The following is a 53,734-nucleotide window of genomic DNA, read 5'->3' as shown; positions in this document are numbered from 1 at the left end:
GCTGTCAACGACGCCGTCTGCGGACTTCTACGACCTCATCGTCGTCGGGGGCGGCCCGGCCGGCCTGGGCGCGGCCCTCTACGGCGCCTCCGAGGGGCTGCGTACCGTACTGGTCGAGCGCACCGCGACCGGCGGCCAGGCAGGCCAGAGCTCCCGGATCGAGAACTACCTCGGCTTCCCGGACGGCGTGTCCGGGGCCCAGCTGACCGAGCGCGCCCGCCGCCAGGCCGCCAAGTTCGGCACCGAGCTGCTCACCGCCTGCGAGGTCACCGGCCTGGAGATCAACGGCCCGTCCCGCGCCACTCGGCTCTGGGACGGGTCCGCCATCGCGGCACACACCGTGATCCTGGCGACCGGCGTCTCGTACCGGCAGCTTGACGCGCCCGGCGTGGCCGAGCTGACCGGTCGCGGCATCTTCTACGGCTCCGCGCTGACCGAGGCGACCGCCTGCGAAGGGCAGGACATCTACATCGTCGGCGGGGCGAACTCCGCCGGGCAGGCCGCGGTCTACCTCGCCAAGGGCGCGAAGTCCGTGACGATCCTGGTGCGCGGATCGTCGATCACCGCGTCGATGTCGCACTACCTCATCGAGCAGGTCGCCGGCGTACCCGGCATCTCGGTCCGTACGTCCACCGAGGTGGCCGCCGCGCACGGCGACAAGCACCTGGAAGGGCTCCTGCTGCGCGACACGAAGACCGGGCAGACCGAGCTCGTCGACGCCCAGTGGCTGTTCGTCTTCATCGGCGCCGCCCCGCGGACCGACTGGCTCGAAGGCGTCGTGATGCGCGACAGCCGCGGCTTCGTCATCGCCGGCCCCGACCTGTCCACGGAAGGCCGGCCGCCCGTGGGCTGGGAGCTGGACCGGCCCCCGTACCACCTGGAGACATCCGTCCCCGGGGTCTTCGCCGCGGGCGACGTACGCGCCGAGTCCGCCAAGCGAGTCGCGTCCGCCGTCGGAGAGGGAGCCATGGCCGTCATGCTCGTGCACCGGTATCTGGAGCGGCTGTGACCACGCAGCCGCTGCCACCCGCCCAGCCGTCGCGGGCCCCGCAGACCTCGCAGGCGATGCCGTGCGGCGTGGACGAGCTGCGCTCGCTGTTCCTGTTCGAGAAGCTGTCCGACGAGCAGCTGGTGTGGCTCTGCGGGGAGGGCCGGGTGGAGCTCTTCGGCCCCGGCCAGGTGTACGCCGAGGGCGACGCCGCGACCTGCTTCTACGTACTGCTCGAGGGCACGGTCGTCCTGTCCCGGCGGGTCGGGGAGGACGATGTGGAGGTCAACCGCACCTCCGCCACCGGGGTGTACTCCGGCGCCTTCATGGCCTACCTCGGCGACCGGGTCCCGCAGGTCTACAACAGCTCACTGCGGGTCACGGTGCCGTCGCGCTTCTTCGTTATCTCGGCGGACTCCTTCGCCTGGATGATGCGCGAATGGTTCCCGATGGCCGTGCACATGCTGGAGGGGCTGTTCTTCGGCAACCGGACCACCCAGCAGGCCGTAAGCCAGCGCGAGCGGCTGCTGGCCCTGGGCTCGCTGTCGGCCGGCCTCACCCACGAGCTGAACAACCCCGCCGCCGCCGCGCTGCGCGCCACCTCCGCACTGCGCGAGCGGGTCGCCGGAATGCGTCACAAGCTGGGCATGATCGCGGCCGGGCCCTTCGAGCGCGCCACTCTGGAAACCCTGGTCGGCCTGCAGGAAGGCGCCGCCGAGCAGGTCGCGAAGGCTCCGCCGCTCAGCCCGATGGAGGCGTCCGACCGCGAGGACGCCGTCGGCGACTGGCTCGACGCGCACGGCATCGCCGGCGGCTGGGACCTGGCCCCGACCTTCGTACAGGCGGGGCTGGACATCGACTGGCTGGAGCAGGTCGCGGCGGCGGTGGACGAGGGCACGCTGGAAGGCGCGCTGCGGTGGCTGAACTACACCGTCGAGACCGAGCTGCTGATGAACGAGATCCAGGACTCCACCAGCCGAATCTCGAGCCTCGTCGGCGCCGCCCGCCAGTACTCACAGCTGGACCGCTCGCCCTTCCAGGTCGTCGACGTCCACGAGTTGCTCGACAGCACCCTGCAGATGTTCTCCGGAAAGATCGGTCCGGGCGTCACCATCGTCAAGGAGTACGACCGCACGCTGCCCAGGATCCCCGGCTACCCGAGCGAGCTCAACCAGGTCTGGACGAACCTGATCGACAACGCGGTCTCCGCCATGGAGGGCACCGGCACCCTCACGGTGCGTACCGCCCTGGACAGCGACCGTGACCACGTCCTCGTCGAGTTCGGCGACACCGGGCCGGGCGTGGGCCCCGACATCCGCGAGCGGATCTTCGAGCCCTTCTTCACCACCAAGCCCGTCGGCGAGGGCACCGGCCTCGGGCTCGACATCTCCTGGCGCATCGTGGTCAACAAGCACCACGGCGACCTCCAGGTGGAGTCCGTCCCCGGTGACACCCGTTTCCGCGTACACCTCCCGCTCACTGCCCCGGAGCGCGAGCCTGCGCCCAAGCCTGAGCCCGTGCCCGCGCCTGACCGACAGCAGGAGTCATCATGACCACCATCCCCGGCATCGACCCCGCCGTCCCGCCCAGCGGGAGCGGCTGTGCCGAGTGTGACGCCCGTGGCGGCTGGTGGCTGCACCTGCGCCGCTGCGCCCAGTGCGGCCACATCGGCTGCTGCGACACCTCCCCCGCCCAGCACGCCACGGCCCACGCCGCCGCCACCGGGCACCCCCTCATCCGCAGCTTCGAGCCCGGCGAGACCTGGTACTGGAGCTACCCCGCCAAGGAGTTCGCCGAGACCGGCCCGCCCCTGGCCCCGCCCGAGTCCCACCCCGTTGACCAGCCCGTTCCCGGTCCTGCGGGCCGGGTGCCCGCGAACTGGCGCAGCCTCCTGAACTAGGCCCTGTACGGGCGATCACGAACGGCCCCTTCGCCGCTCCCCCAGCCTGGCGGCTGGGTGGGGGTCCCCCGGCCGAAGGCTGGGGGAGAGAGTGCCCCCAGCGCCTTGCGATGCACCGCACCGGACGACGCCGCTGTGACATCAGCCGCCGGCGCGGCGGGCGCCCGTGATCGCCCGGACCGGGCCGGCGGGAATGCGGGCGGGGGGTATGGCGTTACGGTCACCAGAGACACCGGATGAACATGAATCCCATCCCCAGGGACCGGTGAAACGATCTGGAGGCCCGCCAATGGCACGTAACGACGCCCGCCCCGTCATCACGCTGCGTTCCACCGCCGGAACCGGCCACACGTACGTCACGCGCAAGAACCGGCGCAACGACCCCGACCGCCTCGTGCTGCGCAAGTACGACCCCACCGCGGGCGAGCACGTCCTCTACCGCGAGACGCGCTGACCCCCTCCCCTTGTGAAGGATCCCGCATGAACATTCGTATCCACCCCACCTACCGCCCCGTCGTCTTCCGCGACCGCTCCGCCGGCTTCGCCTTCCTGACCCGCTCGACCGCGGACTCCGCGCAGCACGTCGCGTGGGAGGACGGCAACACCTACCCCGTCATCGACGTGGAGGTCTCCTCCGCCAGCCACCCCTTCTACACCGGCAACTCCCGCGTCATGGACACCGCCGGCCGCGTAGAGAAGTTCCGGCGCCGCTACGGCTCAACTGGGGCTTGACGTCTGCCTGTCGGCGAGATCTGATCATCCGGTCGGCCCAGTTCCACAGAGAGGACGTCCGGTGAGCAGCCTCAACAAGGGAGCCGCCAAAGTCGAAGTGAGGCTCCGCTGGGACCCCAGCCCCCTGGGCGCCCCACCCAGCGACCTCGACATCATCGCCGCCACCTACCGTGCGGCGAGCCCGCACGGTGCGCCGGCGTACCTCGTGCACTTCGACAGCCGCTCCCCCGACGGCACCATCACCCTCAACCGCGACAGCAAGAACGGCAAGGGCCTGGGCGACGACGAGGTCATGACCCTCGAACTTGACCGCCTCTCCCCCGACTACTCCCGCGTCCTCGTCGGCATAGCCATCCAACAACGCGGCGGCCACCTCACCTTCGCCGACATCGCCAACCCCGCCGTCCGCCTCACCGAGGGCTACAACAAGCTCTCCGAGACCGACTTCTCGCCCGTCGCCACCTCCACCGCCGCGACGGTCGCCGAGTTCATTCGCGACGGCTCGAGCGCCTGGCAATTCCGCGCCGTCCTGCGCGGGTTCGACGCCGACCCGGATTCCTTCGCCCGGACGATGGGGGCCTGAGAGCCTGTCGGGTGACCTCTGATCGGGCGGCCACGCCCTGGCACGCACGCTTCCCACGTTGCCGAAATGCCCTAGTAGCTCCGCTACGAGGACATCCTCCCCCAGACTCCGTCCGGGGGGACCCCCAGCGCCTTGGAATCGCACGCACCAGACCGCATCCGCTCTCCGATCGAAGGTCACCCGACAGGCTCTGAGGCGGGCACAGGCACGCCCGGCCGTCACTGCGGTGTCGGCCGATTTCCGTTCGAACGGCCGGCCACGAGTCGATCACGGCGTCGACCGGGGCCTTGCGCTCCGCTTACTCACCGGTAATGATCCCGCCACGGGCGCGCAACGGAGCCGCCCGTGAACGGAGTCCGCCATGGCAGTCGCGAGACGCAGGTTCCTGACCTACCTGGTCGCCGCCCCCACGCTGACCGTAGCCGCTCAGCTCGTGATGGACGCGGTCGCCCCCGCCACCGCCTCTGCGGTGATCCCGACAGCGCCCGCGATCGCGGATCTCGTCGACCTCGGCGACATCCTGATCCTCGCCGGGCTGCCGACCTCGGACATGCTCGTCCTGGCGGTCGGCGAGGACGGCACCGCCACCCTCGGGCTCCCCAGGGAGGAGGTCGGCCAGGGCCTGACCACCGCCATCGCGATGCTGGTCGCGGAGGAACTGGACCTCCCGCTCACCGACGTACGAATCGAACTCGACGACGCCCGCCCCGAGTTGCTGTTCGACCAGCTCACCGGCAGCTCGAACTCCATACGCTCCCTGTACGACCCGGTGCGCCGCGCCGCGGCCGCCGCCCGGGTACGCCTGGTCGCGGCCGCCGCCGCCCGCTGGGGGCTCGCCGCGGGCAAGCTCACCACCGGCAACGGCTCGGTCGTCGCGCCCGACGGACGTACGGCGTCGTACGGATCGCTGTCGGTGGCCGCCGCGGACGCGAGCCTCACCGGCCTGACCGTCACCCTCAAGGCGGAGTCGCAGCACACCCTGGTCGGCACCCCGACCTCGCGCATCGACGCCCGGAAGATAGTCACCGGCCGGCAGGAGTACACCCTCGACCTGGACATCCCCGGCGCCAAGCCCTGCATGGTCCGCCGTCCACCGACGGTCAACGGCACGGTGAAGTCGGTGGCCAACGAGGCCGCGATCCGGGCCATGCCCGGGGTGCTCGACGTCGTCGTCATCCCGACGGGCGTGGCGGTCGTCGCCGAGACCTTCGGCCAGGCCCTCGCCGGTAAGGATGCCCTGGAGGTCGCCTGGGGCCCCGGCACCATCGACGGCCTCTCGGACGACGGCATCCGTACGAAGCTGAAGGCCGCGGCCCCTTCCTTCTCCTTCCTGGCGCTGACCAAGCACATCGACGCCGAATTCGACTTCGCCTTCGTCAGCCACGCGCCGCTGGAGACCAACTCGGCGGTCGCCGACGTACGTTCCGACCACGCCACCATCTGGTCCGGCCTGAAGTCCCCGATCGTCGCCCAGCAGACCATCGCCGCCGAACTCGGGCTGCCCGAGGACAAGGTCACCGTCCACGTCGTCCAGGCCGGCGGCTCCTTCGGGCGGCGGCTCTTCTTCGACGCGGCGCTGGAAGCCGCCCAGGTCTCCAAGGCCTCGGGCCGGCCCATCCGCCTCATGTGGTCCCGCATCGACGACATGCGCCACGGCCGCATGCGCCCCGCCACCCACCACAAGCTCCGTGCGACCTACGCACTCGGCCAGGTCCTCACCTTCGAGCACCGCGTCGCCGCCGTCGAGACCGACTTCCGCCACGGCCTCGGCGAGATCCTCACCGCGATGGCCGCCAAGCTCCCCACCGGACTCGGCAACGAGACCATCGCCCAGACCCTCTTCCTCACCACCGTCAAGTCCCCCTACAACTTCGGCGTCACCACCCAGACCCTCACCGAAGTCCCCCTCACCATGCACACCGGCTCCTGGCGGTCCGTCTACTCCGCGAACGCGCGCGGCGCCGAAGAGATCCTCGTCGACGAACTCGCCACCGCCTTCGGCAAGGACCCCCTCTCCTTCCGCCGCACCTTCCTCAAGTCCGACGCCCAGCGCGCCGTCCTCGACAAGGCCGCCGCCGCCGGCAACTGGGGCCGCACCATGCCGCCCGGCCACGCCCAGGGCATCGCCTTCCACGAGGAGTACAAGTCCCGTACCGCCTGCCTCGTCGAGATCGACGCCACCGACCCCAAGGCCCCCCGCGTCACCAAGGCCGTCGTCGCCGTCGACGTCGGCCGCCCCATCAACCCACGCGGCCTGGAAGCCCAGATGCTCGGCGGCCTCACCGACGCCATCTCCACCACCCTGCGCGCCGGCCTCCACATCGACAAGGGCCTGCCGCTGGAGGGCAGCTACTCCCAGTTCCACTACGCCCGCCAGAAGAACTCCCCCACCGACGTCCAGGTCATCGTCCTGCCCCCTGCGGCTGACGCCGAGCCCGGCGGCGCCGGCGAACTCGGCGTCCCCGCCGCCGTCGGCGCCATCGCCAACGCCTACGCCCGCGCCACGGGCACCCACCCCCGCACCTTCCCCATCAACTTCGACGTCGACTTCACCCCCTTCCCCCGCTGAGGAGTCCTTCGTGCCCTCCCACACCTTCTCCGTCAACGGGAAATCCGTCACCGTCGACGCCCCCTCCGACCTCCCCCTCCTCTGGGTCCTCCGCGACCTCCTCGGCATCCGCGGCCCCAAATACGGCTGCGGCATCGACGTCTGCAAAGCCTGCACCAGCCACCTCGACGGCGCCGCCATCAACCCCTGCGTCGTCCCCGTCTCCGAAGCCGCCGGCCACGAAATCACCACCATCGAAGGCCTCGCCAACGGCGACACCCTCCACCCCGTCCAAGAAGCCTGGCTCGACGTGGACGTCCCCCAATGCGGCTACTGCCAGCCCGGCCAGATCATGGCCGCCGCCGCCCTCCTCAAGACCACCAGCACCCCCACCGACGCCGACATCGACGCCATAGCCAACGTCTGCCGCTGCGGCACGTACGTCCGCATCCGCGAGGCCATCAAGGCAGCGGCCGAGAAGATGGCCTGACCGCGGAGGTGAGGTCGGGCCCAGAAAGAGGGCCTAAAGTGCTTCGGAGCCTGACGCCAACTACGCGGCGTGCGCACCCGGCCGCTTGAAGACCTGCAACCCGTGCCAGACGACGAAATCGGGATCGACGGCTGGCCGCCCAGGCCGGGGCGCAGCCAGCGGCTGTCCGTGCAGGGCATCCACGGTCTGTCCCGCCTTGCTGCGGGCCACGTACATCTGGGAGACCTGGATCCGGAGATCCGGCATCAGGCCGAGGACCCCGAGATCAAAGAGCGCGTGATGCAGGGAACACAGCGCCAGGCGCGTCCCGTCCAAGCGCGTCGCCATCCCGGTCCCCCGGCTTTGGTGGCGGGGGCGGGATTTGAACCCGCGACCTTTGGATTATGAGCCCAACGTGCTGCCGAACTGCACCACCCCGCGTCGGTAGTGCCAACGATAGAGACGATGAGCCGGAACGCTCAACTGGTTTTCCGGGGACGGGAGACTGCTGCGGTATTCCCTTCGCCGGGTGTTCCGTAGCGCCCTGCGCTGCTCATCCCGGTAATCTTCTGGTCCGACCCGGCGTCCGACCGCGAGGCTGACCACCGTTGAACACACCGCTCGACTCCGTCGCCGGCGCACGGCAGGCGGTCACCGTCATCCTGCCGGTGCGGATGGCCGCCGAACCTGGGTGGCCGGAGGGGCCGATGCCGTTCGAGCTCGGTGAACGGCGGACGGATGCGGGGACGCGGGAGAGGTACTTCACGCCGGCGGCGGCGCGGGTCTTGTACGGGGCGCCGGGGCGACCCTACAGGTGGCACCAGGTCGCGGATGTGACGCATGGGCCGATGCGGTTGCAGGGGATGGAGCTGCTGCGGACGGGCACGGACCGGGACGCCGAACGGGCGCTGGCGGTGCTGCACTTCACCGTCGAGGGGCCGCATCTGCTGGAAGTGTTGCGGGCGATCGGGCATCGGCATACGTCCGGACCGGATCCGTTGAGTGGGCCGTTGGCGCCGGAGACACTCCTCGGCGGCGTTGTCGACGCGGTTTCGCCGCAGGCGCCGTTTGCGCTCGCGCGGCCGTACACCGTCGCCTTTATGACCCCGGCAGAGGGTGACAGGGTGCCGGAGGAGTGGTTGTGGGCGCTCGCGTCGCGGTCCAGCCCCGTGGACTTCCCGGTGCGGGCAGAGGATCTGCCGGGGATGTTGAGCGATGTCGTACGGATATCGGCCGACTGGAGTGCGCTGGTGCTGCGGCATGGTGCCGCGTATGTCGGCCATCGGCCCGATCGGGGCGACGGGGACTTCTACGACTTCGCCGCGCTCCACGCCCGCACCGTCTATCTGGACGCGCTGCTGCTGGGGACCGTACAGCGCGACCACATCAACGAGTTGGCGGACGATCTGTCGGAGGTCTTCGAGGGGGACACCGGGCTGGCACGCCGGGTGGCCGCGCTGGAGGAGCGGATCGCGCGTTTCCGGAGTACGTACTGGCGTCAGCACCTGACGGCGCACGGCCCGGCGAATGAGCTGCTGGTGGCGTATCAGGCGCTGCACCGGCTGCCGGCGCGGTTCGAGGCGATCCTGGCAGAGGCGGCGGACTACGCGCGACTGGTGCAGACGCAGGAGAGCCAACAGATCAGCGGCGCCCTCGGGGTACTCACCGTCCTCGGGCTGCCGCTCGGTACGGCGCTGAGCATCCTTCAGGTGCTCGGGGATCAGAGTCCCTGGCATCTTCTCGTCGCCCTGGCCGCGGCCTTCGCCGCGACCGGGGCTGCGCTCACGACCCGGTACGGACGCCTCGTCCTGGCCTCGCTGCGTGGCTCGGGGCGGCGGGTCAGGAGAGGAGGCGGCGGGTGACGTTGGTGGTGGCGAGGTCGAGGAGTTCGTCGCCGCGGCCGGAGAGGATGGTGCGGGTGGCGTAGAGGGCGAAGCCGGTGAGCTGTTCCTTGGTGATGGTGGGGGGCATGGAGAGCTCTTGGCGGGCGGTGAGGACTTCGACGAGGGCGGGGCCGTCGTGGTCGAGGGCGGTCTGGAGGGCGGCTTTGAGGTCGTCGGGGCGTTCGACGCGCCGGCCGTGGAGGCCGAGGGATTGGGCGACGCCGGCGAAGTCGGGGTTGTCGAGGCCGGTGCCGAAGGTGACGTAGCCGGCGGCTTTCATCTCGAGCTCGACGAAGCTGAGGGCGCTGTTGTTGAAGACGACGACCTTCACCGGCAGGTTGAGCTGCTTGAGGGTGATGAGGTCGCCGAGCATCATGGCGATGCCGCCGTCACCGGAGAGGGTGATGACCTGGCGGCCGGGGTGGGAGGCCTGGACGCCGATGGCCTGGGGGACGGCGTTGGCCATGGTGCCGTGGGTGAAGGAGCCGACGAGGCGGCGGCGGCCGTTCATGGTGAGGTAGCGGGACGCCCAGACGACCGGGGTGCCGACGTCGGGGAGGAACACGGCGTCGTCGGCGGCGAGTTCGTTGATGACGCGGGCGACGTACTGGGGGTGCATGGGGGTGCGGTTGTGGTCGTTGACCGCGAGTTCGTCGAGGGATTTGCGGGCTTTGGCGTAGTGCTGGCGCATGCGGTCGACGTGCCGGGTGTCGGTCTTGGGGTTGAGGCGGGGCAGGAGCGCGTCGGCCGTGTCGCGTACGGTGCCGACGAGGGGGAGGTCGACGCGGGTGCGCCGGCCGATCTGCTCGCCGCGGATGTCGACCTGAACGACGCGGGCGTCTTCCGGATAGAACTGGCGGTAGGGGAAGTCGGTGCCGAGCATGAGCAGGGTGTCGCAGTTCTCCATCGCGCGGTAGCCGGAGCTGAAGCCGAGCAGGCCGGTCATGCCGACGTCGTACGGGTTGTCGTACTCGACGTAGTCCTTGCCGCGCAGCGCGTGGACGACCGGGGCCTGCAGGGCGGCGGCCAGTGAGACGACCTGGTCGTGCGCTCCGGCGCAGCCTGCGCCGGCAAGGATGGTGACGCGTTCGGAGCGGTTGAGGATGTCGGCCGCGGTGTCGAGTTCGGTGTCGGACGGGCGGGCGACCGGGGCGGTGGCGCGGATGACAGAGGCGCGCGTGTCGCGGTCGATGGAGGCGGTGAGGACGTCGCCGGGGATGACGAGCACGGACACGCCGCGCTTCTCGACGGCCGTACGGACGGCGATGTCGAGGATGTACGGGAACTGGTCGGGGTTGCCGGCCAGTTCGCTGAAGACGGAGCACTCCCGGTAGAGCTCCTGGGGGTGGGTCTCCTGGAAGTAGTTGCCGCCGATTTCGGCGGAGGGGATGTGGGCGGCGATGGCCAGCACCGGGACCCGGCTGCGGTAGGCGTCGTACAGGCCGTTGATGAGGTGGAGGTTGCCGGGGCCGCAGCTCGCCGCGCAGACCGCGAGCCCGCCGGTGAGCGAGGCCTCCCCGACGGCGGCGAAGGCGGCGGCCTCCTCGTGGCGGACGTGCTGCCAGGTGAGGGTGCCGTCCTTGCGGAGGGCGTCGGTGAGGCCGTTGAGGGAGTCACCCGGGAGGCCGTAGACCCGGCGTACGCCCGCGGCCTTGAGGGACTCGATGATGAGGTCGGAGACCGTACGCGCCATGCTGTGCCACCTTTCAGGGCCTTTTCCGCAGCGATCAGGTCAGGGCCACTGCCGCCTCACTCGTGTGGGTGAGGAAGGTGAAGGACTCCTGCAGATAGAGGTCGACGCTGGTGGTGTCGTGGGACTGGTAGCCGATGGACAGGTCCTGGCCCAGACGGAGTTCGTAGTCGCCGCCACGGGTGGTGAGCAGGAAGGCGCCGGTGATCGCGGGCGCCCAGATGATCTCGCCGTCGATGAGGCGGGCGAGGTGCTCGTGGATGGGGTAGCCGTGGTCGGAGGTCTCGTTGACGGTCGTGTACGCGTCCGCGCTGAGCGCCAGCGAGTACGGGCCGTCGACGCCGGCCAGGCGCAGGGCGGTTATGGCCTGGCTGATGCTGTCCGGGTAGTCCAGGGCCTGGGCGGGCAGGGTCAGCGGGGGGTTGTCGGAGGCGGCCCGGATGCCGTGGATGCCGACGGCGGCGTAGCCCTCGAAGATGGCACTGTCCTCGGCGAAGGCGATCAGACGGGCGGCGTCCTTGGCGGGCTGCCAGTCGGGGTCCTTGGCGCCGCGCTCGACGTCGTCGACGGCCCGGCGGTCGACGGTGAAGGGCACGCGCAGCTCGACCAGCGGCTGGGAGCGGCGCAGGCGGGCGATGACGCCAGGCCCGGGTGGGTCGATCGGTGCGGTGTGCCCGGTGGAGATCGCGGCGAGGGTGGCGCCTTCCGCGTCGGGTACGTCGACGAGTCGGCGCCCGGCGATGTGGCGGGTGAAGGTGCGGCGGACCTCGTCCTCCAGGTCGGCCCAGGCGGCCTCGGAGACGGGGGCGAGTTCGCGGTGGAGGTTGTTCATCGCGCGATCCTCCTCTTCAGGTCGCCGATGCCGAGGGAGCCGTCGGCGGCGGGGTTTTCGGCTCGATGCTCTGCTTCCGGCTCCGATAGCGGCTGCGACTCCGACTCGGGCGAAGGCGGCGGGTCGTCGAGGAAGTCGGCGGTCGGGACATGGAAGAGGGTCCCCGTGACCGCGGTGGAGAAGTCGAGCAGCCGGTCATGGTTGCCCGGGGGGTCGCCGATGAACATGTTGTCCAGCATCTGCTCGATGACCGACGGGGTAGCGGCGTAGCCGATGAAGTACGTGCCGAACTCACCGCGCCCTGGAGCGCCGAAGGGCATGTTGTCGCGGATGATCTGCCGTTCCGTGCCGTCGGGGTCGGTGATGGTGGTGAGCGCGACGTGCGAGTCGGCCGGCTTGATGTCGTCGGGCAGCTCGATGTCGGAGAGCTTTCGGCGGCCGATAGCGCGTTCCTGGGCCTCGACCGGCAGGGCGTTCCAGGCGTCCAGGTCGTGGAGGTACTTCTGTACGACGACGTAGCTGCCTCCGGTGAAGTCCGGGTCCTGTTCGGGGTCGGCGGCGCCGATCACGGCGGCGGTGTTCGCCGCGGGCCCGCTGGGGTTCTCGGTGCCGTCGACGAAGCCGATGAGATCGCGTTCGTCGAAGTACTTGAAGCCGTGCACCTCGTCCTGGACGGTTACCGCGCCGCGCAGCCGTTCCATGAGCTGCGAGGCCAGCTCGAAGCACAGGTCGAGCTTGCCGGCCCTGATGTGGAAGAGCAGGTCCCCCGGGGTGGCGATCGCGGTGTGCCGGGCGCCGGCGACCTCCCGGAAGGGGTGCAGTTCGGCCGGGCGCGGCCCGGCGAAGAGGCGGTCCCAGGCCTCGGAGCCGATGCCCGTGACGCAGGTCAGCTTCCCTTCCAGGATGCGGAAGCCGACCGAACGCACCAGCCCGGCGAGGTCGGAGAGCAGCTCGCGGACGACGGACTCCCCGCCGGGGTCGATGGTCACAACCAGGAAGATGGCCGAGCTGGTGATCGGGCTCAGCACCGCCTGCGGGACGGCCTGCTGCTCGGGCATGGCTCGCTCCTGACCCTCGGGAACACCGGCGTTCACCGGAGTCCACCGGAGTGGTGAGAGTCGGACACGATCATCGTCTCATTCACGCGTCACCTTTTCGCGGCGTCGAGAATGATGCGGGTCACCGCGCCCGGGTCGGTCAGGTAGACCGCGTGGGGTGCGTTGACCTCGACGGTATGGGCCTTGGCTCGCTTGGCCATGGAGCGCTCGGCGGCGGGCGCGATGGCGTGGTCCTGGCGGGCGACGAGGTACCAGGAGGGGGATCGTCTTCCAGGCGGGGGTCCCGGACGCCTCGGCGAAGACCGCCGCCTTGGGCGGGCGCTGGGTGGCAGCCAGGACTGCCGCCCGGGCGGCAGAGAGCCGGTTACTGAGGAAGACGTCCCGGAACTTGTCCGGCTTGATGTACAGGTCGGCGCCGCCGCCAGCCCCGGTGAGCGGCACCCGGTTGAGGGTGCCCGGCGTCAGGTGCGAGCCGGGGAACTTGGTGCCGATGGACGCGATGGTCTCTCCCTTCTCAAGGGCGTACGCGGCCAGGTAGACGAGCGCCTTGACGTTGGCGTTGCCGGTCGCGGCGTTGCTGATGACCGCACCGCCGTAGGAGTGGCCGACCAGGACGACGGGCCCGGTCACCGTCTTGAGCAGGGCCTTCAGGTACGCCGAGTCCCCGGACAGGCTGCGCAGCGGGTTGGCGGGGGCGACGACGCGGTAGCCGTCCCGCTGGAGGCGGCCTACGACCGTGTCCAAGCCGGAGGCGTCGGCGAAGGCGCCGTGCACCAGCACGATCGTGGGTTTGGGCGCCCGGGCGGCGGCCGGGGCCGCCGAGGCCGGGAGGGCCAGGAGCGCGCCGGCTCCCAGGCTCGCCGCCGCGGCGACGATCGCGAGCAGACGCAGGTGGGCACGCACAGAGGTCGCAGAGGTCATCAGTGTCTCCGGATTTCCGGGGTGAGTGAATGCCTCTCGCCGATCATGTTCGGCGGGCATCTCCATCAGGCCCCGGTGCCCGTGCGGCGGCCAGATGACCGCGTCCGTTCGGGTGAGCGGCGCGGCGGCCCCGGCGGAGCCGCCGTCAGCCCCTGAGGAAGTCGATCAGCGCCGGGTTGACGACCTCGGGGTGCGTCCAGGCGATGTTGTGCGGCCCGCCGTCGACGGTGACGAAGGTCAGGTCCTTGACGAGGGCCGGCAGCCGCTTGGCGGTGGCCTCGTACGGCAGGATGCGGTCGGCGTTGCCGTGGATGAGCAGGGTGGGGATGTCGATCCTGGGGACGTCGGCGCGGAAGTCGGTGAGCCAGGTGTCGACGCAGGCGTACGCCGCGTGGGCGGAGGCCGCGACGGCGGTGTTGAAGCTGTTGTTCCAGGCCTGGTCGCTGATCCTGGTCCCGCCCAGGGTGTCGACGTTGTAAAAGTTGTCGAGGAAGTCCTTGAAGTAGGCCGGCCGGTCGGCGACCACGGCGGCCTTGATGCCCTCGAAGACCGACCGGTCGACGCCCTCGGGGTTGTCGTCCGTCTTGAGCAGGAACGGCGGGATCGCCCCCATGAGGACGGCCTTGCTCACGCGCGCCGAGCCGTACGTCCCCAGGTAGCGGGTGACCTCACCGGTGCCCATGGAGAACCCGACCAGCACCACATCAGGCACGTCCAGGTGGTCGAGGAGCGTGTTGAGGTCGGCGGCGAAGGTGTCGTAGTCGTAGCCGATGACCGGCTGGCTGGACCGGCCGAAGCCGCGGCGGTCGTAGGTGATGACGCGGTACCCCTCCTCCAGCAGGACGCGCTCCTGCTTCTCCCAGGAGTGCCCGTTGAGCGGGTAGCCGTGAATGAGGACGACCGGCAGGCCGCTGCCGTGGTCCTCGTAGTAGATGTCGATGGATCCGGTGTTCTCCTGGCCGACGGTGACGAAGGGCATGGTTGTTCCCTCTTTCGGTCGGATTCGGCGGTACGGATCAGTCAACACCCGGCCGCCGGGTTGGACCACTCGGGGGAACTCGCGGGCGCGCCGACCCAATGGGCGCCCGGCCGGACCCAGCAGGTGTCGGGTCATGGCGGGACCGCGGGCTGCCGAGCAGCACCAGGCTCAGAGCCAGCCGCTGCGACAACTGCTGGAGGACCTTGTCGGCGCCGGGACCGGGTCGGCAGGTCCTCGTACACGTGGCGCGAACCCCAGGCGTGGACCACCGGAGGAAACAGCCGTGCCCCGTACGAGTCATCCTCGCTGCGCAGGTCAGCGGCGGGTAAGCTCCATGATCCAGTTGGTCACCCAGGTCTTTCCCCCGTCCACGGAGAACGCCTGCTCCCAGCGGGCGGACTCCTCGGTGATGTCCGACCAGATGAAGCGCGCCCGGATCTCCTTGCCCGCATGGGTGTCGTCCCCGTAGAACTCGCCCCGACCATCGGTGAACCGGCCGACGACCGGCGGGAACAGCTTGCCGGTGCGCTTGCTCGACCAGTACAGGGACCACTGCTCGCGCTGGGGATCAAACAGCCGCAGGGTGAGCCCGGCAAAGCCCCTCGTCGGGAACTTGATCTCGTCGAAGTTCGCCCCGCCGTCGAAATGCCGGGAGGCGCGGCTGACGGCCGGGAACTCCTCCCACGCGCTCGTTTCGTCGAGGAAGTCCGTCCGCCACCGGTTGGTGACATCCCAGATGCCGGTGAGGAAGTCGAAGTCGTTCATGAGCGGTCTCCTGTGGTGCCCTCGGGGAGCGAATCGGCGAGATAGGCGTCAAAGTCGGGGCGGTCAGGCGCGAGCATGTGCCTTACCCATGCGTCGCGTTCATGGAGGATCGGCGGCAGCTCCCAAACGCAGCCGATCAGCGACCGGTCCAGCCGGACGAAGTGCGTCGGATCGCTGTTCGGGCAGCCCAGTACCGGCTGACCCGCCGCCGCCCCGCCGAAGTGCAGGACGTTGTCCCACACCCAGCTGTACGCGTTGAGGTAAGCCCCGTCGTCCCCTCCCCGGTGGAGGACGACGAAGGCGGCCGGCGGCGTGCCGTCCGGCCCCGGCAGAAGCTCGGGGAGAATCGCGTACGCCGCCTTCTCGACCTCCGGATCGATACCGGCCGGGTCGGCGGTGACGTGATAGCGCTTGATGCGGCGGCCGCCCACCTCGACGGGGGACAGCACGCGCAGCAGTTTCTCTGTGAAAGCCATGAGTGGACCGTAGAGCCGCTTCACTGACATCTTGTGTCAGTGAAGTCGAGCCGCCTCCTGTCGATCCTTCTGCTGCTCCAGACCAGGGGCCGAATGACCGCCGCCCAGCTCGCCGGGGAGCTGGAAGTGTCGGTACGGACCATCTACCGCGACATCGAGTCGCTGCACGTGGCCGGCGTACCGCTCTACGGAGACGCCGGGCACTTTGGCGGCTACCAGTTGCTCTCCGGCTACCGCACCCGCCTCACCGGGCTGAGTGCCGGAGAGGCGGAGGCGCTCTTCCTCTCCGGCATCCCCGGACCCGCCACCGAGCTCGGGCTCGGCTCGGCCCTCGCGGCGGCGCAGCTCAAGATGCGCGCGGCGCTCCCACCCGAACTGCGCACGCAGGCCGAACGGATGCAGTCCCGCTTCCACCTCGACGCGCCCGGCTGGTACGCGGAGGACGACGACGTCCCGCATCTGCCACAGGTCGCGGACGCGGTATGGCACAGCCGGGTGCTCGATATCCGCTACCGCCGCTGGAAGGAGCCGACTGATGTGGACCGGCGCCTGGAGCCGTACGGTCTGGTGCTCAAGGCAGGCCGCTGGTACATCGTGGCGGGACCGGGACCGCGCACGTACCGTGTCGACCAGATCCTCGAACTCGTCGTACGGGACGAGAAGTTCCAGCCTCCAGGGGACTTCGACCTGGCCACCTACTGGCAGCGCTACCAGACAGACTTCCACGCCCGCCTGTACCGGGGAGAGGCGGTTGTCCGCCTCTCGCCCCGAGCCGCGTCCCGCCTCACGGGAGCGGCCGCCCGGGCCCTGACCGACACCGGAACCGCCGAACCGGACGGCTGGACCCGCGCGGTGCTCCCCATCGAGTCGCTCGACCACGCCCACGGGGTGTTCCTCGCCCTTGGCGCGGACATCGAGGTCCTCGGACCACCGGATTTGCGGGCTCGCCTCGCCGAGACATCCCGCGCTCTGGCGGCCCGCTACGCCACCGCCTGACCGATGCGGACCACCATCCATGGTCCCTCGCCGGGCGCCACGGCCGCTGAATACCGACGGTTCGCCGAGGAACCCCGAGGGCCAGCAGGCCGGCTCCTTCCACCCGGACGCCATAGCGCAGTGCGGGCTCCCTGAGAACGGGCGCTGCCGGACGTCCTGAGTTCGGGCGACAAGAGACTCAGATCAGGTCACCGCCATGTGACCTCAGTCACTCGGATCGGCGAGGAAAGAGACACGCAGCTTTTGCAACGACTCATCCGTTGCTGCTGCCGTTGCCGGCGCTGATCGCCCTGCCGCGCAGCTGGGGCGCGCTCACGGTGTCCCGGCGAACTTCTGGCCGTTGAGCTCGAACTCGACGGCCAGCACCGAGCCGGCCGGGCCGGGACCGGCCTCGGTGTAGCGGCCGATCCGTCCGAGCTGGGAGTTCTTGAAGATCGAGATGTAGTGGTTGGCAGCCTCTTCGGCCTGCCCGTCGAACCACAGGCACGTGGTGAAGCCGTCGGACGCTCTGACAACGACACTCACTCATACATGGTTACGCTCACTTACCCGACTTCGAGGGCCGGCAGTTGAATACCCCGTCGGCGGATCCCGGACCGCAAACTAATCGCTGGCCCGCGCAGAGCCGCGACGCCACAATGAGTCGATCTTGACGCTCCGGACCGTACACGAAGGACCCAGCCGTGACCACCGAACGCATCGGCCCGCCCCTCGCCGGGGACGAGCGCGAGACGCTGCGCACCTTCCTCGACTACCACCGGGCCACGCTCGCCATGAAGTGCGAGGGCCTGTCCGACGAGGATCTGCGCCGCCAGTCGATGCCGCCCTCGACGCTCTCGCTGCTCGGCCTGGTCCGGCACATGGCCGAGGTGGAGCGCACCTGGTTCCGCATCGTCGTCAACGGCGAGGACATCCCGCTGGTCTGGTCGAAGGAGATGGACTACCAGGTGGCGTACGACGCCACCGGCGCGACGCGCTCCGAGGCCTTCGACGCGTGGCAGGCGGAAGTCGAACACGCCCGCCGGATCGAGCGGGAGGCCGAGTCGCTCGACGTCACTGCGCACAACGCCAGGTGGGGCGAGGATGTCTCGCTGCGCCTGGTGATGATGCACATGATCCTCGAGTACGGTCGCCACAACGGGCACGCCGACTTCCTGCGCGAGGGCATCGACGGCACCGTCGGCGCCTGATCTCGCGGCCGGTCGGCCCCTTTACTGCGGCGGGGCGCCGAAGCGCGCCAGACAGTGCCAGACCTTCTTCAGCGCCTGCGGGTCGTGGCGGCCCGTGCGCGCGGCGTCGCCGACGGCCCGGGGGTCGAGGTGGCCGTCAACGGCGATCGCGGCGCCCAGGTCGACGTACTCCTGCCCGCGGTAGTCCGCGTGGCCGCGCAACTCCTCGACGCCCAGCCGGAATCCGGCGTGCCACTCGACCGGGCACGGCAGCCGGCGCGCCGCGGCCTCCACCGCCGTGCCGCGGTGGCTTGGGTCGAGCACCAGGGCCTCGACGTCGCGGCTGAGCGTCACCGGGCCGTGCACCTGGGCCTCGACGTAGTCGTCGAGGGCGTCGTGGTTGTCGGCCTCGGCCGCCGCGATCAGCGGCGTCACGGCGGTCGCGACGCCGAAGGCCACCGGCTCGAAGAAGCTGTCCGGGTAGCAGAACGTGGTTCTCGGCAGCACGCGCCCGCCCAGCCGGAAGTGCGCCGAGCCGAACCGTGGCGCACCGCCGACCGGCTTGCGGCGGAAGTTGAGCGCGCCGTAGACCGGCCGCTCGTGCGGGGGCACGTCGTCATAGGCGGCGCCGAAGATCCGGCTCTCCCAGCGCCAGCGGTCGCCGCCGGAGTGGGCGGTCAGGCCGCCGTTGCTCGTACCGGTGACGAACTGCGAGTGGTAGACGCCGTCCTCGGCCAGGGCGAGCAGGATCGGCCGCCCGCGCACCAAGCGGTCCGGGTGGAGGTTGAGGGTGACCCGCAGCTCCGGGTCGACAGGGCCGCCGGAGGAGAGCGACGCGACGTGGCGGACGGCCCGTTCCTGGGACGACCGCTGCATCGGCTTACCCGAGCGGGCCATAGCGGTGATCATTCCACAGGGTGCCTCTAGGATCGATCGTCGACCGCCGACCCTTGGACGGAACCAGGAGCGATGAAGCCATCCACCAGCCAGGACATGGTCGTTGACGTCATCGAGCACGACGGCGAACAGCTGAGCTGCGCGCTGCTGACCCCCGTGGACGCGGCAGCCGCGGTAGCGACGACCGTTGTGCTGCTGCACGGCGCCGGCACGAGCGAGAAGGGACGGCTCACCGCGCTCATGGAGGAGTTCGCGGCTCGCGGCTGCCGGACGCTGGCCTTCGACTTCTCGGGCCATGGCGGCAGTTCGGGTGAGCTGAGCGAGCTGAGTCTGCGGCGGCGCTTCGAGCAGGCGGTGGCCGTGATCGGCGAGCGGGTGCCGGCCGGGGACGCGCTGGTGCTGGCGGGGTTCAGCATGAGCGGGCAGACGGTCGCGGATCTCGCGGCGCACTACGGTCCCCGGGTGACGGCGATCGGGCTGTGCGCACCGGCGGTGTACGCGGCCGAGGCCTGGCCGGTGCGGTTCGGTGCCGGGTTCACCGAGATCATCCGCAGGCCCGGGAGTTGGCGGGACTCCGGGGCGCTGGAGTTCTACCGGGCGTACGGGGGCCGGGCGGTGCTCGTCGTGCCGGGCGCCGACGCGGTGATTCCGCAGGCCGTCACCGAGGCGGTCGCGGAGGCGCTGGGGACTCGGTCGCGTTTCACCCGGCTCGTCCTCAACCGGGCGGACCACCAGTTGGGGATGTGGCTCCGCGACCACGCCGACGACCGGGGGCGGTTCGTGGAGGCACTGCTGGGCGAGGGCGAGGACGAGGGCGACGGTGAGCCGGGCTGGGCGCAGGCCCGGGCCTAGGTCGAGAAGCAACTGCCCGACGGCGAACACATCCGCCTTCGCCGACCGTTACGCCGCCGAGGGCGGCCGCCTCGCCGCCGAGCCCGCCGACCACCTGTAATGGCGGCTACTGGACGCCCTGGCCTTCGCCCCTGACGCCGAGAAGGCCGCCGTGCCGTGGCGCGAGCTGGGCCGCACCGACCTGACGCCGGAAGTGCTCACCGGACGGCTGGAGGACTACGTCGGGGCGCTCTTCCAGCGGTACGGCTGACGGGCTTCGCGGAACCGGTCCCCCACCGCCGCGCGTCCGAACCTGTGTGCAGTTTGTCGAGGCGACCGGGCTCAGCGTGCGATCCGCGGCGTGGGTGCTGCAACGCCGCGAGACCCCGCTGCGCTTTCATCTGTTCTGCATGGTCCACATCGGCTCGCAGACCTTCTACGACGAGGTGGCGGCTCGCCTCGGCGACTGCGACGTGGTCGTCGCCGAGGGCTTCGGCCAGTCGCGGCGGCGCTTCACCCGGCTCCGGCTCCGCTTCTACGGCCTCACGCACCGCGCCCACGGCTCCGAACTGGTCTACCAGCACATCGACTACGCCTCCCTCGCAGTGCCGGTGCTCTGGCCCGACATGGACCCCCCGCCGCCGCAGGACGCCGCAGCGCGCACCAAGCGGCCACTGTGGAGCTATCTGCTCTTCATGGGCTTTGTCCTACTGCTCCCGCTCAAGGCCCTGGCCGTCCTGGCGCTGGGTGGCGCCCGTTTCCTGGCGCAGTCGATGGACCTCAGCATCGATGACACCACGGTGCTCAGCGACGGCGACCACCTCTCGGCCATCGTCCTCGACGACCGCGACGACCTGCTGGTGGCCGCCCTCACCCGGCTCCACGAGGAGCGGGCCGCCGAGCCCGTCAATGTCGCCGTCGTCTACGGCGCCGCGCACATGCCGGCTGTCGTACGGCACCTGAACTCCGCGTACGGGTACCGGCCGACCGGCGGTGATTGGCTGACCGTCCACGGGATCAAGCTCTGAGGTCAGATCAGGCTTCGAGCAACTGCGTACGCAGGTCGGCGATCAGGTTGTCGCCGATGCCCAGCCGGTCGCGGGCGTAGCCGCACACCGAGCCGTGCCCGGCGTTCAGCGCCGCGAGGAAGAGCCGCATCGAGTCGGCGGGGGCCAGGCCGTAGCCGGGCCAGAAGTCCTCCCTGTCGGGGCGGCCGGCCTTCCAGTCGGCGATGAGGCGCTCGGTGGCGAGTTCGGAGAGCGCGTAGTCGGCGATGATGTCCTCCTCTCCCACGCCCAGCAGTGCCAGCACGAGCCCCGCCACCAGCCCGGTACGGTCCTTGCCGGCTGCGCAGTGGAAGACCAGCGGCGCGGTCCCGTCGCCTGCGATCAGGTGGAGGACCTGGCGCAGCTCCTCGACGCCGTCCTCGGCAACCTCGGCGTGCAGGTCGGCGAAGAAGCGCACCGGATCCACGTCGTGGGCCAGCCGGGACTGACTGACAGGCCGGTGCTCGACGCTCAGGTTGTGCCATGCGAGCCCGTCGCTCGCCGGCACCCGGCCCTTGGCGGCGATCTCCTGCGGGTACCGCAGGTCGATGACCGTACGTATCCCGAGCGCCCGGAAGCGCTCCCGGTCCTCCCCCGCGTCTTCCCCCGCCAGCTTGGACAGCGAGTCGGACCTGTACAGCCGCCCCCAGCGCACGGTACGGCCGCCGTCGCCCGTATAGCCGCCCAGATCGCGGAAGTTGTGCAGCCGGGCGAACTCGATGTGTCTCGTCACGCGCGCACCCTACATTCGGCCCACAGGGTGGGCGGAATGTCGACGCCGAGCCGGCGGCCGCGCACCAGGATCCGGAACGCGAGGCGGGTGAGGTGCGGGGGCAGCCGGGGGGCGAAGGTGACGGTGTTTCCGGTCCGGCGCAGGCCGCCGAAGCCGGCGACGAGGGCGGTCCAGCTGCCGGCGGGGGAGGCGAGGTGGAGGCCGACGTCGCGGGTGTTGTGCTGGAGGTCGTGGAGGTCGATGGTGGCGGCTTCGGCGAGGTAGTCGTAGGCGAGGCGCAGATGGCCGGTCTCGGCGGCGATGACGGAGTGGACGCCGAGCCCGTGGTTGTACGGGACGGCCATGGCGTCGGCGGCCTCCTGCCAGCTCGCCTGTTCGGCGTCGTCGACGCCCAGTGCGTCGGCGGCGCCCAGTGCGTCGGCGGCGCCGGGGTGGCGGGCGGCGGCTTCGGCGGCGGCGCGCAGGTTCGCCTGGGCCATGAGGTTGGTGTACGTGTTGTCGTCGGCGATGGCGCTGTACTCGTCGGGTTGCCGCGCCAGCCGATGTGGCCGTTGGAGAGGGCGAAGACGGATTCGCTCTGGGCCAGCACGTCGAGGTTCAGGGCGGCCTCGCGCAGTTGCCACGGCTCGACGGTGTAGCCGGGTCGTTTATCACGCAGGGGTCTCCATCGGTTCGGCGAGGTCGATCACAACGAGGTCGTGCACAACAAAGTCGGCGCGGGACGGCGGCCGGCGGAGCCGGGCGGCCATCCGGTGGACTCCCTCTCGCGTCGGATCCGTACGGAGCCCGGATACCCTGTGGGTGAAGCCGCACACGGGATTATGGTGGAGTCGTGACAGCCGCCGTACTGGAATTGCTGCCGCTCACCGACCGCATGGGGGTCCGGGCGGCCGGTGAGGTCTGTCTGACCACGCGCGCGTCGTGGGAGCGCGCGCTGGGCGCTCTGGTGGGGCCGGGGGACGACGTGCACCTGGAGCTGTCGGGTGTCACGTATGTCGATGTGGCAGGGGCGTCGGCGGTGGCTGCCGCCGCCACGAGGCTGGAGGGGGGCAGGCGGTTGGTGCTGCACGGGACACCGCCGCAGTTGCGGCTCGCCCTGGACGCCTTCTGGCCCGGCCTGACGGCGATTGAGGTGACGCTGAGTTGAGACAGGCCCAGGCAGCCGAGCGCTTTGTGCACCCGGCGCTGTTCTACCGGGACCCGAAGGAGTACCTGGCCGGTACGGTGCCCTTCCTGCTCGACGGCCTCGCCAAGGGCGAGCCGGTGGCGGCGGCCGTTCCGGCCGGCAACCTGGAGTTGCTGCGGGCGGAGTTGGGTGACCGCGCCGCCGATGTCCACTGCCTCGACATGCAGCAGGCCGGCCGTAACCCCGGGCGCATCATTCCGCGTGTCCTGCGGGCCTTCGCCGACTCCCATCCCGACGCCGACAGGGTACGGATCATCGGTGAGCCGATCTGGCCGGGCCGCGGCGACGTGGAGTACCCCGCCTGCGTCCAGCACGAGGCCCTGATCAACCTGGCGTTCGCCGGGCGTGACGTCACCATCCTGTGCCCCTACGACGCCGGGCGCCTGGACGACGCCGTACTGGCCGACGCCCACGCCACGCACCCTGTCGTGGTGGACGGCGGCCGCGAGCAGATCAGCGCCGTCTACGCCCCCGCCCGCGTCGTCGCCGCCTACAACCGGCCGCTGGCCCATCCGGCGGGCGCCGCCGCCCACTCCTTCGATGGCGACGGCCTGACCGACGCCCGGCACGCCGCTGTCGAGGAGGCCCGGGGGCTCGGCCTGGCGGAGGCCCGGCTCGTGGACTTCTCCCTGGCCGCAGGCGAGTTGATCACCAACAGCGTGGTGCACGCCGGCGGCTCGGGCGTCGTACGCGTCTGGACCGAGGACGGCCGCGTGGTGTGCGAGGTCCGCGATGCCGGGCACCACACCGACCCGCTCGCCGGGCGCCGGCCGCCGTCGCGGGACCAGCCCAACGGCCGCGGCCTGCTCATGGTTCACTACCTCGCCGACCTCGTCCGCGTTCACACGGGCCCGGACGGCACCACCACGCGCTTCTACATGGACCGCTGACCTGCGGGTTCCTTGCGGGGTGGCGGGGGCCACAGTCCGGTGGGAGAGTTCCGAGAACGGTGCGAATGTTCCAGTCCCACGAGAAAGGGACGCAGCATGCCGCTCATCGATTTCCGTGCCTTGCGTGAACTCGTCGCCGAGTTCGACCGCCTCAGCGCGGTGGCGGCGCCCCGCGCCGTCTCGAAGGCGATCCGGCGCCGCGTGGAGGATGTGCAGTACACGGTCTGCGTCTACACAGGGCTCCGCGATCCGCACGCTGCCATGTCCCGCGCGCGGCGACTCCTACGCGACCGTACGGGCAGCGCCAAGACCTGAGTCACGCCCGGGCGTGCCCGGCGGCCGGGTTGTTCTGTGCTTCGTGGGTCAGTGTTTCGTGGCGTCCTTGATCTTCTGGATGGCCTGCTTGGCGTCGCCCTTGGTCTGGTCGATCTTGCCCTCCATCTCCAGGCTCTCGTTGCCGGTCGCCTTGCCGGTGGCCTCCTTGGCCTTGCCCTTGATCGTTTCGCCGGTGTTCTTTGCCTTCTTGTGTGTACTCATGATGAGCGCCTGCCCCCCGGGTCCCGCTGAAAACTAGGCCCTGTCCGGGCGATCAGGGTCGGATAGGCCGCGGCTCACCCGGAGAATGCCAGCAGACTGGTTTGTCCGTGGGTGTTTCGGCAACGCCGCAAGGTGTCGTGTCCGGGGGCACCCCCAGCCGCCAGGCTGGGGAGGACCCCCACCCAGCGTCTAGCTGGGGGAGCGTCGCTGGCCCGGCCATGATCACCCGGACAGGGCCTGGCCACGCGACTCGTGGACGTGGCGGCCGAAGAGGGCGCCGCCGACGACCACGAAGCCGACGCCGATCAGGTAGCACTGCACGATCAGGACGGTGCCCACGGCGCCATACGTCACGGCGTTGGTGATGATCAGCGGGGAGAAGACGAGCGAGGAGAAGGCGCGCAGGCCGACGAGGCCGAGCATGGTGGCCACGGCGCCCGGCAGGAGGGCGGGCCAGGGGATCTGGCCACCGAGGAGGAAGCGCTGGCCCCACCAGAAGAACAGGAATCCGAACAGGACGGCGGCCCCGGCGCGCAGGATGGCGTCGATCCATCCGTGGCGGAGAAAGCTGCCGGTCTGGGCCTCGACGAAGAGGTACGCGGTGAGCGCGGCGAGCCAGACGGCGCGGCGCCACTGGCTGTGCCAGGGGCTGGAGGGCAGCTCCCAGATCTTCAGGTAGGCGGTCTCCACGCTCGCGGCGAAGGACAGCCCGAACAGCGCCAGCGCCAGGACGCTGAAGGCACTGGTGGCGCTCAACACCTTGCGGGGCGCGGAGAACAGCTTCTGCACTGCCTCCGCGGGCCGTGCGGACAGGCCCATGCCGTCGACGACCCATTGGCCGAAGCCGTGGTGCCGGAAGGGCACGGCGGCCGCGACCACGATCAGCAGCGGCACCAGGGTGACCATGCCGAGCGCGGCGAAGCCCATGGAGCGGTGCAGCAGCTCCAGCTCGCCGCCCTGCTGCCGAAGCCGCCCGGCCCATGAGTCGTGCCAGCCCTGGTGCAGCCGGTGCAGCTTCATCGCATACCTCCCACGGGACGTCTGCCCTGCGGGGCGGCGGCCAGTCGGGCGCCGGTGGCGGGCCGCCGGTGACCGGAGGAAGCTGGAGGGCAAGTGAGGCGATCGGTGCGCGGCGTTCCGGGTGAGGTGAGGCGCTTGGCAGGCCGAGGACGAGCTGTCCAGGGCGCGCCCTGCTGGGTGAGCCTGCTGACGCATGACCTGAAGGCGGCGCAGCTCTTCTACGGTGAGCTGCTCGGCTGGGACTTCCGGCCGGGCTGGCAGGGCGAGGACCGCTACACCGTGGCCCACGTGGACGGGATGCCCGTCGCGGGTCTGGGACGGACGGCGGAGGGCGCGGAGTGCCCGGTGGCGTGGACGGTGTTCTTCGGGGCGGAGGACGTGCACCAGGTAGCGCAGAGCTGCCGTGAGAACGGGGCCACGGTCGCCGTGGGGCCGCTGGAGTACGGCAAGGGGCGGGTGGCGTGGGCCTCGGACCCGGCGGGCGCGAGGTTCGCCATCTGGGAGGGGGATGTGTCGCCCGCCTGGCGGGTGGAGCGGCAGGCACCCGGCCCCGTGCGGCTGGAGCTGCGGACCCGGGACGCCTTCGACGCGGCACGGTTCTACGGCGCCGTGTTCGGCTGGGACGCCGGCGGCCCGGTGCCGTACGACGTGCGGTTCGAGGTCGACCGGGTGGTCCTGCGGATCGGCGGGCGGCCGGTGGCCGGGATGTTCGGCGGGGCCGTGGAGGCGGCCCCCGATCCGCAGGTGCGGCCGCGCTGGCAGGCGTACTTCTGCGTGGACGACGTCGACGAGGTGGTCGGGCGGGCCGCCGGGCTGGGCGGCACGGTGATCGCCGGGCCGGGCACGTCGCCGTTCGGGCGGGTCGCGGTGCTGCGCGACCCGGAGGGCGGCATATTCGGCCTCGCCGCCCTCACGGGCTGAGGTACTTCTGACTTTCCCGGTTACGGATTCCGGGGCGTCGGCGGTTGCGGGCCGGGCCCGGGCCGCCCGGGCGGCGGCGGAGGAAGCGGATCCGGCTCCAGCGGTCCGGGCCGGGCGGGCGGTACGGGGTCCGGGTCCAGCGGGGGCCTCGGGCCGGGCGTGGGCCCGGGTTCCGGGCCGCCGGGCGGCGAGGGCGTCGGCGACGGGGGCACGGGGTCGGGTCGCAGGGCGGGGGAATCAGGGACTGACGGTGTACCCATCACGGACCTCCCGTTGGTTCGCGGTGCCTGCCGGACGGCTACCCGGTGCGTCCGCGCTGATGCCGCCGTTTTCCCGGGGGGAACAGGGGAAGCCGACCAGTTGCCCCTCGGACGCGCCCGTAGGACACCGCCCGTAGGACACCGCCCGTACGAACCGCCCGCAGGACCCGTAGGCCAGACCCATAGGCCATAGGAGGCCATCCCATGTTCCAGGCAATAGCAGACGTGCTGCGCAGCATCGGAAGCGCGATCGCGACCGTCGTGACCCTGCCATTCCGGGCTCTGGCCCGGCTGTTCGGCGGGGGGCGAAGGGCGACTCACTGACCCCGCCGGTACGACTGAGCAGTCGTACGGCCGCACGAACCCGGACGCCGTTGGCACCGCCCGGGCCCGACGCCGAACTCGCGCGGCTGCGCGCCGGGAACGAGCAACAGCGCCAGGCCCTGTCCGGGAGGGCCGTGATCGACCAGGCCCTGGGCATGATCATGGCCATGGCCCCCTGCTCGCGCGACGACGCCTGGGCCTTCCTGGTCCGGGTCTCCCAGCACAGCAACACCAAACTCCGTGCCGTGTGCGAGGCCTTGGTCGCCACAACCGACGGAACCCCTCTTCCCCGCGAGGTCGCCCGGACCCTCGATCCCCTTCGCGCGGCGGCACGGACCCCGAAGCCCAAGCCCGAGCCCAGTCCCTAGACGGGCCGCAGGGCCGCCTTGATGATCCCGGGCTCCCTGGCGCGGAGGCGCTCGTACAGGTCCGGCGCGTCATCCAGCGTGGCCCAGGTGGTGATCAGGCCGGCCGCGTCGAGGGGGTCGCCTTCGCGCAGCAGGGCGAGCAGCTGGTCGGTCCAGCGCCGTACGTTGGCCTGGCCCCAGCGCAGTGTGATGGCCCGATCGAACAGGTCGCCGAGCGGGAACTGTGGGAACCAGCCCCCGTACACCCCGACCACCGAGCAGGTGCCGCCGCGCCGGACCGTGCCCAGGGCGTGGTGCAGGGCGATCAGGCGGTCCGGCTGCACCTTGAGCGTCTGCAGCAAGCGGTCTGGCCAGGAGCCCTCGGCGTCCATGCCGACCGCGTCGATGGAGCTGTCGGTGCCGCGGCCCCCGGTCAGCTCGCGCACCGCTCCTACGACGTCGTGCGCCGACCCAGGGTCCAGGGTCTCGGCGCCGTGCGCGGCGGCCAGCTCACGGCGGTCGGCTGCCGGGTCGACGGCGATGACCCGTTCGGCGCCCCGGTGGCGGGCGATCCGTACGCACATCTGCCCCACCGGGCCCAGCCCGTGGACGGTGACGCTGCCACCGCGCGAGACGTCCGCGTACTCCACCGCCTGCCACGCGGTCGGCAGCACGTCCGACAGCAGCAGTGCCGCCGCCTCCGGCACGTCGGCGTCCTTCTCCGGATCCAGTACGACCGGCCCGAACTGGGCCTGCGGCACGCGCAGATACTCCGCCTGGCCGCCGGGGACGCCGCCGTACATGTGCGTGTAGCCGAACAGCGAGGCACCTTTGTGGCCCTTGAGGTTCTGCGTGGTCTCGCACTGCGCGAAGAGCCCGCGGTCGCACATGTAGCAGTGGCCGCAGGAGATGTTGAACGGCACCACGACGGTGTCGCCCAGCGACAGATGCGGGGCCGCGCGCGGGCCGACCTCCTCGACGACGCCCATCACCTCATGGCCGAGGATGTCCCCGGGTTCCATCGCCAGGCTCGCCCCGTGGTCGTACAGATGCAGGTCCGACCCGCAGATCGCGGTGGCGGTCACCCGGACCACCGCGTCGGTGACCGCCTCGATCCGGGGGTCGGGCACCTCCTCGACCGCGACCTTCCGTGGGCGCTTCCAGACCACAGCCTTCATCGTCCGCTCCGATCGCCCCGATTAGTCCGATCTGTCTGCCCGCTCTTCGGCTGCCCGATCCCGCACCTCGTACACCCGGTGGTAGGCGACGCCGGGTGCGGGTAGGGGTCAGGTGGGAGAGGCGATTGCCATGCGTACTGGGAGTGAACCGAGGCAGGCACTGAGTCCGCTGCGGATGCGGCGCGCCTTCACCGTGTGGGGGCTGGTCTGGGCCCTGGTCGGGACGGCGATCTTCGCGGCGGCCGGGCGGCCCGGGTGGGCGATCGTGTTCGGGGTGGTCGCGGTGCTGGCAGCCGTGGACCTGGCGGTGATCGCGCACCGTATCCGGCAGGGCCCGCACTGGCAGCCGGGGCCGGATGTGCCGCCGCACGGGCCGGCCGACCGGCACTGAGCGCCCACGGGGAAGGGCGGAAAAGGCGGAAGGCCCGGGGCTGATGCCTCCGGGCCTTCCGATTCAGTAGCGGGGACAGGATTTGAACCTGCGACCTCTGGGTTATGAGCCCAGCGAGCTACCGAGCTGCTCCACCCCGCGTCGTTGAACCCAACCTTACGGTGTGTGGTCCGCAGAACCAAATCGCGCCCGGAAGGGCAGCGCTCACGCGGTCTGCGTGGGCCTGCGGCGCGGAGCGGCGGAACGGGGCGGGATGGAACGCATGTGTTCGCGGACGCGACCCAGGATGTCGCGGAGCGCGGTGATGTCCGTGCGCCCCAGGGGCGCCAGCAGGAGCCGATAATTGCGTTGCGGACGTCAGGGCCGGGCCGTAACTTCTGGTCCGGCCCTGTTGTCGTTGATCGGAGAAGGCTGTTGCTCGTCTGAGGTCCTGAGACACCGACCGTGCCGGCGCTTCTGCGCGTCCGCGCGGCCCGGATACGTCGTCGACCTCGGCAGCGAGCCGCCTTCAGGCCTGCGCATCCCCGCCGTATCCCGACTTTTTTCCCGGTGTCTCCACACGTTGCCCATCGCCACTGCGAGCAACCTGGAGGCCCGTATGGGGCACTCACCCACCTCGATCACCTGCTCCCGCCTCTCCTTCGCCTGGCCGGACGGCACACCGGTCCTCGACGACTTCCATCTGGTCGTCGGCCCCGGCCGCAGCGGCCTGATCGGGGTCAACGGCTCGGGGAAGTCGACCCTCCTCAAGCTCATCGCCGGCGAGCTCGTCCCCACCGGCGGCACCGTCCGCGTCAGCGGCGAGGTCGGCTACCTCCCGCAGAGCGTCGCCCTGGACACCGCGCTCCGCGTCGACGAGGCGCTGGGCGTCGCGGTAGCGCGGCGCGCACTGCACGCCATCGAGGCAGGCGACACGGCCGACGAGCACTTCGCGGCGGTCGGCGACGACTGGGACGTGGAGGAGCGGGCCCGGGCGACCCTCGACCAGCTCGGCCTGCCGCACATCACCCTCGACCGGACCATCGGCGAGGTGTCGGGCGGCGAGTCGGTGCTGCTGCGGCTGGCGGCGCTGCTGCTGCGCCGCCTGGACGTCCTGCTGCTGGACGAGCCCACCAACAACCTGGACCTGGAGGCACGGCATCGGCTCTACGACGCCGTCGCCGCCTGGAACGGCGTCATGGTGGTCGTCTCGCACGACCGCGAGCTGCTGGGACTGGTCGACCAGATCGCCGACCTGCGCGACGGCGAGGTCCAGTGGTACGGCGGCAATCTGGACGCCTACGAGGAGCAGCTCGCCGTCGAGCAGGAGGCGGCGGAGCGCATGGTGCGCGTCGCCGAGGCCGACATGAAGCGGCAGAAACGCGAACTGGCCGACGCCCAGGTCGCGTTGGCGCGGCGGGCGCGCTACGGGCAGAAGAGCTACGAGAACAAGGTGGTACCGCGCATCGTGGCCAATGCGCGGAAACGCCAAGCTCAGGTCTCCGCCGGCAAATACCGCATCATGCACACCGAGAAGCTGGAGGAGGCCAAGGAGCGGCTGGACGAGGCCGCCGAGGCGGTCCGCGACGACGCCGAGATCCGCGTCGACCTGCCGCACACCGCCGTGCCGGCCGGCCGCATCGTGCTGACGCTGCGCGACCTGCACCTGCGTTACGGGGGCCGTGTGGCCGGTACGGAAATCCGCGGGCCCGAGCGGATCGCGCTCACCGGGCGCAACGGCGCCGGCAAGTCGACGCTGCTGCGTACGATCGCGGGCGAGATCCCGCCGGTGGCGGGCGAGGCGGTGGCGCACGTACCGCTGCGCTGTCTGCCGCAGCGCCTCGACGTCCTGGACGACGAACTGACCGTGGTCCAGAATGTCGCCGCCTTCGCGCCGGCCGCCACCAACAACCAGATCCGGGCCCGGCTCGCCCGCTTCCTCTTCAAGGGCGCCCGCGCCGACCAGCCGGTCGGCACCCTCTCGGGCGGCGAACGCTTCCGCGCGACCCTGGCCGCCCTGATGCTGGCCGAGCCCGCGCCGCAACTGCTGCTGCTCGACGAGCCGACGAACAACCTGGACATGGCGAGCGTCCGCCAGCTCACGGCTGCTCTCGCCTCGTACAAAGGCGCACTGATCGTGGCCGGCCACGATGTGCCCTTCCTGCGGGACATCGGAATCACGCGGTGGTACCGGCTGGACGACGAGCTGACGGGAATTGATCCACTGTGAGCGCGAGTTGAGAGAAAACCGCGACGCGAGGAGAGGCAACTGATGCGCACCACAACGCTCGGCAGCAAGGGCCCCGAGGTCGGAGTCGTCGGCCTGGGCTGCATGGGGATGACCTATGCCTACGATCCGGCCGGCCGCGACGAGGCAACCTCGGTCGCGGTCATCCGGCAGGCGCTGGACCTGGGCGTGACCCTGATCGACACGGCGGACGCGTACGGGCCCCACACCAACGAGGAGCTGGTCGGCCGCGCGCTGGCCGGCCCGTACCGGGAGCGGGCGGTGCTGGCCACCAAGGTCGGCCTGGTGGTGACGGGTTCGGAGGACGGCAGGCCCGTGTACGGGCGCGACGGGCGCCCGGAGCACATCCGCAGGTCGATCGACGACAGCCTGCGCCGCCTCGGCACCGACTACGTCGACCTCTACCAGCTGCACCGCATCGACGAGGAGGTGCCGGTCGAGGAGACCTGGGGCGCGCTGGCGGAGGCGGTCACGGCGGGCAAGGTGCGGGAGATCGGGCTCTCGGAGGTCTCGGTCGAGGAGATCAAGCGGGCGACCGCGATCCATCCGGTGGCCTCGGTGCAGTCCGAGCTCTCGCTGTGGACGCGGGACCCGATGGCGGACGTCCTGCCCTACTGCGAGGAGCAGGGCATCGCCTTCCTGCCCTTCTCCCCGCTGGGCCGTGGCTTCCTCGCCGGCCGCTTCGCCTCCTTCGACGACCTTCCCGCCGACGACATGCGCCGCCGGCTCCCCCGCTTCCAGCAGGAGGCGCTGCGCGCCAACCTCGCCATCGTGGGCAAGGCGCGGCAGATCGCCGACCGCCTCGGCTCCACCCCCGCCCAGGTCGCCCTCGCCTGGGTGCTGGCCCAGGGCCGGTACGTCGTACCCATCCCCGGCACCAAGACGCCCGCCTACCTCGCCGACAACGCCGGCGCGGCCGACCTGGTCCTGTCCGCGGCCGATCTGGCGGAGCTCGACGCCCTGCCGGCGGCGGAGGGGACTCGGTACTGACCGTGATGACCGCTGACGACGTGCTGTCCGTCCTCGCCGTGCTCCGGGGGGCCCGCGTCAGTGTCTGGATCGGTGGCGGCTGGGGCATCGACGCACTCATCGGGGAGCAGTCCCGCCGCCACCGCGATCTGGATCTCATGCACCGGCAGGACCAGGAACCGACCGTCGTCGCAGCTCTCGCGAACGCCGGTTTCGCCGAGACCCTCGACCTGCGTCCGGTGAGGTTCGTCGTCACGAGTCCGGGCGGCCAGGAACTCGATCTGCACCCCCTGGTCTTCGCTCCGGACGGCGCGGCCGTACAGGCCTCGCCGGACCCGGAGCGCCCGTTCGTCTACCCTGCTGACTGCTTCGTCACGGGGACGATCCAGGGGACGCCCGTCCCCTGCCTGTCAGCGCGGCAACAGGTCTACTTCCACCAGGGGTACGAACCGGCCGACCACGACCGCCGTGACATGGCCCAGCTCCGCAGGGTTTTCGGTATCGCCACACACTTCTGACCGGCGGAGCCACTGAGCTACCGCTCACCGCTCCAACTCCACCTCGACCAGCCGGTACAGGTGCCGCCTGGCGTCGTCCGTGCTCAGCGGGGGCGCCTGGCAGAGCCGCTGCAGGGCGAGGCCGTCGACCAGGGCGGAGAAGCGGACGGCGAAGCCGTCGGAGTCGTCGGAGTCGTCGCAGGTGAAGTCGCCCTCGGCGTGGCCGCGTTCCACGAGGGCACGGATCTCGGCGTGCAGGCGGCGTAGCGTTCGGCCTGGCCACGGGCGAAGGCCTGGTCGCCGCGGTCACCGGCGTTCCAGTAGTCGAACCACATGCGCCAGTGCCGGTCGGTGTCGTCCGTGAAGAGGGTGTCGATCATCAGCCGCAGACCCTGCGTGGCACCGGGCGCACTGTCGGCGGCCTCGCTCATGGCGGCGTAGTAGGGCTCGAAGTGCAGGACCATCGCCTCGGAGAGGATCTCCTGAACGCTGCCGAAGTGGTACGTGACCGTGCCGACCGACACCCCCACCGCAGCCGCCACGTCGCGCACCCCGACCGACGCATAACCGCGCTCGGCGATCAGCGGGACCGCCGCCTCCACGATCAGGCGGCGCCTGACCTCCGTGGGCTGACGGGTGCGGGCGGCGGCGGCAACGGCGCGACGCGGCTTGCGTTCGGGGGCTGAGGTCATGCGGAGGTCCTCGGCACTGCGCGGTGCCATGCTCGCTTGGCCACTGTCTCTCCGTTCGCCCGTGCCTCGACGTGGCTGTCCATGATGAATTCCGTCGCGGTCGCGCGCAGCTCGGTCCCGGTGGTGATCTCCACGTCCCATGCCTCGCCTCGCCGCAGCCGCGTCTTCCACCGTGAGCTTGCCACGGCCGACAGCGGATCGCCGGAGCGGATCCGATAGGTCTCGGTCGCGCTCTCCTCGTAGCGCAGTCCGTCGGGGTAAGTACGGGTCCCGCCGTAGTTGGGGTCGACCTCCAGGGTCCACTCCCCCGTCGCCACATCGTGCGTGACGCGGCGCTCGGGCCGGTCGGCAGCGCCGGCAGGCGGCTCGGTCGTCCCCGCGAGCGGCACGGCCTGTTCGGGCTCCTCGAAGTGGATGGGCTCACGGCCCTCGTCGTACGCCGGGTCACGCACCGGGAGCAGTACGGCGCTGTCCGCGGGGAGCACGGTCAGCGCGCCCCGCTCGCCGTGCGGCCAGACCCAGGGCCAGTACGCGTCCGAGACGGCCACGCGGATGCGGTGGCCGGGCGGGAAGGCGTAACCGGTGGCATTGAGCCCGAACTCGACGTCCTCGAAGGTGCCCGGCGTCCACTCGACCGCCTGGTCGCGGCCGTGGCGGCTGAGCAGGTTGAGCACGCCTCGGGTCACGAGGGTGGACGAGCCGTCCGGGGCCACGTCGCAGACGCGGGCGATGACGTTGGCGCGCGGGGTGTCGCTGTCGAGGCGGAGGCGGACGCGCGGGCGGCCCAGAATCTCCACGCGGTCGGTGAGCGGGGCCGAGTCGAAGCAGACGGAGCGCCCGTCCTCCTCACGCTGGTCGGTCGGGAGGTCGGTCGGGTTTCCGTACGGGCAGAAGCGGCCGGCGTCGACGCCCGTGTGCTGCGGCGACCTGACCACCACCGGCTCGGCAGTGCCCAGAGGACGTTCGTCCCAGGTGACGGACGGCGACGGCCAGGTGTCCTCGCCGACCCAGCGGCCCGGCATGGTCTCGTAGAAGGTGGCCGGCGGCACCGAGTCATTGATCCAGCCGCGCAGCGCCGGGTCGTCCATGACCCCCGTCTCCTCGCCCTTCAGCCAGTGGTCCCACCACCGCAGCGTCTCCTGCAGGAACCCGATCGCCGGGCCCGGCGGCAGGCCCGTGTCGGGATACTGGTGCGACCAGGGGCCGATGAGGCCACGGACGGGGGTTATGCCGTCCAGATTCTCGACCAGGCGCAGCACCGTGTCCCGGTACGGGTCGGCCCAGCCGCCCACCGCGAGAACGGCGGCGTCGATCGCCGCGTAGTCCTCGCAGACACTGCCGTGCCGCCAGTACGCGTCCCGCTCCTGGTGGGCCAGCCACGTGTGCAGGTACGGCTCCAGCGCGTCCAGCCGCTCGCGCCACATCGGCAGCCACTCGTCCCCGACGGTGGCCGGGTCCGGCGGCCGGGCCGTGAACGCCAGCATGGTGCCCGCCCAGGCGAGCATGTCGATCCCGAGGACCGCTCCGCCGGTGTAGTGCACGTCGTTGTCGTACCGGTCGTCGGTCGAGCAGACGGTGACGATCGCCTTGAGGGGTTCCGGGCGAAGAGCGGCGACCTGGAGGGCGTTGAAGCCACCCCAACTGATGCCGAACATCCCGACCTTGCCGGTGCACCACGGCTGCGCCGCGAGCCAGTTGATCACGTCCACGCCGTCGTCCAGCTCGGTGGGCGTGTACTCGTCCAGCATCACGCCCTCGGAGTCGCCGCTGCCGCGCATGTCGACGCGTACGGAGGCATATCCGTGCCCGGCGTAATAGGGGTGCCGCTGCACGTCGCGCGGGGCGGTCCAGTCGCTCTTGCGGTACGGAAGGTACTCGAGGAGGGCGGGGACGCGGGCCGTGTCGGCGTCCGCCGGGCGCCATATTCGGGCGTGCAGGCGCGTGCCGTCGCGGGTGGGGATCCAGACGTCCTGGACCTCGACCTGGCGGTCGAACTGCTCTCGGTACCGCATACTGCCCCTTTTCTTGACGCCGCCCTCGCAGGCCTCGGGACGGCTGCGCCGGACTCCGTCCGTCGTGCCGGGGTTGGCGCGGGTGGCTGTGGTTGTCGGTCGGGTGCGGGCCGGTGGCCAGGTGGTTGTTCCCCCACCCCGCCCCTTCCCGAAACCAGGGGCGCTGCCCCTGGACCCCGGGAGGGTGCGTTGTCGGCTGCGGGTCCCTGGCCGGGTGCCCCTCTCGCCGGGTCGAAGGTCTGGCGTCGGAGGCCGGGGGCGGGCGATCCACATCGTGCCGCCCTGGTCGGGCTTGCCGGGGTGGCGGGGACGGACGCGGCGGCGCGAGCAGCCGCTGAGCAGCCAGGAGGCGCCGAGCGCGCCGCCTCCGGCCGCTGCGGCGGTGAGCACCGACCGCCAGGGGACGCTCGCGGCGCCTCTTCGGTGTCGGGAGGTGTCGGGCATACGGCCACCGCCCCTCTCACTAATCGCTCGCCGGAACGATTAAGTGAAGTCCGTGAACGACAACCACGCCCGCGACCCGCGCCAACCCCCGGACGCCGGTAATTGACCCGGGAAACGGACTCGCTACGCGCGAACACACAGCGGGCCCCACCCCGGGAAGGGGTGGGGCCCGCTGGCGTGTGAACGAAGATCGCCGGTCAGAGGCCGAACGGCCAGATGACGCCGTGGTGCATCGTGACCAGCACGACCAGCACGACCAGGTCGGCCGCGCCCAGGAAGAGACCCAGGATCGCCCGGCCCGGGCGGCGGGTGCCGCGGACGAGGGAGATGCCGCCGAGGATCAGGGCGAAGGGGCCCAGGACGGCGTTGAAGGCGAGGAGCCCGAGCAGGCCGAGCACGAAGGAGGCGACGGCCATGCCGTCGGCGCCGTCGGTGCCGTCCTTGGGACGGGTGCGGGCCCTGGTGGCGTCGGGCGTTGCGTAGGTGTCCATGAGTGCTTCCCCCTGGGTTGTCAGCGGTTGCGGGTGTGCGAGACGCGCTCGCGGATGTAGAAGGCGAGCAGCCAGGCACCGACGAGCCCGGCACCGGCCATCAGAACCGGGAGGGAGGTGTAGGAGGCGGCGCCGAGGAGGACCCCGAAGGCGACCAGGACGACAAGGAGGGCCATGTGCGCGCTCTTTCTCGGGTGGTGGCGAAGGACCTGCGAAGAGATTTTGAGTGAACAGTTGGAGTAACAGTTGTTCACTGACTTAAAGACTACTCGTCCCACGGGTCGCCAGACTCGGCGAACAGTTGTTTACTGGATGACATGAGTCACACCCTCGGGGTCAGACAGGCCCAAAAGCTGCAAACCCGTCAGGCCCTCCTCGACGCCGGCCTGCGCCTGCTGGAGAACCAGAGCCTGAGCAGCCTTGGCCTGCGCGAGGTCACCCGCGCCGTGGGGGTCGCACCGGCCGGCTTCTACCGGCACTTCCGGGACATCGCGGACCTCGGAGTCGCCCTGGTCGGCGAGTCATTGGGAAGTCTGCACGCGATGATCCAGGCGATCCTCGACGAGCAGGACGACGCCGCCGAGGTCATCAACCGCTCGGTCGACGTCATCGCCCGGCATGTACGCGAGCACCGCGCCCACATCCGCTTCATCGCGCGGGAACGGCACGGCGGCGTAAAGCCGGTACGGGAGGCGATCGCGGCCGAACTGGGGCAGTTCGCCGACGAGGTGGGCGCCGCGCTCGGGGCGCAACCGCTGTCGGAGGGTTGGAGCGCGGCGGATCTGCGGATGCTGTCCGAGCTCTACGTCGACCGCATGCTGATGACCGCCACCGCCTTCATGGAGGCGCCGGCCGAGGACCCGGAGGCCGAGGCGCGGATCGCGGGGACCGCGCGCCGTCAGCTCTACCTGATGCACCTCGGCCGGCAGCACTGGCTGGGCGGCTAGCCAGGCCCAGGCCTGTCCTAGCTAGTGGCCAGCGCCTTCTCCAGCTCACCGGTGAGGATGTCAGTGCTCTGGAAGGTCAGCCCGGCCAGGGCCACGTGCTTCCAGCGCACGGTCCCGGCCGCGTCGATGATGAACACCGAGCGGCGCAGGCCGAGTCCGGGCACGGCGATGCCGTACGACTTCACCACCTCGCGGGCGGTGTCGGCGAGCAGCGGGAAGCGCAGGTCGTAACGGCGGGCGAAGCCCTCGTGGCTGTCCAGGTCCTGGGGGCTGATGCCCCAGACGGTGGCGCCGAGGTCCTTGAAGCGGTCCAGGTCGGAGGTGTAGGCGCACAACTGCTTGGTGCAGACGGCGGTGTTGTCGCCCGGGTAGAAGACCAGGACCAGCGGCTTGCCGCGCTGCTCGGAGAGCGTGTAGCTGCCGCGCACGGCGTCACCGGCACTGTCGTCGGTGGCGAGGAGGAGGCCGGGCAGGGTGAAGTCGGGCGCGGGGGTGCCGACCTCGGGGGTTTTGGCCATGGGAGTCCTTAGCTCAGGGCGCGAAGCGCGAGGGCAGCGGCTCGTCCGCCGGCGGTTCGCTGGCCGCCGGTTCGGGGCCGTCGCTCGTCAGGTAAGCATGGCCGACCGTCGGTTTCGTCACCAGGTCGGGGTGGTTCATGGCCCCGCGGCGCAGGAGGGCCTACTTCACCGCGGGGCCGGGGTGGCCCGTACGAGGGCGGACGTGAGCTTCGGACAGCCGGTCATCGTCACGGCTAAGCGGCTCAACGGCTCAACGCTCAACGTAAGCGGAAGGGAAGGGCTGCGTTCCACGCGCCCTGCCGGCCGGTCACCGGGCGCCGCCCGGCTTGAGGGCGAAGACGTTCACCGGCTTGCCGAACAGGACGTCCTCGCGGCCGTAGGTGAAGCCGAGCCGTTCGGCGACGCGCTCGGACGCGGTGTTGCCGTGGTGGATCATGGCGGTGATGAGGTCGAGCCCGAGGTGGCTGAAGCCCCAGTCGACGGCGGCGCGGGCGGCCTCCGTCGCGTAGCCGTGGCCCCAGGCCTCGGCGCGCAGGGTCCAGCCGACCTCGACCTCGTCGAACTGCCGCCAGTAGTGGAGGCCGCAGCGGCCGAGGAACTCCCCCGTTGCCTTCAGTTCCACGGCGCACAGCCCGTGACCACGGGTGGCCCACTGGGTCTCGATAGCGGAGAGCCGCTCCAGGGCCTGGCGCTGGGTGTAAGTACCGACGAAGCGGTTCACCCGCTCGTCCTGGTGCAGGGCGACGAATGCGTCCACGTCCGCGGTGGTCAGCGGTCTCAGGCGCAGGCGATCGGTTTCGATGAGAGTCACGGGCCGGAGCGTAGCCCCGGCCCGTGGTCCGGCGGAAGGTTCGTGTCCTTGCCGGTCAGGGCTTGTACGCGACCGTGCCGTAGGCGTTGATGTCGTCGTCCGTGACGTCGTTGATGTCGAGGTGGCGGACCTTGTCGATGGGCTCGAGGGAGTCGAGGATGTCCTGGTTCACGGCTTCGCCGTCGCCGTTGTCCGAGGCATGGTCGGGACGCCAGTGGTGGGCCGGGACGATGCCGGGCTCGACCACCTCCGGACCGCTGTCGGTGAGGAAGCGCAGGATTTCGTCCCGGGAGCGGAGGACGAATGTGAAGCCCCGTTGTTGATAGGGGGGCATGCGCGTGTGGCTGCCGGTGCGTCAGCCGGGACCGGGCGGGATCTGACGGTCCCCCCGATTCGCGATTGCAGAGCGCAACCATCTAGGGTTGAGTCCATCTCTCCGCGCCTACCGCGGAGGACAGCGAGCGGCAGAGAGGATAGGCGGTCATGGCGCTGCTGCGGCGCAGGGGTACGACATCCGACAGCGGCGGGACGCCACTGCTTCCACCGATCGCCTCGGGCGCGGGTCTGCTGAGCTGCCAGGTCCTGGATCCGATCGGCCATCCGATGGGCAGCGCGGATATCACGGTCAGCGACATGGCCACCGGCCGGACCCGGGTGAAGGGCACCAGCGACCCGTACGGCACCTTCCTGACCACGCTGCCGCCCGGCAACTACACCGTCACCATCAGCGCCGACAGCCTGCATCCGTACCGCGGCACGGTGGAGATAGCCGAGGGGCTCCAGTCCCCCATCGGCCAGGTGCAGTTGGCGCCGTCGCCGCAGGCCGAGCTCCCGCCGCCCGGCACCTGGCTCTTCGACCCGCCGCACACCGCGATCCGCTTCATCGCCAAGCACGTGGGCATGGCAAATGTGCACGGCCGCTTCGAGCGCTTCGAGGGCAGCATCCGCATCGCCGACCGGATGGAGGACTCGCAGGTCGAGGTCCATATCGAGGCCGCCAGCATCGCCACCTGCAACAAGACCCGCGACAACCACCTGCGCTCCGACGACTTCCTCGACGTCGACCGCTATCCCTACGTCCACTTCGCCAGCGACCGCTTCGTGCACCGCGGCGGCTCCAAGTGGACCCTCCAGGGCCACCTGACCATGCACGGCATCAGCCGCTCGGTCGGCCTCGAGACCACCTACCTCGGCCTCACCACCGGCGGCTATGGCGAGGAGCTCCGCTGCGCCGCCCTGGCCAAGGCCGAACTGCATCGCGAGGACTACACCCTCAACTGGCGCAAGATGCTGGCGCGGGGCATCGCGGTCGTCGGTCCGACGATCCAGCTCGAGCTGGACATCCAGGCCATGTTCGCCAGCCACGACACCCCGACGCCCCCGGAGTAGCGAGCAGACGGTGCCGGGTTGGTCAGGCCTGCATGGGCGGCTGGCTCTTGATGACGGAGAAGAGCGCGCCGGACGGGTCGGCGAGTGCGGCCATGCGGCCGACCCCTTCCATGTCGACGGCGGGCATGTGGACGGTGCCGCCGGTCTGGTTGGCCTTGGTGACGACGGCGTCGACGTCGGTGACCTCGAAGTACGGCAGCCAGTGCGAGGTCGCGCCGGAGGAGACGTACTCGTCGGCGAGTTGCATGATGCCGCCGATGGAGGCTTCCTGGCCGCCGCCGGTGGTGGAGACGACGGTGTAGGTCAGGCCGCCGGGGAGCGGCATGTCCTGGGCGTCCCAGGCGAAGACCGCGTGGTAGAAGTTGCGGGCGGCGGCCGCGTCGGTGGTGTGCAGCTCGGTCCAGCAGAGCGTGCCGGGTTCGGTGACGGCGTCCAGGCCCTTGGTCTCGTTCGGCTGCCAGGCCGCGAATTCGGCGCCGGTGGGGTCGGTGAACCCAGCCATCCGGCCGGCGGTGAAGACGTCCATCGGCTCGAAGCGGACGGTGCCGCCGGCCTGCTCGACGGTCTTGGCGGTGAGGTCGGCGTCGGGGGTCTGGAAGTAGATGGTCCAGGCCGGGCCGGCGCCCTGCTGCATGAGCGGGCCGACGGCTGCCACGGTCCTGCCGTCGAGCTGGAAGAAGCCGTAACCGCCCGCCTCGGGGCCGAGCGACTGGAAGGTCCAGCCGAACAGGCCGCCGTAGAAGGCGACGGAGGCGTCGATGTCGGGCGAACCCAGGTCGATCCAGTTGGGGGCGCCGGGAACATAGTTTGTGCTGAGCATGTCCGCTCCTTCGACAGGTGCTGTCCCTGGTCGTCCTCAGTCTTGCACCGGGCACTGACAACCGCGCCTGGGAAGCGGGCGACTACGTTTTAGAGGCCGCGCAAATAGGTGGGGCGGAGGATGGAGCGTGTCGAGGGCCGAGTCTGGCAAGGCGGTGGGGGCACTCTCCCCCCAGACTCCGTCCGGGGGGAGAGTGCCCCCACCCAGCCGCCAGGCTGGGAGACGTCGTCGACCGACGACAACGCCACCAGGCGCCGCCCATCGGCACGCGACACCGCCCCACCTATTCGCGCGGCCTCTTAGATGGCCTTGCCCGGGTTGAGGATCCCGTGGGGATCGAAGGCCGCCTTGAGCCGTCGCTGCAGGGCGTGGTTCTCCGGCCCCAGCTCGTCGGCGACCCAGCGCCGCTTCAGGACGCCGACCCCGTGCTCCCCGGTGAGCGTGCCGCCCAGCCGCAGCGCGGCGGCGAAGATCTCGCCGGCCGCCTGCCAGACGGCCTCCGGCACGCCGGTCAGGGTAGGGGTCTCCCCGCCGAAGGTAGGGGAAGGGTCGACCACCAGGATCGGGTGCAGATTGCCATCGGCGGCGTGCGCCAGCGTGTAGACGGGTACGTCGTGACGTGCGGCGATGGCCTCGATCTCACGCACGGCGGCGGCGAGCCGGGAGCGCGGCACAGCGATGTCCTCGATCAGCGGCCGGCCGACCCGCTCGATGGACGGCAGGGCGAGCCGGCGGGCCGCCAGCAGTGCCTCCGCCTCCACCGGGTCGTCCGTGACCTGCACGGATGCCGCCCGGGCCGTGCGCAGTACACGTACGACCTCCTCGGCCTCGGCCAGGGCGCCGGCCCCGTCGCACTGGACCAGGAGCAGCGCCTCACCCTGCCCGCGCAGGTCCGAACCCTGGGCGTCGTCGATCGCGGCGAGCACCGGGCCGTCGAGCAGCTCGGCCATCGCGGGCACAATGCGGGCCGCGCCGATCGCGGTGGCCGCGTCCGCCGCCGCCTCCAAGGTGCCGAAGTACGCGGCGACGGTCGCCGTCGCAACCGGCACCGGCCGCAGCCGCAGCGTGGCCGAGGTGATCACGCCGAGCGTGCCCTCCGAGCCGGTGAGCAGCGCGGTCAGGTCGTAGCCGGTGACCCCCTTGACGGTGCGGCGGCCGGTGCGCAGCAGGGTGCCGTCGGCCAGTACGGCCTCGAGGCCGAGGACGCTGTCCCTGGTGACGCCGTACTTGGCGCAGCGCAGGCCGCCCGCGTTGGTGGCGATGTTGCCGCCGATGGTGGAGATGGCGGCGCTGGCCGGATCGGGGGCGTAGCGCAGGCCGTGGGCGGCGGCGGCGCGGTCGAGGTCGGCGGTGATGACGCCGGGCTCGACGACGGCGAGCTGGTCCTCCGGCGCGATCTCCAGGATGCGATTCATGCGGGCCAGGTCCAGGACGAGGCTGCCCTCGTCGGCCGTGGCACCGCCGGACAGCCCGGTCCCGGCGCCCCGGGGGACGACCGGTACGCGCAGGGCGTCGGCGTGGCGGAGGGTGGTGCGTACGTCGTCCGCGTCCTCGGCGTGGACGACGGCCAGCGGCTCCCCTCCCCCACAGCTTCGCGTGGGGGTATCCCCATTTCGCTCCGCTCGCCGGGTGCCGGAGCGGTCGGTGGCGTATGCGGCGGTGCTTGCGGGGTCGGTGGTGAGCCGGTCGGGGGCGAGGTCGCGGGCGAGCAGGCCCAGCAGGCGGGCTCCGGCGGCGGCGCGTTCGGTGGTCAGGGAGGTCGTCATCGGCCCAGGGCCGCCTTCCCGAGGGCGAGCAGGACGATGTCGTCCTGGGGCGCGTGGAGGGGGCGCACTGGATGTCGCGGTAGTGCCGCTCCAGGGGGTTGGCGCGGCTCAGGCCCGGGTTGCCGAGGAGCCGGACGGCGGTTTCCACGGCCGTGGTGGCGTGCCGGGCGGCCAGGACCTTGGTGCCGAGGGCCTGTTCGGGGGTGTACGAGCCGTCGCCGGCGTCGACGCGTTCGGCGCCGCCGAAGACGAGTTGCTCGGCGCTGTCGAGGAGCAGCTCGATCTCGCCTGCGGCGCGGCGGAAGCGTTCGGTCTCGGCGACGGGGTGGCCGAGGTTGCTGGGGACGCGTTCGTGAGCGAAGCGGTGGAAGTAGCGCTGGGCGGCTCGGGCGACGCCCAGGTAGAGGGCGTTGAGCGGCAGGTGGAGGGCGGCGAGGGCGCGGTTGTCCTGCTGGGCGCCGGGGCCCTGGGCGGCGATCTCGACCAGGTTGTCCTCGGGCACCTCGACCTCGCGGAAGGTGATGTCGTGGCTGCCGCTGGCGCGCAGGCCCAGGTGGTCCCAGCGCTGCGTGATCTCGATGCCGGGGGTGGAGCCCGGGACGGCGAAGGTGCCGACCCGGGGCTCGGGTTCGTCGGTGGTGGCCCAGACCAGGAAGTAGTCCAGGCCCTCGGCGCCGCGGTGGTGGAGCCGGAAGCGTTGGTGGCGGTGGCCAGCGGGGTCCACAGCGCGCGGTCGTGCAGATCGCCACGGGCGGCGACATCCAGCAGCCGCTGGGAGCCGACGTTTGCGGGGCGGCCGGTGCCGAAGGCCGGGTAGTGGGTGTGCTTGGCGCTCTCGGCGTGGTTGGCCTTGACCTGTCCGAGGATGCGGTGGGCCTTCTCCCAGGCAAGCTCGTCCGTGGGGGCGATGATCGGCCGGAAGGAGACCCAGATACGCGGCCGGGGGCGCCAGGCGGCGTCGGCGTACGCGTTGACGGAGGCGATCTGCTCGGCGGTCTCCTTCAGCGGCTCGCCCCACAGGCCGAAGATGTCGCCCTGCTGTCCGCCCACGCGGTAGGCGTCCTCGGAGGAGCCGCCGACAGAGATCGGGATGGTGTCCTGATAGGGCGCCACTTGGGACTGGAAGCCCTCGAAGCGGTAGTGCGCACCCTCGTGCGAGACGGGGCCGCCCGCGGACCACACCTTGCGCAGGATCTGGATGTACTCGTCCGAGCGGGCGTATCGCTCGGACTTGGAGAGGTAGTCGCCCTCGCGGCGCTGCTCCTCGTCGTTGCCGCCGGAGATGATGTGGACGGACAGCCTGCCCTTACTGATCCGGTCGAGCGTGGCGAAGGCGCGGGCGGCGTGGGTCGGGAAGGTCACGCCGGGGCGGTGGGCGAGCATCGGCTTGAGCCGCTCGGTGTTGGTGGCGACGAACTGGGCGAGCTGGAGGGCGTCGGGCGAGGAGGAGTGGTAGGCGACGAGGGTGTAGTCGAAGCCGCCGTCGTCCAGCGCGCGGGCGAACCTGCGCGTGTGGTCGGGGTCGATACCGAGGCCGCGGATCGGTTCGCCGTCGTTGGCGCGGTTGGGGTGGATGGCGCTGATGAATTCCACGGGCATGGCCGCGGGCTCCTTACGTGGCTTGTGCCGGTTACTTGGCGAAGAGGCTGGTGTCGACGGAGTCGGCGACATTGACGTTGGGGTCGAGGATCTTGATGCCGTGCATCGTGTCCGCCACGTTCTGGACCGTCTTGGTCACGGCCGGGGTGATCGGGACCAGTTCGCCGTAGCCCTGCTTGACGATCAGCTGCGCGACCGCCGCCTTTGCGCCGGTCGCCTTCTCTATGGCCTGGGCGTACGCGTCCTGGTGGGTGCCGCTCCAGGTCAGCGCCTTGTCCAAGCGCCCCAGGAAGTCCTTGATCGCGGCCTTCTTGCCCTGGTCGGCCAGCGCCTTGTCCGCAGCGCCGATGAAGCCGTAGCCACTGACCCGGCCGCCGGTCCCGTCGACTATCTGCCGGGCGCCCTGGTCGACCACGGCCGCCTTGTAGGTGCCGAAGGTCGCCCAGGCCTCGATCTTGCCGGCGGTGAAGGCGGCCTGTGCCTGGGTGGGCAGCAGGTATTGCACGTGCACGTCGGAGTACTTCAGCCCGGCCTGCTGCAGGGCGTTGGCGAGCAGGTATTCGGCAATGCTGCCCCGGGCGGAGGAGACGACGACGTTCTTGCCCTTCAAGTCGCTGACTGTCTTCACGCTCGAGTTCTTCTGGACGACGATGCCGGTCGACGACCCGTCGTTGTGCAGCGCCGCGACCCCCTTGACCGGTACGCCCCCGCTCTGCGCCTGGAGGGTGGGCAGATCGGCCGCGTACGAGGTGTCGGCGGCGCCCGCCTGCACGGCCTGGAAGAGCGGGGCGGCGCCCTCGAACTCGGCCCACTTGACCTTGTACGAGGTGCCCTTGAGGACCCCGGAGGCGTTGAGCAGCGTCTGGAGGCTCTTGGCCTGGTCGCCGACGGTGAGGGTGACCTGGGGGGAGGACGATGCCGCGCCGGCCGCGCCTCCGCAGCCGGTCGCGGCGAAGCCCGTGGCGGCGAGGGTGAGCGATGCGAGGAGGGCGCGGAGTCCGCGGGTCATGACGAGATCCTTTCGAGGGGTGTTTCCGAGGCCGATGCGTCGTGGACGCCCAGCCAGCCGAGCAACCGGCTGCGCAGGCTGACGAATTCGGGCGAGCCGAGGGCGCGGGGGCGGGGCAGGTCGACGGTCACCTCGTGGGCGATGCCACCGGCGTCCATGACCAGGACGCGGTCGGCGAGCAGCAGCGCCTCCTCCACGTCGTGCGTGACCAGGAGGATGGAGCAGCCGTGCCGCTGCCACAGCTCGCCGACCAGTCGCTGGGCGTTGACCCGGGTCAGGGCGTCCAGCGCGCCGAACGGCTCGTCGAGCAGCAGCAGTTCCGGTTCGCGTACGAGGGCCCGGGCAAGCGAGACGCGCTGGGCCTCGCCGCCGGAGAGCGTCTTGGGCCATACCCCGGCGCGTTCCTCGATGCCGACCTCGGCGAGGTAGCGGGTGGCCAGCGCACGGTCGCGGTTGGCCCTCCCGGGCAGGCCGAGGACGACGTTGCGCCAGACCCTCAGCCACGGCATGAGCCGGGGTGACTGGAAGGCGGCCGACCGGCGGGCAGGGACGATGACCTCGCCGCTGATCTCGTCGTCGAGGCCGGCGAGGATGCGCAGCAGGGTGCTCTTGCCGCAGCCGCTGTGGCCGAGAAGGGCGACGAACTCGCCCTTCGCGATGGTCAGATCGAGGTCGTCGATGACCGTACGGCCGTCGAAGGTCCGGCTTAGCCCGCGGATGTCGACGCTGCTGGTCTCACTCTTGTCGCCGCTGCTGGCGCTGCTGGCGTCGCTGCTCATGTCGTCGTTCACGCCCCGTCGCCGTCGAAGGAGGCCCGCCAGGACAGCAGGCGCTTGGAGAGCAGCCGTACGACGAAGTCGCAGAGCAGCCCGAGGATCGCGTAGACGGCGAGGCAGAGCACGATCACGTCGGTGCGGAAGTACTGCTCGGCGTTGCTCATCAGGTAGCCGATACCGGCGTCGGCGTTGATCTGCTCACCGAAGACCAGGGCCAGCCAGGCCGTCGACAGGGCGTACCGCAGTCCGACCAGCGCGCCGGGCAGGGCGGAGGGCAGGATGACGTAGCGGATGAGCGCGATCCGGCCGAGGCCCAGCATGCGGGCGGCCTCGACGAGCTGGGAGTCGGCGGAGCGGATGCCGCCGTAGATGTTGAAGTACAGCGGATACGTGACGCCGAGGGCGACCAGTGCGATCTTCGGGGTCTCGTCGATGCCGAACCAGACGATGAACAGCGGGATCAGACCCACCCAGGGGATCGCCCGGAACATGCCCATCGACGCGTCGACGACGTCCTCGCCGAGCCGGAAGAGCCCCGCGGTGAGCGACAGCGCGAGCGCGATGGCGGCTCCGATGACGAAGCCGGTGGCGGCGCGGCGCCCGGAGGCGGCGATGGCGCGGGGCAGTTCGCCGCTGGAGGTGAGCTCGATGGCCTGGCGTACGACGTCGACGGGCGAGGCCAGCACATTCTCCGGCAGGACGCCCGTCACGCTGCCGAGGTACCAGGCGACCAGCAGCCCGACCGGCCCGATGGCCCGGCGTACGGCGCGGGGCAGCCGGGGGATGCGACGGGCCCGGCGGGCGGGGCGGATGGTGAGGCGGGTGTCGGGCGGGGCGGCGGCCTGTGCCGTCGGTTTCGGCGGAACCGCACCGGGGGCGGCGTACTCCTTGACTGACATGGGGGTCCTCTCGGGTTCGGCCAGGAGTGTGCTGAAGGTCTGGGCCGGATCAGGGAGCGGCGTCCGGTGTGTCGCTGCAAGGCGGACGGATTCCCAGATAGTGGTGTCCTATCTGGGGCTTCGGCCAACGCAGCAGATGGGCGTGCTGGGCGTCGCGAGCCCGGTACAGACCTTCAGCGCGCTCTTGGATCAGCCGGGCTGGGAGCCAAGCGCGGCGGGGCGGGCGGGGTCGGCGGACCAGGCGGACCAGGAGCCGGGGAAGAGGGCGGCGTCGATGCCGGCGATGGCGAGGTCGGCGATCTGGTGGGCGGCGGTGACGCCGGAGCCGCAGTAGACGCCGACGGCGGTTGCCGGGTCGGCGCCGAGCTCCGCGAAGCGGGCGCGCAGTTCGGCGGCCGGGAGGAAGGTGCCGACGGCGGTGAGGTTGTCGCCGGTGGGGGCGCTGACGGCCCCTGGGATGTGGCCGGCTCGGGGGTCGACGGGCTCGGTCTCGCCCCGGTAGCGCTCGGCGGCGCGGGCGTCGAGGAGGAGGCCCTTGCTAGCGAGGCCGGCGGCCTCGTCGGCGTCGAGGACGGGGAGGCGGCCGGGCGTGAGGGTGATGTCGCCGGGCGGCGGCGCGGGCACCGGGTCGCCGGCTGCTAGGTGCAGGCCCGCGCTCTGCCAGGCGGCGAGCGCGCCGTCGAGCAGGGTGACGTCCTCGACGCCCGCCCAGCGCAGCAGCCACCAGGCGCGGGCGGCGGCGGTGTTGCCGTTGTCGTCGTAGACCACGACCGGACGGCCCGCGCTGATGCCCCAGCGGCGGGCGGCCTCCTGGAGCCGCGCCACGTCGGGGATGGGGTGGCGGCCGCCGGCCGGGGTCGGGGCGCGGCCAGTTCGGTGTCGAGGTCGGCGAAGACGGCGCCGGGGATGTGACCGACGCGGTAGTACTCGCGCCCGTTGGGGTCGCCGAGCTGCCACCGTACGTCGAGGACGACGGGCGGCGCGTCGGAGCGCAGCGCGAGGTCCAGCCCGGTCGGCGTGATGGTGACGGCGGTACTCATGCGGTCGCCTCCGGCGTGGCGATGGCGGGCAGCTCGGGCGACAGGCGGAGCCGTTCGAGGAAGAGCACGACCGTGGCGGCGACGGTGCGGTGCGTCACGTCGTTGAACACGTCGTGCCGCCCGCCCGCGAAGCTGATCAGCTGCACCCCGGGGAAGCCGCTGTACGCCCGCCGGGCCCCGGCCAGGGGGCTGACGGCGTCGTCGCTGCCGTGCAGGCCCAGCACGGGCACGGCCACCCGGTCCAGCTCGGCGGCCGGCAGCACGTCGGACAACTGCCCGGCCAGGGCGCCGCGCAGGAAGTCCGGGTCGGCGGTGAGCCGGCCCCGGTGGGTAGGGCAGGCGGTGCGCAGTTCGAGCTCGTCCTCCCAGCCGGAGCCGCTGGGCGCCGTGTCGGCGGTGGGCAGCCCGGCCAGGACCAGCGCGTCCACCCGGGCGCCTTCGCGGGCGGCGAGCGCGGTCGCGTACAGGGCGCCGGTGTCGGAGCCGACCAGCACCTTGGGGCCGGGGTCGGCCTCGTCGAGCAGCAGTTTGGCGGCCTGCCCGGGGACGGCCGGGTCTCGGGTGGCGTCGCCCAGGACCCGTACCCGGTAGGCGTCGAAGGCGAGGCGGCGGCCGAACCGCTCGTACACGGCACTGTTTTCGCCGCGCCCGGGCAGCACGATGAGGGTGCCGCGCGGGGCCAGGCCCTCGGGTTCGTCCCAGGCGTGGACATGCTGGTCGTAGGTCATGGGGGTCCTCGATTCGGGAGGATGTGAAGGGCGGCGCCGGCCGGTGTACGACAGGGAAGGCAGGCCGAGCGCGCACGGACCGGCGTCACAGGCGAGCCGGGGGCAGCGGGGCAGCACAAAGGGCCTGGGCCCCGGGGCTCAGCGCGAGCGCGGCGGGGGCGGCGGGTCAGTGGGTCACAGACAACACATGGTGTTGACGAGGCCGAAGTCGACCACGCGGCGTTGCGTCAGCAGCGCGCCCGCGGCGTGGCGCCGCCGGGCGTCGAAGGGGCGCGGCGCGACGGCCGTCCCGGGAACTGCTCGCAACAACATGACCCCAGCATGTCCGATGCAGGCTGCACTCGTCCAACGACGATTCACCATCGGATCCGATCACGAATCCTGATCGATGGGTGCTAGCGTTCGCCCATGGCACATGTGCTCGACATCGTGGCGCTCCGCAGCCTCATCGCCGTCGCTGACCGCGGCGGCTTCCACCGGGCCGCCGAGTCGCTGGCGCTCAGCCAGTCCGCGGTCAGCCAGCATGTGCGGCGACTGGAGAAGACCCTGGGCCGCCCGGTCGTGGAACGCGACGGCCGCCGTACCCGGTTCACCGCCGAGGGCCGGCTGCTGCTCGAGCAGGCCCGGCGCATCATCGCCGTCCACGACGAGGCGCTGCGCACCCTGCTGGGCGTGGAGGGCGACCCCGACGTCATCGTCATCGGCTCCACCGAGCACGCCGCCGACCAGATCCTCCCCCGCCTGACCGCCGCCGTCCGCGAGGTCCTGCCCGACTGCCGGGTACGTTTCCGCATCGACCGCTCCGCCCGGCTGGTCGAGGCCGTGGACCGGGGCGCGGTCGATCTCGCGGTCTACGTCACCGAGGCCGCCGCCACCGAGGGCATCCCGGTCGGCGGTCTCCCCCTCGCCTGGTACGCCGCCCCCGAGGGGGAGCGCCCCCGCCGGGCCGGCCCCGCTCCCCCTCGTCGCCATTGAGGACCCCTGCGCCATCCGCCGCCGCGCCCTGAGCGTCCTCGCCACCGTCGGCGGCCAGGGCCCGGACGGCCTCGCCGAGCGTGCCGACCTGCCCTCGGTCCCGGCGATCCGGATGAGCGCCCACGCCCGCAGCGGCGCCGACCCGGCGATGGTGGCCGGCGCCGTCGAGGCCGTACGGGAGCTGTTCACGCAGTCGACGGCGGCGCGGGCGGCGGCCTGACCGGGTGCGGGTCAGCCGGCTTTTGGGCTCAGCGGACCTTGCCGAAGAAGTCCCGCAGGTCGGCCGCCCGTGCGCCGGGAGTCGTCATGGCGACGAAGTGGTGCCGTCCGGGGTTGGACTCCGGCCAGTGGATGACGGTGTTGTCGCGCTCGGCCGGCCTGCGGATCGCGGGCGGCCCGCAGCAGACCGGTCTCTGCTTTGAATTCGCCTGGCCGACAGGGCAGTTGGCGGTGCTTACATCGGCCACGATGACGACCCGGAGGTGCCGGTCAGCCAGTACACGTCGCGCCGACACTCTGGAGTGGCTCGCGGCGCGGTTGCTCATGATCGGCTGCGAGCTCCAGGTGCACGAGCCGCCGGAGCTGTCGGCGTGTCTGCGCGAGCTGGGCGCCCGCGCCGTCCGGGCGGGGGTGGCCGGCGACTCGTTTCAGCGGACGACCGTACGGAGCAGGTCGCCGAGGGTCGCGATCCCCTCGGCGATGTCGGGCGGGGGGCTCGCGGCGTAGCCGAGCACCAGTCCTGGGGGGTGCGGGCGCTGGGTGTGCCAGGACAGGGGCTGTGTTTTGACGCCCCGCGCCAGGGCGGCCGCGGCGAGGTCGGTGTCGGCGAAGGCCACGTTGAAGGTCACCATCAGGTGCAGGCCGGCTGCCGCGCCGTGAACGACGGCGTCCGGGAGGTGGTGCCGGATCGCCTCGGTCATCGCGTCCCGGCGGCGGCGATGGCGTCGGCGCAGGAGGCGCAGGTGGCGTTCAAGTTCGCCGGATTCCATGAGGCGGGCCAGCACCAGTTGCGGCAGGGCGGCGTTGCCGAGGTCGGCGAAGCGTTTGGCGGCGAGGAGGGCGTCGCGGTAGGGCGGCGGGGCGAGGAGCCATCCGGTTCGCAGGGCCGGGGCGAGAAGCTTGGAGACGCTTCCGGCGTAGCAGACGCGCTCCGCGAGCATCGCGCGCAGGGCGGGGACCGGAGGGCGGTCGTAGCGGTGTTCGGCGTCGTAGTCGTCCTCGATGATCAGTCCGCCCTCCTCGGCCCAGCGCATCAACTCACGGCGCCGTTCCCCGCCGAGGACTACGCCGGTCGGGAACTGGTGGGCCGGGGTGAGCAGGACGCCCGGGGCGCCGGTGGCCCGCAGTTCGTCGACCCGTATGCCGTCGGCGTCGACCGGGACGGGCGGGGTGGCCAACTGCCCGGTGCTCAGCTGCTGACAGGCTCCGAGTGACCCGGGGTCCTCCACGGCGATCTCGCGAATCCCCGCGCCGTGCAGCACCCGCGCGAGCAGGCTGAGCGCCTGGGCCGTGCCGGCAACGATGATCACCTCGTCCGGATCCACCCTGATCCCCCGGTTGCGGGCCAGCCAGTTGGCGACGGCGCCACGCAACTCCGGGGTCCCCCGGGAGTCTCCGTAGCCGAGCTTGGACGCCGAGAGGTCCGCGAGTACGGAGCGTTCGGCGCGCAGCCACGCCGCTCGCGGGAAGGCGGCCAGGTCGGGCACGCCCGGCGACAGGTCGATCCGGGCCGGCGCCGTCCGCAACGTGTCGAAGACATCCGCCCCGGGGCGGGCGGTGAACGGCCCTGCGGTGAAGGGCGCAGCAGCGGACCCTGGCGGCAGCACCGGAGCGGCGACGACCACCGTGCCGGCGCGGCCCCGCCCGGCGACCTGCCCGTCCTCCGTCAGCCGCTGGTAGGCCTCGGTGACCACGCCACGCGATACGCGCAGTTCGCCGGCCAGCACCCTGGTGGCCGGCAGCCTGCTCCCCACCGGCAGCCGGCCGTCCGCGATCGCCATCCGGAGGTGCCGGGCCAGCCAGTCGGACAGGCCGCCGGGCGGCGCGTCGGCCATGTCCAGCTGGAGGAAGTCGGACCCGGACGCGCCGACCGTTATGGACCGGTCGGGGGCATCGCCATTGGACCTGTTCATCAGTCCATTGTGCCGACAGGCTGAGTCGCATGAGCATGAGTTACGTCCACGGCTACTCGTCAACCGAAGCCCGCCGCCTGGGAGATCAGGCCGACACCCTGGCGGAACTGCTGCACCGCGACACCGCGTACCCCGCGGGCAGCAGGGTCCTGGAGGCCGGCTGCGGGGTGGGCGCCCAGACGGTGCACCTGGCCGCGGCCAGCCCGGGGGCGCACATCGTCGCGGTCGACCGCAACGCCGGCTCTCTCGCGCAGGCCCGCGCCCGATCGGCCGGCCTGACGGACGTGGAGTGGTGTCACGCCGACCTCTACGGCCTGCCGTTCGCCGACGGGTCCTTCGACCACGTCTTCGTCTGCTTCGTCCTGGAGCATCTCGCCGAACCACTGCGGGTGTTGGCCGAGCTGCGGCGCGTCCTGCGGCCCGGCGGCAGCATCACCGTGATCGAGGGCGACCACGGTTCCGCGTTCTTCCACCCCGACGACCCGGACGCCCACGCGGCGATCGCCCACCAGGTCCGCCTGCAGTCCGCCGCCGGGGGCAACGCGCTGATCGGGCGGCAGCTGCAACCGCTCCTGACCGGCGCCGGATACGACGACATCGTCGTACGTCCTCGTACGGTCTACGCCGACCGGACCCGCCCTGCACTGGTCGACGGCTTCACCCGCAGGACCTTCATCGCGGTGATGGAATCCGTCCGGGACGACGCCCTGGCCGCCGGCCTCGGCACCCCGGCCGAGTGGGACCGGGGCATCGCCGGGCTGCGCCGGACGGCTGAGGAGGACGGCACCTTCCACTACACCTTCTTCAAGGCGCGCGCCGTCAGGCGGTGAGGGCGGGCAGGGCCACGCCGGTGAGGCGTTCGGCCTCGGCCCACAGGCGGGCGTTGGTCGCGGCGTCGAGGGCCCTGCGGGTGATGCGGGCGGTGGCGGTGGGGCCGACCAGGCCGAAGCGTCCGCCCGGGCCGTAGTAGCCGCCGCGGACGGCGTCGGGGCTGGTCGCGGCGTACAGCAGCGGCTCGGTGCCCTGCTCGACGCCCTGGGAGGGCAGGAGGTCGAGCGAATTGAGCAGTGAGCGCTTCGGCTTGTCACGTCCCAGGCTCGCGCCCGCCGTCTGGAGATTCGTACGGGTGTAGCCGGGGTCGGCGCCGGTGCTCAGCAGGTCCCAGCCGCGTTCGGCGGCGACGGCGGCGAGCTGCCGGGGCGAGATGAGGTCGGCGAGCTTGGGCTCGGCTTCACCACGACGCTCCGCGGGCTGCTCGAAGTGCTGCTCGCCGGACTGCTCGCCCGCCCCTCGCGGTCAGGACCCGCGTGGGGCGGCGACGCGGAACGTATGCTGCAGCACACGTAAGTACGTCGTCTGGAGTCAGACATGAAGCCGAATCGGTCCATCCCGGCGTCGACGGTCATCCCCGTTCTGATCTATCCCGATGTACGCGAGGCGGTCGCCTGGCTGGGCGCGGCCTTCGGTTTCGTCGAGCGGGTGCGGATCGGGGAGGACCACCGCGCACAACTCGCTTTCGGCGACGGTGCCGTGATCGTCGGGGATGTACGCCAGGATCGCCGACCGCCACGCCCCGGCGAGGTCACGCACTCGGTGATGGTGCGCGTGGAGGACGCTCGTGCCCACTGCGAACGAGCCCGGGAGCACGGCGCGCAGATCGTCATGGAACCGACCGACTTCGAGTACGGCGAAAGGCAGTACGCCGCCGAGGACCTTGCGGGCCACCAGTGGACGTTCTCGGAGACGCTCGCGGACGTCGCCCCGGAGGAATGGGGCGGGACGTCCGTCGCGACCGCATGACGTGCGTAGCGGACGGCTGAACGCGCCTGACCGGGGCCATGGAGTCCATGGCGCCGGTCAGGCGGGTCCGGCATCGCGCCGGGTACTGCTCTCGCAGTTACCGCTCAGTTGCCGCTCAGGTCGTAGACCGTCGTGGTGCCCACGGTCGTCTTCGTGTAGTTCGCTGCCACCCACGCGGTGATCTGCGACGCCGTGGTGGTGGTGCCGCTGTTCGACTTGCCACCCGCGTCGATGAAGTAGTGGATCTTTCCTTCGGCCACATACTGCTGGAACTGCGCGAGCGTCGGTGTCGGGTCCGTGCCGTTGAAGCCACCGATCGCCATGACGGGTACCCCACTGGCCAGTTGGAAGCCGGCGGCGCTGGTGGAGCCGACCGTGGCGGCGGTCCAGGTGTAGGAGCCCGTGTCGGTCTTCAGCAGTGTCGTCATCTCGGAGCTGACAGTGACGCCGTTGAGCAGGGAGTTGCCACCGCCACCGCCCATGCCACCACCCATGCCGCCTCCCGGCTGCCCGCCCGGGGCCGAACCCGTGGTCCCGCCCTGGCCCTGCGGCGCCGTACCCGTACCCGTACCGGCCTGGCCCTGCGGCGCCTTGCCGCCGCCGCCCGCTCCGCCCGGCCTGCCGCCGCCGCCACCGCCACCGC

57 protein-coding genes, 2 tRNA genes and 8 pseudogenes (1 of these 67 cut by a window edge) are annotated in these 53,734 nt (G+C 71.3%); 29 read left to right on the top strand and 38 right to left on the bottom strand.

Annotation, left to right across the window (positions count from 1 at the left end; genetic code table 11):
* The 8 genes from EFK10_RS11280 to EFK10_RS11245 all read left to right on the top strand — a co-directional run.
* Positions 1-1,009, top strand: the 3' portion of a protein-coding gene (locus EFK10_RS11280; RefSeq protein ID WP_127355581.1) for an FAD-dependent oxidoreductase. The gene continues 674 nt to the left of window position 1, outside the view; the window shows 1,009 of its 1,683 coding nt (coding positions 675-1,683); its start codon lies beyond the left edge, outside the window; the stop codon is at positions 1,007-1,009.
* 56 nt (positions 1,010-1,065) lie between these two features.
* Positions 1,066-2,541 (top strand): ATP-binding protein, encoded by a 1,476-nt coding sequence (locus EFK10_RS11275; RefSeq protein ID WP_127355650.1) that lies wholly within the window; start codon positions 1,066-1,068, stop codon positions 2,539-2,541.
* Positions 2,538-2,888: a UBP-type zinc finger domain-containing protein gene (locus tag EFK10_RS11270; RefSeq protein ID WP_127355580.1), complete on the top strand. Its 351-nt coding sequence runs from the start codon at positions 2,538-2,540 to the stop codon at positions 2,886-2,888. The genes EFK10_RS11275 and EFK10_RS11270 overlap by 4 nt, the downstream gene beginning before the upstream one ends.
* A gap of 289 nt (positions 2,889-3,177) precedes the next feature.
* Positions 3,178-3,342 (top strand): 50S ribosomal protein L33, encoded by a 165-nt coding sequence (rpmG, locus tag EFK10_RS11265; RefSeq protein ID WP_127355579.1) that lies wholly within the window; start codon positions 3,178-3,180, stop codon positions 3,340-3,342.
* Between the two features lie 26 nt (positions 3,343-3,368).
* The gene (locus EFK10_RS11260; RefSeq protein ID WP_127355578.1) at positions 3,369-3,620 is read left to right on the top strand and encodes a type B 50S ribosomal protein L31; all 252 of its coding nucleotides are present in this window, start codon (positions 3,369-3,371) and stop codon (positions 3,618-3,620) included.
* A gap of 61 nt (positions 3,621-3,681) precedes the next feature.
* Positions 3,682-4,203, top strand: a complete 522-nt coding sequence (locus EFK10_RS11255) for a TerD family protein (RefSeq protein WP_127355577.1) — start codon at positions 3,682-3,684, stop codon at positions 4,201-4,203.
* A 361-nt stretch (positions 4,204-4,564) separates the two neighbouring features.
* Positions 4,565-6,772, top strand: a complete 2,208-nt coding sequence (locus tag EFK10_RS11250; RefSeq protein ID WP_127355576.1) for a xanthine dehydrogenase family protein molybdopterin-binding subunit — start codon at positions 4,565-4,567, stop codon at positions 6,770-6,772.
* 10 nt (positions 6,773-6,782) lie between these two features.
* Positions 6,783-7,241: a (2Fe-2S)-binding protein gene (locus EFK10_RS11245; protein WP_127355575.1), complete on the top strand. Its 459-nt coding sequence runs from the start codon at positions 6,783-6,785 to the stop codon at positions 7,239-7,241.
* A gap of 60 nt (positions 7,242-7,301) precedes the next feature.
* Here the strand turns inward: EFK10_RS11245 and EFK10_RS11240 are convergent.
* Positions 7,302-7,541: pseudogene (locus EFK10_RS11240) on the bottom strand (phosphorothioated DNA-binding restriction endonuclease); the annotation flags it as partial.
* A gap of 43 nt (positions 7,542-7,584) precedes the next feature.
* A tRNA-Met gene (locus tag EFK10_RS11235) sits at positions 7,585-7,661 on the bottom strand.
* A gap of 167 nt (positions 7,662-7,828) precedes the next feature.
* On the opposite strand from EFK10_RS11235, the gene EFK10_RS11230 reads away from it, so the two are divergent.
* The gene (locus tag EFK10_RS11230) at positions 7,829-9,082 is read left to right on the top strand and encodes a hypothetical protein (RefSeq protein WP_127355574.1); all 1,254 of its coding nucleotides are present in this window, start codon (positions 7,829-7,831) and stop codon (positions 9,080-9,082) included.
* Here EFK10_RS11230 and poxB read toward each other — a convergent pair.
* The 7 genes from poxB to EFK10_RS11195 all read right to left on the bottom strand — a co-directional run bounded on the left by poxB (position 9,060) and on the right by EFK10_RS11195 (position 15,824).
* Positions 9,060-10,796: a ubiquinone-dependent pyruvate dehydrogenase gene (gene poxB / locus EFK10_RS11225; RefSeq protein WP_127355573.1), complete on the bottom strand. Its 1,737-nt coding sequence runs from the start codon at positions 10,794-10,796 to the stop codon at positions 9,060-9,062. The two genes, EFK10_RS11230 and poxB, sit on opposite strands and share 23 nt — an antisense overlap.
* Positions 10,797-10,830: 34 nt before the next feature.
* Positions 10,831-11,625 carry a family 1 encapsulin nanocompartment shell protein gene (locus EFK10_RS11220; RefSeq protein WP_127355572.1) on the bottom strand — a complete coding sequence of 265 codons (795 nt, stop codon included), beginning with the start codon at positions 11,623-11,625 and terminating at the stop codon, positions 10,831-10,833.
* Positions 11,622-12,683, bottom strand: a complete 1,062-nt coding sequence (locus EFK10_RS11215; protein WP_127355571.1) for a Dyp-type peroxidase — start codon at positions 12,681-12,683, stop codon at positions 11,622-11,624. The genes EFK10_RS11220 and EFK10_RS11215 overlap by 4 nt, the downstream gene beginning before the upstream one ends.
* Before the next feature lie 78 nt (positions 12,684-12,761).
* Positions 12,762-13,604 (bottom strand): alpha/beta hydrolase, encoded by an 843-nt coding sequence (locus tag EFK10_RS53765; RefSeq protein WP_322973315.1) that lies wholly within the window; start codon positions 13,602-13,604, stop codon positions 12,762-12,764.
* Between the two features lie 145 nt (positions 13,605-13,749).
* The gene (locus EFK10_RS11205) at positions 13,750-14,583 is read right to left on the bottom strand and encodes an alpha/beta fold hydrolase (RefSeq protein WP_127355570.1); all 834 of its coding nucleotides are present in this window, start codon (positions 14,581-14,583) and stop codon (positions 13,750-13,752) included.
* Between the two features lie 315 nt (positions 14,584-14,898).
* Positions 14,899-15,348: a hypothetical protein gene (locus EFK10_RS11200; RefSeq protein ID WP_127355569.1), complete on the bottom strand. Its 450-nt coding sequence runs from the start codon at positions 15,346-15,348 to the stop codon at positions 14,899-14,901.
* Positions 15,345-15,824, bottom strand: a complete 480-nt coding sequence (locus tag EFK10_RS11195; protein ID WP_127355568.1) for a hypothetical protein — start codon at positions 15,822-15,824, stop codon at positions 15,345-15,347. The genes EFK10_RS11200 and EFK10_RS11195 overlap by 4 nt, the downstream gene beginning before the upstream one ends.
* 39 nt (positions 15,825-15,863) lie before the next feature.
* On the opposite strand from EFK10_RS11195, the gene EFK10_RS11190 reads away from it, so the two are divergent.
* Positions 15,864-16,820, top strand: a complete 957-nt coding sequence (locus EFK10_RS11190; protein WP_127355567.1) for a helix-turn-helix transcriptional regulator — start codon at positions 15,864-15,866, stop codon at positions 16,818-16,820.
* A gap of 327 nt (positions 16,821-17,147) precedes the next feature.
* On the opposite strand, the pseudogene EFK10_RS11185 reads toward EFK10_RS11190, so the two are convergent.
* Positions 17,148-17,345 (bottom strand): annotated as a pseudogene (locus EFK10_RS11185) (VOC family protein); the annotation flags it as partial.
* Between the two features lie 158 nt (positions 17,346-17,503).
* On the opposite strand from EFK10_RS11185, the gene EFK10_RS11180 reads away from it, so the two are divergent.
* Positions 17,504-18,010 carry a DinB family protein gene (locus EFK10_RS11180; protein ID WP_127355566.1) on the top strand — a complete coding sequence of 169 codons (507 nt, stop codon included), beginning with the start codon at positions 17,504-17,506 and terminating at the stop codon, positions 18,008-18,010.
* 21 nt (positions 18,011-18,031) lie between these two features.
* On the opposite strand, the gene EFK10_RS11175 is transcribed toward EFK10_RS11180, so the two are convergent.
* The gene (locus tag EFK10_RS11175) at positions 18,032-18,898 is read right to left on the bottom strand and encodes a DUF3626 domain-containing protein (RefSeq protein ID WP_407647058.1); all 867 of its coding nucleotides are present in this window, start codon (positions 18,896-18,898) and stop codon (positions 18,032-18,034) included.
* A gap of 60 nt (positions 18,899-18,958) precedes the next feature.
* Between EFK10_RS11175 and EFK10_RS11170 the strand changes: the two genes are divergently transcribed.
* From EFK10_RS11170 to EFK10_RS11160, 3 genes and pseudogenes are all read left to right on the top strand, one after another.
* Positions 18,959-19,738 carry an alpha/beta hydrolase gene (locus EFK10_RS11170; RefSeq protein ID WP_407647057.1) on the top strand — a complete coding sequence of 260 codons (780 nt, stop codon included), beginning with the start codon at positions 18,959-18,961 and terminating at the stop codon, positions 19,736-19,738.
* A 37-nt stretch (positions 19,739-19,775) separates the two neighbouring features.
* Positions 19,776-19,988: pseudogene (locus EFK10_RS53175) on the top strand (aminoglycoside phosphotransferase); the annotation flags it as partial.
* A gap of 76 nt (positions 19,989-20,064) precedes the next feature.
* Positions 20,065-20,745, top strand: coding sequence for a TraB/GumN family protein (locus EFK10_RS11160; protein WP_127355564.1), 681 nt, complete (start codon positions 20,065-20,067; stop codon positions 20,743-20,745).
* 7 nt (positions 20,746-20,752) lie between these two features.
* On the opposite strand, the gene EFK10_RS11155 is transcribed toward EFK10_RS11160, so the two are convergent.
* Together EFK10_RS11155 and EFK10_RS11150 are read right to left on the bottom strand one after the other, a co-directional pair.
* Positions 20,753-21,496 carry a tyrosine-protein phosphatase gene (locus tag EFK10_RS11155; protein WP_127355563.1) on the bottom strand — a complete coding sequence of 248 codons (744 nt, stop codon included), beginning with the start codon at positions 21,494-21,496 and terminating at the stop codon, positions 20,753-20,755.
* A gap of 35 nt (positions 21,497-21,531) precedes the next feature.
* Positions 21,532-22,023 (bottom strand): annotated as a pseudogene (locus tag EFK10_RS11150) (glycosyl hydrolase family 65 protein); the annotation flags it as partial.
* A gap of 305 nt (positions 22,024-22,328) precedes the next feature.
* On the opposite strand from EFK10_RS11150, the gene EFK10_RS11145 reads away from it, so the two are divergent.
* The 3 genes from EFK10_RS11145 (at position 22,329) to EFK10_RS11135 (ending at position 23,887) form a co-directional block, all read left to right on the top strand.
* Positions 22,329-22,643 (top strand): STAS domain-containing protein, encoded by a 315-nt coding sequence (locus EFK10_RS11145; protein ID WP_240677146.1) that lies wholly within the window; start codon positions 22,329-22,331, stop codon positions 22,641-22,643.
* A complete protein-coding gene (locus EFK10_RS11140) occupies positions 22,640-23,572 on the top strand; it encodes an anti-sigma factor RsbA family regulatory protein (protein WP_240677145.1) in 933 nt (310 codons plus the stop codon). The genes EFK10_RS11145 and EFK10_RS11140 overlap by 4 nt, the downstream gene beginning before the upstream one ends.
* Before the next feature lie 96 nt (positions 23,573-23,668).
* Positions 23,669-23,887 carry a DUF5133 domain-containing protein gene (locus EFK10_RS11135; protein WP_127355562.1) on the top strand — a complete coding sequence of 73 codons (219 nt, stop codon included), beginning with the start codon at positions 23,669-23,671 and terminating at the stop codon, positions 23,885-23,887.
* Positions 23,888-23,935: 48 nt separating this feature from the next.
* On the opposite strand, the gene EFK10_RS11130 is transcribed toward EFK10_RS11135, so the two are convergent.
* The gene (locus EFK10_RS11130) at positions 23,936-24,109 is read right to left on the bottom strand and encodes a CsbD family protein (protein WP_127355561.1); all 174 of its coding nucleotides are present in this window, start codon (positions 24,107-24,109) and stop codon (positions 23,936-23,938) included.
* A gap of 222 nt (positions 24,110-24,331) precedes the next feature.
* Positions 24,332-25,129 (bottom strand): YihY/virulence factor BrkB family protein, encoded by a 798-nt coding sequence (locus tag EFK10_RS11125; protein ID WP_127355560.1) that lies wholly within the window; start codon positions 25,127-25,129, stop codon positions 24,332-24,334.
* Positions 25,130-25,306: 177 nt separating this feature from the next.
* On the opposite strand from EFK10_RS11125, the gene EFK10_RS11120 reads away from it, so the two are divergent.
* From EFK10_RS11120 to EFK10_RS11115, 3 genes are all read left to right on the top strand, one after another.
* The gene (locus tag EFK10_RS11120) at positions 25,307-26,050 is read left to right on the top strand and encodes a VOC family protein (protein WP_240677144.1); all 744 of its coding nucleotides are present in this window, start codon (positions 25,307-25,309) and stop codon (positions 26,048-26,050) included.
* Between the two features lie 464 nt (positions 26,051-26,514).
* Positions 26,515-26,634: an LPFR motif small protein gene (locus tag EFK10_RS52000; RefSeq protein WP_265737499.1), complete on the top strand. Its 120-nt coding sequence runs from the start codon at positions 26,515-26,517 to the stop codon at positions 26,632-26,634.
* 50 nt (positions 26,635-26,684) lie between these two features.
* The gene (locus EFK10_RS11115) at positions 26,685-27,002 is read left to right on the top strand and encodes an ANTAR domain-containing protein (protein ID WP_240677143.1); all 318 of its coding nucleotides are present in this window, start codon (positions 26,685-26,687) and stop codon (positions 27,000-27,002) included.
* On the opposite strand, the gene EFK10_RS11110 is transcribed toward EFK10_RS11115, so the two are convergent.
* On the bottom strand, positions 26,999-28,159 hold the full coding sequence (locus EFK10_RS11110; RefSeq protein WP_127355557.1) for an alcohol dehydrogenase catalytic domain-containing protein: 1,161 nt from the start codon (positions 28,157-28,159) through the stop codon (positions 26,999-27,001). The genes EFK10_RS11115 and EFK10_RS11110 overlap by 4 nt on opposite strands.
* Positions 28,160-28,289: 130 nt before the next feature.
* Between EFK10_RS11110 and EFK10_RS11105 the strand changes: the two genes are divergently transcribed.
* Complete coding sequence (locus EFK10_RS11105; protein WP_127355556.1) at positions 28,290-28,550, top strand: DUF6343 family protein; 261 nt, start codon at positions 28,290-28,292, stop codon at positions 28,548-28,550.
* A gap of 67 nt (positions 28,551-28,617) precedes the next feature.
* Here the strand turns inward: EFK10_RS11105 and EFK10_RS11100 are convergent.
* A tRNA-Met gene (locus EFK10_RS11100) sits at positions 28,618-28,691 on the bottom strand.
* Positions 28,692-29,148: 457 nt separating this feature from the next.
* On the opposite strand from EFK10_RS11100, the gene EFK10_RS11095 reads away from it, so the two are divergent.
* Genes EFK10_RS11095 through EFK10_RS11085 form a run of 3 tightly spaced genes read left to right on the top strand, consistent with a single transcriptional unit; the run spans position 29,149 to position 32,264 of the window.
* Positions 29,149-30,759 carry an ABC-F family ATP-binding cassette domain-containing protein gene (locus EFK10_RS11095; RefSeq protein WP_127355555.1) on the top strand — a complete coding sequence of 537 codons (1,611 nt, stop codon included), beginning with the start codon at positions 29,149-29,151 and terminating at the stop codon, positions 30,757-30,759.
* Between the two features lie 42 nt (positions 30,760-30,801).
* Positions 30,802-31,767 (top strand): aldo/keto reductase, encoded by a 966-nt coding sequence (locus EFK10_RS11090; RefSeq protein WP_127355554.1) that lies wholly within the window; start codon positions 30,802-30,804, stop codon positions 31,765-31,767.
* A gap of 5 nt (positions 31,768-31,772) precedes the next feature.
* Positions 31,773-32,264: a nucleotidyltransferase domain-containing protein gene (locus EFK10_RS11085; protein WP_206305406.1), complete on the top strand. Its 492-nt coding sequence runs from the start codon at positions 31,773-31,775 to the stop codon at positions 32,262-32,264.
* Positions 32,265-32,288: 24 nt separating this feature from the next.
* Here EFK10_RS11085 and EFK10_RS49895 read toward each other — a convergent pair whose 3' ends face one another.
* From EFK10_RS49895 to EFK10_RS47265, 5 genes and pseudogenes are all read right to left on the bottom strand, one after another.
* Positions 32,289-32,489, bottom strand: a complete 201-nt coding sequence (locus EFK10_RS49895; RefSeq protein WP_240677153.1) for a TetR family transcriptional regulator C-terminal domain-containing protein — start codon at positions 32,487-32,489, stop codon at positions 32,289-32,291.
* Positions 32,490-32,770: 281 nt separating this feature from the next.
* Positions 32,771-32,935 (bottom strand): annotated as a pseudogene (locus tag EFK10_RS49890) (TetR family transcriptional regulator); the annotation flags it as partial.
* Entirely contained in the window at positions 32,932-34,947 is a 2,016-nt protein-coding gene (locus EFK10_RS11075) for a CocE/NonD family hydrolase (RefSeq protein ID WP_127355552.1), read from the bottom strand. The pseudogene EFK10_RS49890 and the gene EFK10_RS11075, both read right to left, overlap by 4 nt.
* 641 nt (positions 34,948-35,588) lie before the next feature.
* A complete protein-coding gene (locus tag EFK10_RS11070; RefSeq protein ID WP_206305405.1) occupies positions 35,589-35,882 on the bottom strand; it encodes a DUF4190 domain-containing protein in 294 nt (97 codons plus the stop codon).
* 20 nt (positions 35,883-35,902) lie between these two features.
* Positions 35,903-36,058, bottom strand: a complete 156-nt coding sequence (locus EFK10_RS47265) for a hypothetical protein (protein WP_164835932.1) — start codon at positions 36,056-36,058, stop codon at positions 35,903-35,905.
* 141 nt (positions 36,059-36,199) lie between these two features.
* On the opposite strand from EFK10_RS47265, the gene EFK10_RS11065 reads away from it, so the two are divergent.
* Positions 36,200-36,829 carry a TetR family transcriptional regulator gene (locus EFK10_RS11065; RefSeq protein WP_127355551.1) on the top strand — a complete coding sequence of 210 codons (630 nt, stop codon included), beginning with the start codon at positions 36,200-36,202 and terminating at the stop codon, positions 36,827-36,829.
* Between the two features lie 17 nt (positions 36,830-36,846).
* Here the strand turns inward: EFK10_RS11065 and EFK10_RS11060 are convergent, their stop codons facing one another.
* The 3 genes from EFK10_RS11060 to EFK10_RS11050 all read right to left on the bottom strand — a co-directional run bounded on the left by EFK10_RS11060 (position 36,847) and on the right by EFK10_RS11050 (position 38,492).
* Positions 36,847-37,347, bottom strand: a complete 501-nt coding sequence (locus EFK10_RS11060) for a peroxiredoxin (protein ID WP_127355550.1) — start codon at positions 37,345-37,347, stop codon at positions 36,847-36,849.
* Positions 37,348-37,654: 307 nt separating this feature from the next.
* Positions 37,655-38,158, bottom strand: coding sequence for a GNAT family N-acetyltransferase (locus tag EFK10_RS11055; RefSeq protein ID WP_127355549.1), 504 nt, complete (start codon positions 38,156-38,158; stop codon positions 37,655-37,657).
* 55 nt (positions 38,159-38,213) lie between these two features.
* A complete protein-coding gene (locus tag EFK10_RS11050; RefSeq protein ID WP_127355548.1) occupies positions 38,214-38,492 on the bottom strand; it encodes an SAM-dependent methyltransferase in 279 nt (92 codons plus the stop codon).
* Positions 38,493-38,641: 149 nt separating this feature from the next.
* Here EFK10_RS11050 and EFK10_RS11045 point away from each other — a divergent pair, with 149 nt between their 5' ends.
* Positions 38,642-39,547 carry a YceI family protein gene (locus EFK10_RS11045; RefSeq protein ID WP_127355547.1) on the top strand — a complete coding sequence of 302 codons (906 nt, stop codon included), beginning with the start codon at positions 38,642-38,644 and terminating at the stop codon, positions 39,545-39,547.
* Between the two features lie 22 nt (positions 39,548-39,569).
* Here the strand turns inward: EFK10_RS11045 and EFK10_RS11040 are convergent, their stop codons facing one another.
* The 10 genes and pseudogenes from EFK10_RS11040 to EFK10_RS47260 form a co-directional block, all read right to left on the bottom strand.
* Positions 39,570-40,367: a VOC family protein gene (locus EFK10_RS11040; RefSeq protein ID WP_127355546.1), complete on the bottom strand. Its 798-nt coding sequence runs from the start codon at positions 40,365-40,367 to the stop codon at positions 39,570-39,572.
* A 299-nt stretch (positions 40,368-40,666) separates the two neighbouring features.
* Positions 40,667-42,133 carry an FAD-binding oxidoreductase gene (locus tag EFK10_RS11035; protein ID WP_127355545.1) on the bottom strand — a complete coding sequence of 489 codons (1,467 nt, stop codon included), beginning with the start codon at positions 42,131-42,133 and terminating at the stop codon, positions 40,667-40,669.
* A 121-nt stretch (positions 42,134-42,254) separates the two neighbouring features.
* A pseudogene (locus tag EFK10_RS49885) lies at positions 42,255-42,635 on the bottom strand (acyl-CoA dehydrogenase family protein); the annotation flags it as partial.
* Between the two features lie 257 nt (positions 42,636-42,892).
* Positions 42,893-43,732, bottom strand: a pseudogene (locus EFK10_RS11025) (LLM class flavin-dependent oxidoreductase); the annotation flags it as partial.
* A 31-nt stretch (positions 43,733-43,763) separates the two neighbouring features.
* The gene (locus EFK10_RS11020; RefSeq protein WP_127355544.1) at positions 43,764-44,741 is read right to left on the bottom strand and encodes an ABC transporter substrate-binding protein; all 978 of its coding nucleotides are present in this window, start codon (positions 44,739-44,741) and stop codon (positions 43,764-43,766) included.
* Positions 44,738-45,520, bottom strand: a complete 783-nt coding sequence (locus EFK10_RS11015; protein ID WP_127355645.1) for an ABC transporter ATP-binding protein — start codon at positions 45,518-45,520, stop codon at positions 44,738-44,740. The genes EFK10_RS11020 and EFK10_RS11015 overlap by 4 nt, the downstream gene beginning before the upstream one ends.
* Before the next feature lie 8 nt (positions 45,521-45,528).
* Positions 45,529-46,416 (bottom strand): ABC transporter permease, encoded by an 888-nt coding sequence (locus tag EFK10_RS11010; protein ID WP_127355543.1) that lies wholly within the window; start codon positions 46,414-46,416, stop codon positions 45,529-45,531.
* 189 nt (positions 46,417-46,605) lie between these two features.
* Positions 46,606-47,456, bottom strand: a pseudogene (locus EFK10_RS11005) (sulfurtransferase).
* Positions 47,453-48,184, bottom strand: a complete 732-nt coding sequence (locus EFK10_RS11000; protein ID WP_127355542.1) for an alpha/beta hydrolase — start codon at positions 48,182-48,184, stop codon at positions 47,453-47,455. Before EFK10_RS11000 ends, EFK10_RS11005 begins: the two are co-directional and overlap by 4 nt.
* 174 nt (positions 48,185-48,358) lie before the next feature.
* A complete protein-coding gene (locus tag EFK10_RS47260; RefSeq protein ID WP_164835931.1) occupies positions 48,359-48,496 on the bottom strand; it encodes a hypothetical protein in 138 nt (45 codons plus the stop codon).
* A 96-nt stretch (positions 48,497-48,592) separates the two neighbouring features.
* Between EFK10_RS47260 and EFK10_RS10995 the strand changes: the two genes are divergently transcribed.
* Entirely contained in the window at positions 48,593-49,159 is a 567-nt protein-coding gene (locus EFK10_RS10995; protein WP_240677142.1) for a LysR family transcriptional regulator, read from the top strand.
* A gap of 248 nt (positions 49,160-49,407) precedes the next feature.
* Here the strand turns inward: EFK10_RS10995 and EFK10_RS10990 are convergent, their stop codons facing one another.
* Together EFK10_RS10990 and pdxR are read right to left on the bottom strand one after the other, a co-directional pair.
* The gene (locus EFK10_RS10990) at positions 49,408-49,626 is read right to left on the bottom strand and encodes a hypothetical protein (RefSeq protein WP_127355541.1); all 219 of its coding nucleotides are present in this window, start codon (positions 49,624-49,626) and stop codon (positions 49,408-49,410) included.
* 180 nt (positions 49,627-49,806) lie between these two features.
* Positions 49,807-51,291 (bottom strand): MocR-like pyridoxine biosynthesis transcription factor PdxR, encoded by a 1,485-nt coding sequence (gene pdxR / locus EFK10_RS10980; RefSeq protein WP_127355540.1) that lies wholly within the window; start codon positions 51,289-51,291, stop codon positions 49,807-49,809.
* Between the two features lie 29 nt (positions 51,292-51,320).
* Between pdxR and EFK10_RS10975 the strand changes: the two genes are divergently transcribed.
* Together EFK10_RS10975 and EFK10_RS10965 are read left to right on the top strand one after the other, a co-directional pair.
* Entirely contained in the window at positions 51,321-52,121 is an 801-nt protein-coding gene (locus EFK10_RS10975; RefSeq protein WP_127355539.1) for a methyltransferase domain-containing protein, read from the top strand.
* Between the two features lie 538 nt (positions 52,122-52,659).
* The gene (locus tag EFK10_RS10965; protein ID WP_127355538.1) at positions 52,660-53,091 is read left to right on the top strand and encodes a VOC family protein; all 432 of its coding nucleotides are present in this window, start codon (positions 52,660-52,662) and stop codon (positions 53,089-53,091) included.
* Positions 53,092-53,195: 104 nt separating this feature from the next.
* Here EFK10_RS10965 and EFK10_RS47255 read toward each other — a convergent pair.
* Positions 53,196-53,734: mannosyltransferase YkcB-related protein (locus EFK10_RS47255; protein ID WP_456318721.1), on the bottom strand; the 539-nt coding region annotated here is incomplete at its 5' end.

Origin of the sequence: Streptomyces soli, from assembly GCF_003999195.1 — a bacterium.
Lineage (GTDB): Bacteria > Actinomycetota > Actinomycetes > Streptomycetales > Streptomycetaceae > Actinacidiphila > Actinacidiphila soli.
The sequence above is the reverse complement of the archived record's forward strand: the minus strand, read 5'-3'. Positions and strand labels throughout refer to the sequence as shown.

Bases quoted from the DNA above. Each gene is read 5' to 3' on its own strand.
- EFK10_RS11270 (WP_127355580.1), top strand. From the start codon at position 2,538: ATGACCACCATCCCCGGCATCGACCCCGCCGTCCCGCCCAGCGGGAGC.
- EFK10_RS11090 (WP_127355554.1), top strand. From the start codon at position 30,802: ATGCGCACCACAACGCTCGGCAGCAAGGGCCCCGAGGTCGGAGTCGTC.
- EFK10_RS11050 (WP_127355548.1), bottom strand. From the start codon at position 38,492: ATGCCCCCCTATCAACAACGGGGCTTCACATTCGTCCTCCGCTCCCGG.
- rpmG (WP_127355579.1), top strand. From the start codon at position 3,178: ATGGCACGTAACGACGCCCGCCCCGTCATCACGCTGCGTTCCACCGCC.
- EFK10_RS10975 (WP_127355539.1), top strand. From the start codon at position 51,321: ATGAGCATGAGTTACGTCCACGGCTACTCGTCAACCGAAGCCCGCCGC.
- EFK10_RS11200 (WP_127355569.1), bottom strand. From the start codon at position 15,348: ATGAACGACTTCGACTTCCTCACCGGCATCTGGGATGTCACCAACCGG.
- EFK10_RS11010 (WP_127355543.1), bottom strand. From the start codon at position 46,416: ATGTCAGTCAAGGAGTACGCCGCCCCCGGTGCGGTTCCGCCGAAACCG.
- EFK10_RS47265 (WP_164835932.1), bottom strand. From the start codon at position 36,058: ATGGCCCTCCTTGTCGTCCTGGTCGCCTTCGGGGTCCTCCTCGGCGCC.
- pdxR (WP_127355540.1), bottom strand. From the start codon at position 51,291: ATGAACAGGTCCAATGGCGATGCCCCCGACCGGTCCATAACGGTCGGC.
- EFK10_RS11175 (WP_407647058.1), bottom strand. From the start codon at position 18,898: ATGATCACCGCTATGGCCCGCTCGGGTAAGCCGATGCAGCGGTCGTCC.
- EFK10_RS11040 (WP_127355546.1), bottom strand. From the start codon at position 40,367: ATGCTCAGCACAAACTATGTTCCCGGCGCCCCCAACTGGATCGACCTG.
- EFK10_RS11060 (WP_127355550.1), bottom strand. From the start codon at position 37,347: ATGGCCAAAACCCCCGAGGTCGGCACCCCCGCGCCCGACTTCACCCTG.
- EFK10_RS11215 (WP_127355571.1), bottom strand. From the start codon at position 12,683: ATGCCCGAGCAGCAGGCCGTCCCGCAGGCGGTGCTGAGCCCGATCACC.
- EFK10_RS10965 (WP_127355538.1), top strand. From the start codon at position 52,660: ATGAAGCCGAATCGGTCCATCCCGGCGTCGACGGTCATCCCCGTTCTG.
- EFK10_RS11260 (WP_127355578.1), top strand. From the start codon at position 3,369: ATGAACATTCGTATCCACCCCACCTACCGCCCCGTCGTCTTCCGCGAC.
- EFK10_RS11275 (WP_127355650.1), top strand. From the start codon at position 1,066: ATGCCGTGCGGCGTGGACGAGCTGCGCTCGCTGTTCCTGTTCGAGAAG.
- EFK10_RS11020 (WP_127355544.1), bottom strand. From the start codon at position 44,741: ATGACCCGCGGACTCCGCGCCCTCCTCGCATCGCTCACCCTCGCCGCC.
- EFK10_RS11250 (WP_127355576.1), top strand. From the start codon at position 4,565: ATGGCAGTCGCGAGACGCAGGTTCCTGACCTACCTGGTCGCCGCCCCC.
- EFK10_RS11015 (WP_127355645.1), bottom strand. From the start codon at position 45,520: ATGAGCAGCGACGCCAGCAGCGCCAGCAGCGGCGACAAGAGTGAGACC.
- EFK10_RS11035 (WP_127355545.1), bottom strand. From the start codon at position 42,133: ATGACGACCTCCCTGACCACCGAACGCGCCGCCGCCGGAGCCCGCCTG.
- EFK10_RS11105 (WP_127355556.1), top strand. From the start codon at position 28,290: ATGCGTACTGGGAGTGAACCGAGGCAGGCACTGAGTCCGCTGCGGATG.
- EFK10_RS11075 (WP_127355552.1), bottom strand. From the start codon at position 34,947: ATGCGGTACCGAGAGCAGTTCGACCGCCAGGTCGAGGTCCAGGACGTC.
- EFK10_RS11220 (WP_127355572.1), bottom strand. From the start codon at position 11,625: ATGAACAACCTCCACCGCGAACTCGCCCCCGTCTCCGAGGCCGCCTGG.
- EFK10_RS11095 (WP_127355555.1), top strand. From the start codon at position 29,149: ATGGGGCACTCACCCACCTCGATCACCTGCTCCCGCCTCTCCTTCGCC.
- EFK10_RS11065 (WP_127355551.1), top strand. From the start codon at position 36,200: ATGAGTCACACCCTCGGGGTCAGACAGGCCCAAAAGCTGCAAACCCGT.
- EFK10_RS11205 (WP_127355570.1), bottom strand. From the start codon at position 14,583: ATGCCCTTCGTCACCGTCGGCCAGGAGAACACCGGATCCATCGACATC.
- EFK10_RS47260 (WP_164835931.1), bottom strand. From the start codon at position 48,496: ATGTTGTTGCGAGCAGTTCCCGGGACGGCCGTCGCGCCGCGCCCCTTC.
- EFK10_RS11195 (WP_127355568.1), bottom strand. From the start codon at position 15,824: ATGGCTTTCACAGAGAAACTGCTGCGCGTGCTGTCCCCCGTCGAGGTG.
- EFK10_RS11000 (WP_127355542.1), bottom strand. From the start codon at position 48,184: ATGACCTACGACCAGCATGTCCACGCCTGGGACGAACCCGAGGGCCTG.
- EFK10_RS53765 (WP_322973315.1), bottom strand. From the start codon at position 13,604: ATGACCTCTGCGACCTCTGTGCGTGCCCACCTGCGTCTGCTCGCGATC.
- EFK10_RS11130 (WP_127355561.1), bottom strand. From the start codon at position 24,109: ATGAGTACACACAAGAAGGCAAAGAACACCGGCGAAACGATCAAGGGC.
- EFK10_RS11070 (WP_206305405.1), bottom strand. From the start codon at position 35,882: ATGGACACCTACGCAACGCCCGACGCCACCAGGGCCCGCACCCGTCCC.
- EFK10_RS11045 (WP_127355547.1), top strand. From the start codon at position 38,642: ATGGCGCTGCTGCGGCGCAGGGGTACGACATCCGACAGCGGCGGGACG.
- poxB (WP_127355573.1), bottom strand. From the start codon at position 10,796: ATGGCGCGTACGGTCTCCGACCTCATCATCGAGTCCCTCAAGGCCGCG.
- EFK10_RS52000 (WP_265737499.1), top strand. From the start codon at position 26,515: ATGTTCCAGGCAATAGCAGACGTGCTGCGCAGCATCGGAAGCGCGATC.
- EFK10_RS11085 (WP_206305406.1), top strand. From the start codon at position 31,773: ATGACCGCTGACGACGTGCTGTCCGTCCTCGCCGTGCTCCGGGGGGCC.
- EFK10_RS10995 (WP_240677142.1), top strand. From the start codon at position 48,593: ATGGCACATGTGCTCGACATCGTGGCGCTCCGCAGCCTCATCGCCGTC.
- EFK10_RS11125 (WP_127355560.1), bottom strand. From the start codon at position 25,129: ATGAAGCTGCACCGGCTGCACCAGGGCTGGCACGACTCATGGGCCGGG.
- EFK10_RS11110 (WP_127355557.1), bottom strand. From the start codon at position 28,159: ATGAAGGCTGTGGTCTGGAAGCGCCCACGGAAGGTCGCGGTCGAGGAG.
- EFK10_RS11135 (WP_127355562.1), top strand. From the start codon at position 23,669: ATGCCGCTCATCGATTTCCGTGCCTTGCGTGAACTCGTCGCCGAGTTC.
- EFK10_RS11170 (WP_407647057.1), top strand. From the start codon at position 18,959: ATGAAGCCATCCACCAGCCAGGACATGGTCGTTGACGTCATCGAGCAC.